This window comes from Pseudomonas rubra (assembly GCF_028656935.1).
Taxonomy (GTDB): Bacteria; Pseudomonadota; Gammaproteobacteria; order Pseudomonadales; family Pseudomonadaceae; genus Aquipseudomonas; species Aquipseudomonas rubra.
This window is the reverse complement of the sequence record NZ_JAMDGZ010000004.1, coordinates 1-57671: the sequence shown is the minus strand read 5'-3', so window position 1 is coordinate 57671 and position 57671 is coordinate 1. Positions and strand designations below refer to the sequence as shown.

Genomic DNA, 57671 nt, shown 5'->3' with positions numbered 1-57671 from the left:
CCGTTGGTTGAACCTGCACAAGGCGGCCATCGACGAGCCGCTGGCACCGGGTAACAGTGGCCTGGTGCTGCTGGTCGAGGACCTCACCGAAACCCAGGCCCTGGAAGACAAGCTGGTGCACTCTGAACGCCTGGCCAGCATCGGCCGCCTGGCCGCCGGGGTTGCCCACGAGATCGGCAACCCGGTCACCGGCATCGCGTGCCTGGCGCAGAACCTGCGCGAAGAACGCGAAGAGGATGGCGAGATCACCGAGCTGAGCAGCCAGATCCTGGAGCAGACCAAACGTATCTCGCGCATCGTCCAGTCGTTGATGAGCTTTGCCCATGCCGGCAGCCACCAGCACAGCGACGAGCCCGTGTGCCTGGCCGAAGTGGCCCAGGATGCCATCGGTCTGCTGGCCTTGAACCGGCGCAATTTCGAAGTACAGTTCTTCAACCTTTGCGACCCGGACCACTGGGTCGAGGGCGACCCGCAGCGCCTGGCCCAGGTCTTGATCAACCTGCTGTCCAACGCCCGCGACGCCTCCCCGCCCGGCAGCGCCGTGCGGGTCAAGAGCGAGGCCAGCGAACATACCGTCGACCTGATCGTCGAGGACGAAGGCAGCGGTATCCCGAAAAGCATCATGGATCGTCTGTTCGAACCCTTCTTCACCACCAAGGACCCGGGCGAAGGCACCGGACTGGGGCTTGCTCTGGTCTATTCCATCGTGGAAGAGCATTATGGACAAATCACCATCGACAGCCCGGCTGATAGCCAGAGCCAACGCGGTACCCGGATCCGAGTGACCCTGCCGCGCCATGTCGTAGCGACGTCCGCTGTGAACTGAGACCGTCGAGAGAATTGAATCAATGCCGCATATTCTGATCGTCGAAGACGAAACCATCATCCGCTCGGCGTTGCGCCGATTGCTTGAGCGCAACCAGTACCAAGTCAGCGAGGCCGGCTCGGTGCAGGAAGCCCAGGAGCGCTTCAGCATTGCGACCTTCGACCTGATTGTCAGCGATCTGCGCCTGCCAGGCGCACCTGGCACCGAGCTGATCAAGCTTGGCCAGGGCACGCCGGTGCTGATCATGACCAGCTACGCAAGCCTGCGTTCTGCCGTCGATTCGATGAAGATGGGCGCGGTCGACTACATCGCCAAGCCCTTCGATCATGATGAAATGCTTCAGGCCGTGGCGCGTATCCTGCGTGACCGGCAGAACGCCCCAGCCGCTGCGGCTGAGCGCGGCAACGGCAAGGCAGCGGCGAGCGAAAAGGCAGCGGCCAGCAATGCGGCCAATGGCGAGATCGGCATCATCGGCACCTGCCCTCCGATGCAAGACCTGTACAGCAAAATCCGCAAGGTCGCGCCAACAGACTCCAATGTACTGATCCAGGGTGAATCGGGAACCGGTAAAGAGCTGGTAGCCCGCGCCCTGCACAACCTCTCGCGACGGGCCAAGGCACCGATGATCTCGGTGAACTGCGCGGCCATTCCGGAAACCCTGATCGAATCGGAACTGTTCGGCCACGAAAAAGGCGCCTTTACCGGTGCCAGTGCCGGGCGTGCCGGCCTGGTCGAAGCCGCCGATGGCGGTACGCTGTTCCTCGACGAAATCGGCGAGCTACCGCTCGAAGCCCAGGCACGCCTGCTACGGGTGCTGCAGGAAGGCGAGATCCGACGGGTCGGCTCGGTGCAATCGCAAAAAGTCGATGTGCGCCTGATCGCCGCCACCCACCGCGACTTGAAGAACCTGGCCAAGGTCGGCCAGTTCCGTGAAGACCTTTATTACCGCCTGCACGTTATCGCCCTCAAACTGCCGGCCCTGCGCGAGCGAGGCGCCGACGTCAACGAAATCGCCAATGCCTTCCTCGCCCGCCAGAGTGCGCGAGTCGGGCGTAACGACCTGCGGTTCGGCCACGATGCAGAGCAGGCAATTCGGCATTACTCCTGGCCGGGCAACGTGCGCGAACTGGAAAACGCCGTTGAGCGTGCGGTGATCCTGTGCGAGAGCCCGGAAATTTCCGCCGACCTGCTGGGTATCGACATCGAACTCAGCGACCTGGAAGACGATGATCCGTTCGCCAGCCTGTCGAGCAGCGTCACCGCCAGCAACACCAGCCACGAGCCAACCGAAGACCTGTCGTTGGAAGACTACTTCCAGCATTTCGTCCTCGAGCATCAGGATCACATGACCGAGACCGAGCTTGCGCGCAAGCTGGGGGTAAGCCGCAAGTGCCTGTGGGAGCGACGCCAGCGCCTGGGCATCCCGCGGCGCAAGAGCGGTGCTACCAGCGAAGGCTGAGGCGTTTGCGCTGTTTCCCACGGTGCTCAGCGGTAACACCGCCACCCTGCGACAAACTGTTACCGCAACGCAAAGTCGTAACAAAAACCGGGGCTTACGGTAACGAAGCTCCGGTTTTTTTTCGCCCTGAAAACCACTCAAAAGCGCTCCAACCCCTTGTTTTACTGGGCTTTGAAAAAGTTGGCACGGCACCTGCTATATGTTTGGTACAAGAACAATAACAAGCACTGCAAAAGACAATAAAAATAAGACGAATCGGCTCACGCACAATAAGAACAAGACGGCGGAGGCGCAGCTAACTGATTCTTTTGGAGAGGAGTTGTATTTGGGGCTTGCCCCACAACCAGGCAGAGAACAACAAAAACTGCACTCAAGCAGGGCCTGAACTGGTTGGATCGCATGATCATTGCAACCTCAGCGACCAAAGCAATCCGTTTGCTCTTGATCCCGGTTAGGGATACCGCCCACAAGCTTTTTTTGTGGGCAGGGCACTCAACAAAAACAAGAAGCCCGGCAAAAAAACAATAAGAGCACGCAACTACTTCTTGGGGAGCTTCGGCTCCCCTTGTAGTTTCTGCCCGTCCCAGCCTGCCCAAGCGTCGTCCGACGCGACCGCCTACACCATCCACCGAGTAAATGCTAGAATCCCCGCCCATCATGCGGCCATTCTTCGTTTTTGGCCGAACATTCCTTCAAACAGTGCATCCCATGCTGAAGAAGCTGTTCCAGTCGTTCCGTCCTACCGTACGTGGCCAGCACCACATCCGCACCACGCCCGAAGTGATCAACAGTGGTCAACATTCGCTGCAACGTGGCCAGTTCAGTCGCCACGCGGTGAATATCGTCGAGCGCCTGCAAAACGCCGGCTACCAAGCCTATCTGGTCGGTGGCTGTGTACGCGACCAGCTCCTGGGCATCACCCCCAAGGACTTCGACGTCGCCACCAGCGCCACCCCTGAACAGGTCCGCGCCGAGTTTCGCAACGCCCGCATCATCGGCCGCCGTTTCAAACTGGTTCACATCCATTTCGGTCGTGAAATCATCGAAGTCGCTACCTTCCGCGCCAACCACCCGGAAAGCGAGGAAGAGAACAGCCACACCTCCTCGCGTAACGAGAGTGGGCGGATCCTGCGTGACAATGTCTACGGCACCCTGGAAGAAGACGCCCAGCGCCGCGACTTCACCATCAACGCCCTGTACTACGATCCGATCAGCGAGCGCATCCTCGATTACGCCAACGGTGTGCACGACATCCGCAACCGTCTGATCCGCCTGATCGGCGACCCAACCCAGCGCTACCAGGAAGACCCGGTGCGCATGCTGCGGGCCGTGCGTTTCGCCGCCAAGCTCAACTTCGGCATCGAGAAGCACACCGTGCAGCCAATTCGCCAATTGGCGCCGATGCTGCGCGAGATTCCGGCCGCACGCCTGTTTGAAGAGTCGCTGAAACTGTTCCTCTCCGGGCATGCCGCCGACACCTTCGAAATGCTCGTCGACCTGGAGTTGTTCGACCCGCTGTTCCCGGCCAGTGCCCAGGCGCTGGAGGAAGACCCGACCTATACCCATACCCTGATCAGCCAGGCGTTGATCAATACCGACCTGCGCGTCAAGCAGGGCAAGCCGGTAACCCCGGCTTTCCTGTTCGCCGCCATGCTCTGGCCGGCGCTGCCGGGGCGTGCTTTGCGTCTGCAGAGCCGTGGCATGCCGCCGATCCCGGCAATGAACGAAGCCGCCCACGAGCTGATCGCCGAACAATGCCAACGCATCGCGATCCCCAAGCGCTTCACCATGCCGATCCGCGAGATCTGGGACATGCAGGAGCGTCTGCCACGGCGCAGCGGCAAACGTGCAGACCTGTTGCTCGACAACCCGCGCTTTCGCGCCGGTTACGACTTCCTGCTGCTGCGTGAAAGCGCTGGCGAAGAAACCGACGGCCTGGGCCAGTGGTGGACCGACTATCAGGACTGCAACGACAGCCAGCGCCGCGACATGATTCGCGAGCTGGGCAGCCGTGATGAAGGCGCAGGTGCCGGCCCGCGCAAACGCAAGCGCAGCCCGAGCAAACGCAAGCGTGCCGACGGCGCTGCGGGCGACTAACACATGATCCGCGTCTATATTGGCCTGGGCAGCAACCTGACTGACCCCGAGCAGCAATTGCGCAGCGCCGTCGAGGCGCTGGGGCAACTGCGCGCCAGCGTCCTGGCCGGCGTGTCGGCCTTCTACACCAGCGACTCGCTGTCGCCAGGCCAACCGCGCTACACCAACGCCGTGGCGGCGCTGGACACGTCACTGCCCCCCCTCGACCTGCTCGATGCCTTGCAAGCCATCGAGGCCGACCAGGGTCGCGAGCGCAAGGAACGCTGGGGGCCGCGCACGCTCGACCTGGACATTCTTCTGTACGGCGACCAGGTCATCGATGTGCCACGCTTGAAAGTGCCGCATTACCACATGCAGGCACGAGCGTTCGTCCTCTACCCGTTGGCCGAACTGGTCCCCGAAGACTTCTGCCTGGCCGATCAGCGGCCCCTTTCCCAATTACTGGCAGATTGCCCGTTCGTCGGCCTGGAACGCCTGTAGCCGGGCGTTCCCCCAGCCGGTAACGCCCGTAACAGCGCAATAGTAACAATGCGGTAACAGGGTAATTGACTTCAGCCCCCTCGCTCACGACTATAGGCGTCCCGTGGCGCCCCGAGCGCCGCAAAAAGGCGTATATAGGCCTGGAACAGGTCGTAATTCAAACACCACGATCGATGATGTGCTGTTCCAGAAGATGAATACATGCGTTGTACGCAGCCGTTTTTCACAGCGCCTGAACGAGGATTCCTTTTCATGCCAGAAGTAACCCTGACCACCCTGCAGAGCCTCAAGGCCAAGGGTGAGAAAATAACCATGCTGACCTGCTACGACGCGACCTTTGCTCAGGCCGCCAGCCGTGCCGGCGTGGAAGTATTGCTGGTGGGTGACTCCCTGGGCATGGTCCTGCAGGGCCATGACAGCACCTTGCCAGTCAGTAATGCCGAGATGGCCTACCACACCGCCTGCGTCAAACGCGGCAACGAAGGTGCGCTGATTCTTGCCGACCTGCCGTTCATGGCCTGCGCCACCACCGAGCAGGCCTTCGCCAACAGCGGCGCGCTGATGCAGGCCGGCGCACACATGGTCAAGGTCGAAGGCGCCGCTTGGCTGGCGGAGACCATCCGCCTGCTGGCCGAGCGTGGCGTGCCGGTGTGCGCACACATGGGCCTGACCCCGCAGACCGTGAACATTCTCGGCGGCTACAAGGTCCAGGGCCGCCAGGAAAGCCAGGCCCGGCAGATGCGTGCCGACGCCATCGCCCTGGAGCAGGCTGGCGCGGCCATGCTGCTGCTCGAATGCGTGCCGACTGAACTGGCTGCCGAAATCACCCAGGCAGTGAGCATTCCGGTCATCGGTATCGGTGCCGGTAGCGCCACTGACGGCCAGGTGCTGGTGTTGCATGACATGCTCGGCCTGTCACTGACCGGCCGGGTGCCGAAGTTCGTGAAGAATTTCATGGCTGGCCAGAGCGACATTCAAGGCGCGCTCAAGGCTTACGTAGCCGCCGTCAAGGATGTCAGCTTCCCCGGCAGCGAACACGGGTTCAGTGCATGAATACAGTCAAGACCGTCCGCGAACTGCGCGCCGCCGTGGCGCGGGCGCGCAGTGAGGGCAAACGCATCGGTTTCGTGCCGACCATGGGCAACCTGCACAGCGGCCACGCCGCGCTGGTGACCAAGGCTTCGCAACGGGTCGATTTCGTGGTTGCCAGTATCTTCGTCAACCCTCTGCAGTTCGGTCCCAGCGAAGACCTCGACAAATACCCGCGGACCCTCGCCGCCGACCAGGAGAAACTGCTCCAGGCCGGTTGCCACCTGCTGTTCGCCCCGACCGTCGAAGAGATGTACCCCGATGGGATGGCCGGGCAGACCCGGGTCAGCGTCCCGCAGTTGTCCGAAGGGCTGTGTGGTGCCAGTCGTCCGGGCCATTTCGAAGGCGTGGCCACCGTCGTCAGCAAGCTGTTCAACATGGTCCAGCCGGATCTGGCGGTGTTTGGCCAGAAAGACTTCCAGCAACTGGCGGTGATCCGAGCGCTGGTGCGCGACTTGAACATGCCGATCCAGATCATTGGCGAGCCGACCGTGCGCGCCGAGAATGGCCTCGCGCTGTCCTCGCGCAACGGCTACCTGAGCGATGAACAACGCGCTGTAGCACCAGCCTTGTATCGCTTGCTGAGCCAGATGGCCGCAGCCATCGAACAGGGCGAACGCGACTATCCGGCATTGATCGCCAACGGTCAGCAACAACTGACCGCGGCAGGCTTTCGCCCTGACTACCTGGAAGTCCGCCAGGCCCTGAGCCTGCGCCCGGCAACCGCCGAAGACCGCGATCTGGTGATCCTGGTAGCCGCTGTCCTTGGCGCTACCCGCCTGATCGACAACCTGCACCTGAACCTTGACGACCAGTAACCCGGCCAGCTGCTGACCTGACCTCTCCCTGTAAAGCAGGCTGCATGCCTATAATTGGCATCAGCCTGCAAACGGGGCGCTGTTTCCAGTGTCCAAGGCAGTTCACGCATTAAGGAAACCTGCAGCGATGGCGTACTACCGCACCCCTCATGATGTTACCGCCCTGCCGGCCTGGCAGGCGCTCCAGCAGCACCGCGAAGCCATGCAGGACTTCAGCATGCGCGACGCATTCACTGCCGAGCCAAAGCGTTTCGAAGAATTCTCCCTGAGTACCTGCGGGCTGTTCCTCGACTACTCGAAAAACCTGATCAATAGCCAGACCCGCGACCTGCTGGTGGGCCTGGCCAACGAAGTCGGCCTGCAAGAGGCTATCAAGGCGCTCTTCGCCGGCGAAATCCTCAACGCCTCCGAAGGCCGCCCGGCCCTGCATACCGCCCTGCGCCGGCCGGTGGGCGACAAGTTGAGCGTCAACGGCATCAACGTAATGCCCGAGGTACACAAGGTCCTCAACCAGGTAACCGAACTGGTTGGCCGCATTCATGACGGCCTGTGGCGCGGTTACAGCGAAAAGCCGATCACCGACGTGGTCAACATCGGCATCGGTGGCTCCTTCCTCGGCCCGGAGCTGGTCTCCGAAGCCCTGCTGCCTTACGCCCAGCGTGGTGTGCGCTGCCATTATCTGGCCAACATCGACGGCAGCGAGTTCCACGAACTGTCGGCTAAGCTGCGCGCCGAGACCACGCTGTTCATTGTCTCGTCCAAATCCTTCAACACCCTGGAAACCCTGAAAAACGCCCAGGCCGCCCGCGCCTGGTACCTGGCACAGGGTGGCTCGGAAGCCGAGCTGTACAAACACTTCATTGCCGTATCGAGCAACAAGGCCGCGGCCATCGCCTTCGGCATTCGTGAAGAAAACATCTTCCCGATGTGGGACTGGGTCGGCGGGCGCTACTCGCTGTGGTCGGCCATCGGCCTGCCGATTGCCCTGGCCATTGGTACCGCCAACTTCAAGGAACTGCTGTCCGGTGCCTACACCATGGACCAGCATTTCCAGAATGCCCCGTTCGAACAGAACATGCCGGTGCTGCTGGCCTTGCTCGGCGTCTGGTATGGCAACTTCTGGGGCTCGCAAAGCCATGCGATCCTGCCGTATGACCACTACCTGCGTAACATCACCAAGCACCTGCAACAACTGGACATGGAGTCCAACGGCAAGAGCGTCCGCCAGGACGGCACGCCGGTCAACCACGACACCGGCCCGGTCATCTGGGGTGGCGTGGGGTGCAACGGCCAGCATGCCTACCACCAGTTGCTGCACCAGGGCACTCAGCTGATTCCGGCCGACTTCATCGTCCCGGTGGTCAGCTTCAACCCGGTCGCCGACCACCATCAGTGGCTGTACGCCAACTGCCTGTCGCAGAGCCAGGCACTGATGCTGGGCAAGACCCGCGGCGAGGCCGAAGCCGAGCTGCGCGACAAAGGCATGGCCGAAGCCGAGATCCAGAAGCTGGCGCCGCACAAGGTGATTCCGGGCAACCGTCCGAGCAACACCCTGGTGGTCGAGCGCATCAGCCCACGTCGTCTGGGCGCGCTGGTGGCGATGTATGAGCACAAGGTGTTCGTGCAGAGTGTCATCTGGGGGATCAACGCCTTCGACCAGTGGGGCGTGGAGCTGGGCAAGGAACTGGGCAAGGGCGTGTACCAGCGCCTGACCGGTGGTATCGAAGAGGCTGCCGAAGATGCCTCGACCCAGGGCCTGATCAACTTCTTCCGCAGCCGTCACCGCGGCTAAGTTGGATCGCGGGGCAAGCCCGCTCCTACAGTAGGAGCGGGCTTGCCCCGCGATGAGGTCTACACTGTCCTGACGCTCACGACGCGACAGGACCCTGCCATGTTCGATATCAGCGTCTTTCCCCACGCCGATGCTGTCAGCAAAGCGGCGCAACTGAGCCAGGCGGACTATGAGCGCCTGTATCGCCAGTCAATAGAAGATCCCGAAGCATTCTGGACGCAGCAGGCCCAACGCCTGGACTGGTTCAAACCCTTCAGCAGTATCCAGCACAGTGACATGAAGACAGGCGCGGCACGCTGGTTCGACGGCGCGCAACTCAACGTCAGCTACAACTGCATCGACCGCTACCTGGCCACCCGTGGTGAGCAACCGGCGATCATTCGCGAAGGCGACAACCCCGCCGACTCCAGCATCATCACCTACCGCGAACTGCACCAGCAGGTCTGCCGCCTGGCCAATGTGCTCAAGCAACGCGGCGTGAAAAAAGGCGACCGAGTGTGCATCTACATGCCCATGATTCCGGAAGCGGCCTACGCCATGCTCGCCTGCAGCCGAATCGGCGCCATTCACTCGGTGGTGTTCGGCGGCTTCTCGCCGGATGCCCTGCGCGACCGGATTCTCGACGCCGACTGCCGCACACTGATCACCGCCGACGAAGGCATTCGCGGCGGCAAGACAGTGCCGCTGAAAAACAATGTCGACAAGGCCCTGCTCAGTTGCCCGCAGGTCAGCACTGTTGTGGTGATCAAACGTACCGGTGGCCAGATCGACTGGAGCGAAGGCCGCGATATCTGGTACCACCAGGCGATCAAGTCAGTCAGCGACCACTGCCCACCCGAGCCCATGGACGCCGAAGACCCACTGTTCATCCTCTATACCTCCGGCAGCACCGGCAAACCCAAAGGCGTGCTGCACACCACCGCCGGCTACCTGCTGCAGGCAGCACTGACCTTCAAGACCGTGTTCGATTACCGAGAGGGTGAGGTGTTCTGGTGCACCGCCGATGTCGGCTGGGTAACCGGTCACAGCTATATCGTTTACGGGCCGCTGGCCAACGGTGCGATCACCCTGATGTTCGAAGGCGTGCCCAATTACCCGGACGCCTCGCGTTTCTGGCAGGTGGTCGACAAGCACCAGGTGAACATTTTCTACACTGCGCCTACCGCCCTGCGTGCGCTGATGCGTGAAGGCCAGGCCCCGCTGAAAAACACCTCGCGCAAGAGCCTGCGCTTGCTCGGTAGCGTCGGCGAGCCAATCAACCCGGAAGCCTGGGAATGGTACTTCGAAACCGTGGGCGAACAGCGCTGCCCGATCGTCGACACCTGGTGGCAGACCGAAACCGGCGGCATCATGATCAGCCCGCTGGTGGGCACCCGCCGGGTCAAGCCCGGCTGCGCCACCCAGCCGATGTTCGGCGTGCAACCGGTGCTACTGGATGACAAAGGCAAGCTGATCGAAGGCCCCGGCAGCGGCATGCTGGCGATCAAGGCCAGTTGGCCCGGGCAGATCCGCAGCGTGTACGGCGATCCGCAGCGCATGATCGATACCTACTTCAAGCCATTGCCGGGTTATTACTTCACCGGCGATGGTGCCCGCCGCGATGAGGACGGCGACCTGTGGATAACAGGGCGTATCGATGATGTGATCAATGTTTCCGGCCACCGCATCGGCACCGCCGAGGTCGAAAGCGCTCTGGTACTGCACGACAGCATCGCCGAAGCCGCTGTTGTCGGGTACCCTCACGATCTCAAGGGGCAAGGCATCTACGCCTTCGTCACGCCCATGAACGGGGTGAACGCGGACGACAGCCTCAAGCAGCAACTGCTGGCCTTGGTCAGCAAGGAAATCGGCAGCTTCGCCAAGCCCGAGTTGATCCAGTGGGCGCCGGCTCTGCCCAAGACCCGCTCAGGCAAGATCATGCGCCGCATTCTGCGCAAGATCGCCTGCAACGAGCTCGACAACCTGGGCGATACCTCGACCCTGGCCGATCCGGGCGTGGTCCAGGGCTTGATCGACAAACGCCTGAACACTTAATACGGCAGCGCCGTCTGGCTGCCTTGAAGACAAGGTAACCATGGAAGCGATTCGCCGCCGTATCGAAACCCAGGTGATGAGCCTGACCGGTTTGTCCCTGGGGCAACTGGACCTGGAAAACCCCAAGGGCGACCCCGGCCTGTTCGGCCCGGACAGCATTAGCTGGCGCGTGCATGGCGACTTCCCGAGCATGTTGATTGGCGGCATCAGCGCCCTGCTGCTGCAATTGCTGCACCCGCTGGCGCTGGCCGGGGTCTGGGATCACTCCAATTTTCGCCAGGATCTGCTCGGCCGTTTGCGACGCACCAGCCAGTTCATCTCTGGCACCACCTTCGGCTCGACGCAAGATGCCAACTGGCTGATCGAAAAAGTGCGCACCATTCACCTGCAGGTGGTCGGTAGCGCCGCCGATGGCCGGCCGTACGCCGCCAGCGACCCGGACCTGCTGACCTGGGTGCACGTGGCCGAAGTCAGCAGCTTTCTGGCGGCGCATATGCGCTATCGCAACCCGAACCTGTCGCTGGCCGATCAGGACGCTTACTACGCCGAGATCGCCCTGATTGCCGAACGTCTGGGCGCCCGCGATGTACCGCACTCACGCCAGCAGATCGCCGACTACCTGCAGGACATGCGCCCGCATTTGATCTGCGACGCCCGCAGTCACGAAGTGGTGCAGGTGCTGCTTGATGCGCCAGCACCCAGCCGCCTGGCCCAACCGGTGGGCGCACTGATGCTGCGCGCCGGTATCGAGCTGTTGCCCGGGTGGGCCAGCGAGATGCTCGAGCTGCGTCAAAATCCACTGCAACGCCGGCTGATCCGCCAGGGTGTCATCAGCACGGCGGCGATGCTGCGCTGGGCCATGCGCGATGGCTCGGCCCATCGCGCACGCCGGCGCATGGGCCTGACCTGAGCCGGGCAGCAATAGCCCTCGCCCGGCCATCTATGCCACCATGCCGGTCTATCCAGGCCCCCGGGCCTGAGCCGTTCTGACGCCAAATCCAATAAGAGTGAGGACCCGCGCCATGCAAGATGTCGTTATCGTTGCCGCCACCCGTACCGCTGTCGGTAGCTACCAGGGAGCGCTGGCCAATATTCCCGCCGTCGACCTGGGCGCTGCGGTGATCCGCCAGTTGCTGACCCAGACCGGCATCGATGCCGAACTGGTCGACGAAGTCATCCTCGGCCAGGTGCTCACCGCCGGTGCCGGTCAAAACCCGGCACGCCAGGCCGCAATCAAGGCTGGACTGCCCCATGCAGTACCGGCCATGACCCTGAACAAAGTCTGCGGCTCGGGTCTCAAAGCCTTGCATTTAGCGGCCCAGGCGATTCGCTGCGGCGATGCCGAGGTGATCATTGCTGGCGGCCAGGAGAACATGAGCCTGGCCAACTATGTCCTGCCCGGTGCCCGTACCGGCCTGCGCATGGGCCACAGCAGCCTGATCGACAGCATGATCAGCGATGGCCTGTGGGATGCGTTCAACGACTACCACATGGGCATCACCGCTGAGAACCTGGTGGAAAAGTACGGCATCAGCCGCGAACAACAAGACGCCTTCGCCGCCGCCTCGCAGCAAAAGGCGGCCGCTGCCATCGAAGCCCGACGTTTCGTCGACGAAATCACCCCGATCCTGATTCCGCAGCGCAAAGGCGAGCCGATTGCTTTCGCCACCGATGAGCAGCCACGGGCCGGCACCACCGCCGAGTCGCTGGGCAAGCTCAAGCCGGCATTCAAGAAAGACGGCACGGTAACTGCCGGCAATGCGTCCTCGCTCAATGACGGCGCGGCAGCGGTCCTGCTGATGAGCGCAGCCAAGGCGCAACAACTGGGGCTGCCGATCCTGGCCCGGATCAAGGCGTACGCCAACGCCGGGGTTGATCCGGCGATCATGGGCATCGGCCCGGTCAGCGCTACTCGCCGTTGCCTGGAAAAGGCCGGCTGGGACCTGGCGGACCTGGACCTGATCGAAGCCAACGAAGCCTTCGCCGCCCAGGCCCTGTCGGTGGGCCAGGAGTTGGGCTGGGATGCCAGCAAGGTCAACGTCAACGGCGGCGCCATTGCCCTGGGCCACCCGATCGGTGCCTCGGGTTGCCGGGTGCTGGTGACCTTGCTGCATGAAATGATCAAGCGTGATGCCAGCAAGGGCCTGGCAACCCTGTGCATTGGCGGTGGTCAGGGCGTGGCCCTGGCGATCGAACGCTGATCACCGCAGGAGGGGCTGCAACGGCCCCTCCCCGGTCTTGAACTGATAAACTGCACGTCCGCAAACCAAGGCCACGTGCATGTCCCTCTTGAATCAGGCGCTGCGCGCCGCCCTCGATGCCCGTCAGGGCCTTCTCGCCGAACTGCATGCCCAGGGCACCGATTGCTATCGCCTGTTCCATGGCAGCCAGGAGGGCGCCAGCGGCCTGACCATCGACCGCTACGGTCCACAGCTACTGGTACAGAGTTTCCACAACAGCCTCGACACCAGCACCTTGCTGGACTTGCACGCCGCTGTGCAGGCGAATCTGGGCCTTGAACTGCTGCTGGTCTACAACGACCGTTCCCAGGGCAACAGCCGCATTGACCGCCGCGATCCGGTGTATCAGGCCAGTGAGGCCGCGCTGGCCGATCATGTGGGCCACGAATGGGGCCTGAACTACCGGGTGCGTGGCCGCCATGCCGGGCAAGACCCGCTGCTGTTCCTCGACCTGCGCAACGCCCGTGGCTGGGTCAAGCAGCACAGTGCCGGCAAAAGTGTGCTCAACCTGTTCGCCTACACTTGTGGCGTTGGCCTGAGCGCCGCAGCGGGTGGCGCCCGCGAGGTGTGCAACCTGGACTTCGCCGAGGGCAATCTGGCCGTGGGCCAGGAAAACGGCACACTTAACCCGCAGTTGCTGCCGATGAGCTTTATCCAGTCCGATTACTTCCCGGCAATCCGTCAGTTCGCCGGCCTACCGGTCAGCCAGCGCCGCGGCCACAAGCTGCCAGCGTACCCACGCCTGGAGCCGCGTCAGTTCGACCTGGTGTTGCTCGACCCGCCGGCCTGGGCCAAGAGCGCCTTCGGCACCGTCGACCTGCTGCGCGACTATCAGAGCCTGCTCAAGCCGGCGCTGTTGAGCACCGCCGATGATGGCGTGCTGATCTGCTGTAACAACCTGGCCAAGGTCAGCCTCGACGACTGGCGCGAGCAAGTGCTGCGCTGCGCCGAAAAAGCCGGGCGCCCGGTACGCGACTGGCAGGTGCTCAAACCCGCCGGCGACTTTCCGTCACAGGACGCTCAACCGCCACTGAAGACCTTGATTCTTCAGCTCTGACACAAAAAATCGCAAATATACGGGGTAGCTTCGGAACCGTTTTTACGTGCCATACTCCAACCACCTCCGTTCGAGACAGACGACGCCACACATGCCCAAAGGATTGAAACGCGCCCTCGGCGCCATGCTGGCCGCAGTGGCCTTGTACAGCCTGCTAGGCTTTCTGATCCTCCCAGGGGTTGCCCTGCGTATTGCCAACCAGCAACTAGCCAGCTACGCCACGGTGCCGGCGCACTTGCAACGGATCGAACTCAACCCGTTCAGCCTCGAACTGACCCTCTGGGGCCTGCAGATCGGTGAGCCGGGCAAGGAGCAAGTCGGCTTCGAACGCCTGTACGCCAACCTGCAGCTCGACAGCCTGTGGACCGGTGCCTTGCACCTGGCCGGGGTCGAGCTGGACAAGGCGCACACCGAGCTGCTGTTCGCCAAGGACGGCAGCCTCAACCTGGCCCAGCTGTTCAAGCTGCCGCCCAGCGAACCCAAACCGCAAGAACCGGCCAGCGACCCGTTCCCGCTGCGCATCGACAGCATCAAGCTCAGCGAAGGCTACCTGCATTTCCAGGACCTGCGCCCGAGCGAGCCGATCGAGTTCCTCTACGACTCGATGAACCTGGAGCTGAAAAACCTCAGCACCCTGCCCGAGGACAGCACCGACATGTCGCTGGTCGCTATCGGGCCGGCCGGCGGCCGTATCGACTGGAGCGGCACCTTCAGCCTGGTACCGCTCGCCTCCGAAGGCACCTTGAAGGTCACCGATGGCAAGATGAAGGCCTTTTGGCCGTATGTCCGTGATGCCGTGCCACTGGTGCTCGAAGAAGGCGTGGTCAGCCTCGATACCCATTACAAGTTGAATCTGTCCAAAGAAACCGAGCTGCTGCTGGACAACACTTCGGTAAGCATCGCGCCCTTTGCCATCAAGGCCCCGGATGGCCGGCCGCTGGCCCGCCTGGCACGACTGGATGTCAGCGAAACCTCGATTGACCTGGCCAAGCAACTGGTCACCGTTGGCAAGATCCGCAGTGAAAAGCTCGAAACCTGGGCGGCTGTGGAGTCCGATGGCCAGCTCGACTGGCAAAAGCTGTTCGCCAGCCAACCGGCCAAGGCCACGCCCAAAGAAAAAGCCGAGCCCGCCGCCGCTACAGCGGACGCCGAGCAACAGACCGCAGCCCAAGCGCCGAGCAAGCCGTGGCAGGTACTGCTCAAAGACGTGCAACTGCGCAATTATCAGGTGCACCTGGCCGACCGCTCGCAGAAAGAGCCAGTGGCCCTGGACGTCGGCCCGCTGAACCTAGACCTGCAGAATTTCGACAGCCTCAACCAGTCGCCCTTCACCCTCAAGCTCGATACCGGCGTGGGTAAACAGGGCAAACTGCAGGCCGCCGGTGAAGTGAATCTGGCACCGGTCAGCGCCAAGCTCAAGGTCAGCACCCAGGACATCGACCTGCGTATCGCCCAGGCCTACATCAGCCCTTACATTCGCCTGGAACTGCGCAGTGGCATGCTTGGCAGCGACCTCAACGTCGACCTCAAGAGCACCACGCCACTGGCCTTCAGTATCGATGGCAAGGCCCAGGTCAACCAGTTGCACACCCTGGACACCATCAAGGACCGCGACTTCGTCAAATGGCAGCAGCTGAATCTCGACGGCCTGTCGTACCGCCACGGTGACGCCCTGAGCATCGGCAAGGTGACCCTCAAGCAACCCTACGCGCGCTTCATGATCAACGAAGACCGCACCACCAACGTCGATGACCTGCTGATCGCGCAACCGGCCACGGCGCAAGCCAAAGCCCCCAGCACCACCAAGGCTGCGGCCGAGAAGCCACTGGGCATCCGCATCGGTGCAATCGACATCAACGACGGTTCGGCCAACTTTGCCGACTTCAGCCTGACACCGAACTTCGCCACGGCCATCCAGCAGCTCAATGGCCAGATCGGCACCATCGACAACCGCCAGCCAAAACCGGCCAAAATCGACATCAAGGGCAAGGTCGATCGTTATGCCCCGGTGACCATCAAAGGCTCGCTGAACCCCTTCGACCCGATGGCCGCCCTGGACATTGCCACCAGCTTCAAACGCGTCGAGCTGACCACCTTGACTCCGTACTCAGGCAAGTTCGCAGGCTTTCGCATCCGCAAGGGCCGGCTGAACATCGACCTGCATTACGTGATCACCCAGGGCAAGCTCAAGGCCGAGAACAAGGTGGTGGTCGAGCAATTGCAACTGGGGGAAAAAGTCGATAGCCCGGATGCCGTGGACCTGCCGATTCGCCTGGCAGTAGCCTTGCTCAAGGACACCGACGGCAAGATCTCCATCGAGCTGCCGGTGACCGGCGACCTCAACGACCCGCAGTTCAGTGTCATGCCGATCGTCTGGCAGACCCTGCGCAACCTGGTGATGCGTGCGGCCCAAGCGCCGTTCAAGTTCATTGGCGGACTGGTCAGCGGCGGTGATGCCCAAGACCTGGGCAACGTGGCCTTCGTCGCTGGCTCCAGCGACCTGAGCGCTGATGCGCAAAGCGCCCTGGACAAACTTGCCAACGCGCTGAAGGAGCGTCCTGCCCTGCGCCTGGAAATCGAAGGCACCAGCGCCCAGAGCAGCGACGGGCCCCTGATTGCCCAGCAACGCCTGGAGCGTGAGTACCAGGCCACTTACTACAAGATCCTCCAGCGTCGCGGCGACAAGGTGCCTGCCCAGGCGTCAGACCTGAAGGTCCCGGACGGCGACAAGCCGGCAATGCTCGAGGGCATTTACCGCACCCGTATGAAGCAGCAGCCACCGGCCGAGTGGGAACAGCTGGACCGAGAGCAGCGCACTACCCAGATGCGCGATGCGGTACTCAAGTCCTGGGGCGAAAGCGCCCTGCTGTTGCGCCAGTTGGGTCAGGCCCGGGCCAGCAGCATCAAGGACTACCTGGTGGACAAAGGCCAGTTGGCGGATGACCGGGTGTACTTCGTCGACGCCAGCCTCGGCCAGGCCGAGGCGGATGGGCGGGTGATTTCACCGCTGCATCTGGATGCGGAGTAAAGTAGGCACCTATCGCGGGGCAAGTCGGGTCGCCGCATCGCCGCTCCCACCGCTATTATTCCTCTCCTGACAAAGAAGCCCCGGCAACCAGTGCCGGGGCTTAGGGAGACCAAGTCCTTTTGGTCTTTCGCATGAACCAGTAAGGATCAGCGAGTCGGGACAAACCTTAGTCGGCTTTCAGGCCGTCAGCCGATACCGCTTTGACGCCTTTGATTTTCTTGGTGATGGCAACCGCCATCTCTTTCTGCGAATCAGTCAGCGCTACCGTCGAAGACAGGGAGACCACGCCTTTATTGGTTTCAACCTTGATGTCAGTGCCCGGGATGCCTTTTTCGGTCATCAGGTCAGCTTTGACCTTGGTAGTGATCCAGGTGTCGGAGGTCGCTTCGGTTGCTTTGGTCACTTCACCAGCAGCAACGGTCAGCGGAGCCTGGGCAGGCTGTTGGGCGAATGCCGCGTTAGCCAGGGTCAACGTCAGGGCGGTGGCAGTAGCGGCAGCAATAGCGAACTTCTTCATACAAGACACTCCTGTTTTTCGAAAAGTCTGCGCCGTAAATCCTGGCAGCAGGGGTATGAATACCGCTGCAGGGCCTATGCCAGCTTTTTAATAAAATTTAATCCTTATAAATCAATAATTTAAAAATCTAGAAACAATCCTTGATCGTGCAATTTGCAAGCAGAGACAAAATCTTGCATGCAAGATGCAAGTCCGCAGGCGACTTTTACCAGGCACAAAAAAAGGACCCCGAAGGGTCCTTTTTCTTAAGCCACGTTCTTAGACACCGGATGCCTTGGCAGCGGCAACGTCCTTGATCGACAGCTTGATACGGCCGCGGTTGTCCACGTCCAGTACCAGTACTTCAACTTCCTGACCTTCTTTGAGAATGTCGGTCACTTTCTCGACGCGAGCATCGCTCAGCATGGAGATGTGAACCAGACCGTCTTTGCCAGGCAGGATGTTGACGAAAGCACCGAAGTCGACGATGCGCTCGACCTTGCCGACGTAGATCTTGCCGATTTCGGCCTCGGCAGTGATGCTCAGAACGCGCTGACGAGCAGCTTCAGCGGCGTCTTTGGTCTCACCGAAGATCTTGATCGAACCGTCGTCTTCGATATCGATCGAAGCCTTGGTTTCTTCACAGATGGCACGGATGGTCGCGCCGCCTTTACCGATGACGTCACGGATCTTGTCGGTGTCGATCTTCATGGCGATCATGGTCGGAGCGTTTTCCGACAGTTCGCTACGGGACTGACCGATGATCTGGTTCATCTGACCGAGGATGTTCAGGCGCGCGTCCAGGGCCTGGCCCAGGGCGATTTCCATGATCTCTTCGGTGATGCCGTTGATCTTGATGTCCATCTGCAGCGCGGTAACACCCTTGGCGGTACCGGCTACCTTGAAGTCCATGTCGCCCAGGTGGTCTTCGTCACCGAGGATGTCGGTCAGAATAGCGAATTTCTCGCCTTCTTTAACCAGACCCATGGCGATACCGGCAACCGGTGCCTTCATCGGCACACCAGCGTCCATCAGTGCCAGGGATGCACCACAGACCGAAGCCATGGAGCTGGAACCGTTGGATTCGGTGATTTCCGAGACGACGCGGATGGTGTACGGGAACACGTCAGCTGCAGGCAGCATGGCCTGGACCGAACGGCGAGCCAGACGGCCGTGACCGATTTCGCGACGGCCAGCACCGCCCATGCGGCCACACTCGCCCACCGAGAACGGAGGGAAGTTGTAGTGCAGCATGAAGGGGTCTTTCTTCTCGCCTTCGAGGGTGTCCAGCAGTTGTGCGTCACGGGCAGTACCCAGGGTCGCAACGACCAGGGCCTGGGTTTCGCCACGGGTGAACAGGGCCGAACCGTGGGTCTTTGGCAGAACACCGACTTCGATGTTCAGCGGACGCACAGTCTTGGTGTCGCGGCCATCGATACGTGGCTTGCCGTTAACGATGTTTTCACGAACGGTGCGGTATTCGATTTCGCCGAAGATTTCTTTGACTTCGGAAGCGCTTGGCTGGCCTTCTTCACCGGAGAACTTGGCAATCGCTTGATCGCGCAGTTCACCCAGGCGAGCGTAACGGTCGGCCTTGACGGTGATGGTGTAAGCCTGGGAAACAGCTTCGCCCAGCTCGGCGCGGATAGCGCTCAGCAGCGGAGTGTTCTCGGCCTTGGCAGTCCAGTCCCAGGTCGGCTTGGCAGCTTCGGCGGCCAGCTCTTTGACAGCCTGGATCACAACCTGGAATTCGTCGTGGGCGAACAGTACGGCGCCCAGCATCTGGTCTTCGGTCAGCTCTTTGGCTTCGGATTCAACCATCAGAACGGCGTCGGAGGTACCGGCAACGACCATGTCCAGGCTCGAGGCTGCCAGTTGCTCGTAGGTCGGGTTCAGCAGGTAGCCGGTGCTTTCATGGAAAGCAACACGGGCGGCGCCGATCGGGCCTTCGAACGGAATACCCGAAATGGCCAGGGCAGCCGAGGTACCGATCATCGCCGCGACGTCCGGATCGGTTTTCTTGCTGGTGGAAACGACGGTGCAGACAACCTGCACTTCGTTCATGAAGCCTTCTGGGAACAGCGGACGGATCGGACGGTCGATCAGACGCGAGGTCAGGGTTTCTTTCTCGGAAGGACGGCCTTCACGCTTGAAGAAACCACCAGGGATCTTGCCGGCGGCGTAGGTCTTTTCCTGATAGTGAACGGACAGGGGGAAGAAGCCTTTGCCTGGATCGGCCTGTTTGGCACCAACCACGGTCACCAGTACGGTGACATCGTTGTCGACGGTGACCAATACGGCGCCGGACGCTTGACGAGCAATACGGCCCGTCTCGAGGGTAACGGTCGATTGACCGAACTGGAATTTCTTGATTACCGGGTTCACGGTTTCCTACCTTTTCAGTGGCTCTGGGGGAACTTGTTCTTGCGAATTCTTGGGCAGAACAGGGAATCGGCCCTGTTGGCAGTCCAGATAAAACTAGAGGTTGGGAGCCTGCCCTGCCTTTGCGGAAAACCGCTCAGGCGAGACAGACAGCCAACCTCATAGATACGCAAGGCGTGCTCACCAGTACAGGGGCCAAAGGCTCCGCCTGGTGACTGCAGCACGCCATGCACACCACTGGCCAGGCCGCTATTAGCGACGCAGACCCAGACGACCGATCAGGGCGCTGTAACGAGTGGTGTCCTTGCCTTTCAGGTAGTCCAGCAGCTTACGACGCTGGTTAACCATGCGGATCAGACCACGACGGGAGTGGTGGTCTTTACCGTTGGCCTTGAAGTGGCCTTGCAGCTTGTTGATGTTGGCGGTCAGCAGGGCAACCTGTACTTCCGGGCTACCGGTGTCACCGGCTGCTTGCTGGTATTCGCCAACGATCTTTGCTTTTTCTTCAACGCTGAGTGCCATCTGGCTTCTCCAAATCAAGGGAAACCGAATAAACGGCTTCCAATAGGCCAGGGACTGCTCCCTGTATTCATAAAGTGAGGCGTGACCGTGCCTATTAACAGCCATCCTCTTTACCACCGAAACCAGGCCTGAGCCTGGCACCGAGGGTTTCGATCATTCTGACCGAATCAGTCGACGTGGCGCGATACGCCCGTCTTCGCTCACTTCACCGATACCGATGAAGCGACCGTTGTGATCTTGTACCCGAACCATGCCGAACTTCGGCGCGTCAGGGGCTCTGACCGGCTGACCATTGAGCCAGTAGAACGCACTGTGCTCGGAGAACTGCAACAGTGGCCAGTCCAGCAGACCGCTGTCCGATGGCATCAGGAAGCGATCGACCGCTTCGTTGCCACCTTCGGCGTGGACCGCTTCGAGTTCTTCGAGGGTCACCGTCTGGGCCAGTTCGAAAGGACCGGCGTGCGTACGACGCAATTCTGCGACATAGGCCCCGCAACCAAGCACTTCGCCGATGTCCTCGACCAGGGTGCGGATGTAGGTGCCTTTGCTGCAGCCGACCGACAGCCGGACACGGGTGCCTTCGCTCTCGCGCAATTCCAACCGGTTAATAGTAACAGAACGCGCCTCGCGCTCCACTACTTCACCTGCACGGGCAAGCTTGTACAACGGTTGACCATCACGCTTGAGGGCCGAGTACATCGGCGGTATCTGACTGATTTGACCACGAAATTGTGGCAAAACCGCTTCGATATCGGCGCGACCAATGGTCACCTCGCGGGACTTCAGTACTTCACCCTCGGCATCGCCGGTGGTGGTGGTCTGGCCCAGTTGCATGACCGTCTCGTAGCCCTTGTCGGAATCGAGCAGGTATTGCGAGAACTTGGTCGCCTCTCCAAAGCACAGTGGCAATACACCACTGGCCAGTGGGTCGAGGCTACCGGTATGCCCGGCCTTTTCGGCATTGAGCAGCCAGCGGACCTTCTGCAAGGCAGCGTTGGAGGTGAACCCCAATGGCTTGTCGAGCAGGATGATGCCGCTGACGTTACGACGGATACGCTTGACCTGAGCCACCGCTTACTCCTTGGTGTCCAGGGGCGAGTCGGAATCGGAAGCCTGGTGCAGCTTGTCTTCAGCGACGGCGCGCTCGATCAGGGCCGACAGATGGACACCGCGGCTGACGCTTTCGTCATAGTGGAAATGCAGTTGCGGCACGCTGCGCAGCTGCATTTCTTTACCCAGGTGCACGCGCAGGAAACTGGCCGCGCCGTTGAGCACCTTGAGGGTCTGCTTGATGTCGTCCGCGCCTTCCTGGCCCATGCAGGTGATGAACACCTTGGCATGGCCGACATCGCGACTGACATCCACAGCGGTAATGGTAACCACGCCGACGCGCGGGTCTTTGACTTCACGACGGATCAACTGGGCCAGCTCGCGCTGAATCTGATCGCCGATGCGTTGGGTACGGCTATATTCTTTTGCCATTTTTGCTACCTGTAACTAAAGCGGCAAACGCCCGGCCAGGCTAAAGCCGGACCGGGCGTTGCGTTCAGAGCCGCCAAGCGCTGCCCTGGGGCGGACGATTGGCGGTTCCCATGCTCGTGGCTTAGAGCGTACGAGCCACTTGGACTTTCTCGAAGACTTCGATCTTGTCGCCGACCTTGACGTCGTTGTAGCTCTTGACGCCAATACCGCACTCCATGCCGGCACGTACTTCGGACGCATCGTCCTTGAAGCGACGCAGCGATTCCAGCTCGCCTTCGAAGATCACCACGTCCTCGCGCAGTACGCGGATCGGACGGTTGCGGTAGACCACACCCTCGACGACCATACAGCCGGCGATGGCGCCGAACTTCGGCGAACGGAACACGTCACGCACTTCGGCGATACCCAGGATGTTCTCGCGAACATCGCTGCCGAGCATACCGGTCAGGGCTTTCTTGACGTCTTCAATGATGTCGTAGATCACGTTGTAGTAACGCATATCCAGACCTTCCTGCTCGACGATCTTGCGCGCGCCGGCATCGGCACGCACGTTGAAGCCGAACAGTACTGCATTGGACGCCAGGGCCAGGTTGGCGTCGCTCTCGGTGATACCACCGACACCGCCACCAATCACGCGAACCTGAACTTCGTCGTTGCCCAGGCCGCTCAGGGAGCCCTGCAGGGCCTCGAGAGAACCACGGACATCGGACTTGAGCACGATGTTGAGAGTTTTCTTCTCTTCCTGGCCCATGTTCTCGAAAATGTTCTCGAGTTTGCCGGCGTGAGCGCGAGCCAGTTTGACTTCGCGGAACTTGCCTTGACGGAACAGGGCAACTTCACGGGCTTTCTTCTCGTCAGCCACTACCGACAGCTCGTCACCGGCGTCCGGAGTGCCGTCCAGGCCGAGAATCTCGACCGGGATCGCAGGACCAGCTTCCTTAACAGGCTTGCCGTTTTCGTCGAGCATGGCCCGTACACGGCCGTAGTTCGAACCGCACAGGACCATGTCGCCCTGACGCAGGGTACCGTCTTGAACCAGCACGGTAGCCACCGGGCCGCGGCCCTTGTCCAGGCGCGACTCGACCACCACACCACGACCCGGGGCCGATGGAGTGGCCTTGAGCTCGAGAATTTCGGCTTGCAGCAGGACGGCTTCGAGCAACTCGTCGACACCGGTACCCATCTTCGCCGAGACCTTGACGAACGGCGTGTCACCACCCCATTCCTCGGAGGTAACGCCTTCGACGGAGAGTTCGTTACGGATGCGATCGAGGTCGGCACCTGGCTTGTCGATCTTGTTCACCGCCACAACCAGCGGAACACCGGCAGCCTTGGCGTGCTGGACCGCTTCGCGGGTTTGCGGCATCACGCCGTCGTCCGCCGCAACCACCAGGATCACGATGTCGGTCGCCTTGGCACCACGGGCACGCATGGCGGTAAACGCGGCGTGGCCCGGGGTGTCGAGGAAGGTGACCATGCCGCGGTCGGTTTCGACGTGGTACGCACCGATGTGCTGAGTAATACCACCGGCTTCGCCAGCAGCTACCTTGGCACGACGGATGTAGTCGAGCAGCGAGGTCTTACCGTGGTCAACGTGGCCCATTACGGTCACGACGGGTGCACGGGAGAACGCCTCGCCTTCGAATTTCAGCGATTCGGCCAGGGAGTCTTCCAGGGCAGTATCGCTGACCAGGGTGACCTTGTGGCCCAGCTCTTCGGCGACCAGTTGAGCGGTCTCGCGATCAAGCACCTGGTTGATGGTAACCGGAGTGCCCAGTTTGAACATGAACTTGACGACTTCAGCGCCCTTGACGGACATCTGGCTCGCCAGATCGGCAACCGTGATGGTCTCGCCGATCTGCACGTCGCGGATCACCGGACCGGTCGGGCTCTGGAAGCCATGGGCATTGCGCTTCTTCGGCTTGCCCTTGCCACGGCCACCACGACGGAAGCCATCGCTTTCTTCGTCGGTAGTACGCGGAGCGGCACGCGGGGTTGGCGCCTTTTCCTTTTCCTTGACCTTGACCGAAACGCGCGGCGCTTCGTTACGGCGCTCGCCGCCACGACGCTCGTCGTCACGCGACTTGTCGCTGCGACGCACGTCGTCTTTCTTGCGGTCGGCAACCGGGGCCGGAGCAGCGTCAGCAGCTACGATCACAGGTGCCGCAGCCGGAGCCGGAGCGACAGCAGCCGGTGCGGCAGGCGCAGCGGCAGGTTGGCGACGGACTTCTTCCTCGACACGCTGACGTGCCTGGGCATCGGTCTTTTCACGGGCAGCGTTTTCGGCTGCACGGCGCTCTTCCAGCTCGCGCTTCTGCTCGGCCTGGATTTCTTCCGGGCTGCGCTGAACGAATACTTTCTTCTTGCGTACTTCTACGCTGATGCTCTTGCTACCGGCGACACGCAGGGTGCTGGTGGTTTTGCGCTGCAAGGTAATCTTGCGCGGTTCTTCCACTTTTGCCTTGTGGCTGCTCTTCAAATGAGCCAGCAATGCCTGCTTCTCATTATCGGTCACTACCTGACCGGCGTCGGTGTGCGGCAGACCTGCCTCACGCATCTGCTGCAGCAGGCGCTCTACCGGTGCAGCGACCTCTTGGGCCAATTCTTTCACCGTGACTTGCGTCATGCACTTCTCTCCTCAGGCCGCGCCTAATTACTCGAACCAGTGGGCTCGGGCGGCCATGATCAACTTGCCGGCACGCTCTTGGTCGATGCCGTCGATGTCGAGCAGGTCATCAATCGACTGCTCGGCCAGGTCTTCGCGGGTAACTACGCCGCGCACCGCCAGTTCCATCGCCAAATCCTTGTCCATGCCCTCAAGCGAGAGCAGGTCTTCGGCCGGATGGGCGTCTGCCAGCTTTTCCTCAGTAGCGATGGCTTTGGTCAACAGGCGATCCTTGGCGCGAGCACGAAGCTCATTGACGATGTCTTCGTCAAAGCCGTCGATGTTGAGCATTTCTTCCAGCGGTACGTAGGCAATCTCTTCCAGGCTGGTGAAGCCTTCATCGACCAGCACCTGTGCCAGCTCTTCGTCGACTTCCAGCTCATCGATGAAGTTGCGCAGGATGTCACCGGTTTCAGCTTGCTGCTTGGCCTGGATGTCCGATTCGGTCATCACGTTCAGGGTCCAGCCGGTCAACTGACTGGCCAGGCGCACGTTCTGGCCACCACGGCCAATAGCCTGGGCCAGGTTGTCGGCACCCACGGCGATGTCCATGGCGTGGGCGTCTTCATCGACGATGATCGCCGCGACTTCAGCCGGCGACATGGCGTTGATGACGAACTGTGCAGGGTTGTCGTCCCAGAGGACGATATCCACACGCTCTCCACCCAGTTCGCCGGACACTGCCTGGACACGCGAACCGCGCATGCCGATACAGGCACCTTGCGGGTCGATACGCTTGTCCTTGGAGCGCACAGCGATCTTGGCGCGCGAACCCGGGTCACGGGACGCGGCCATGACTTCGATCAGACCCTCGGCGATTTCCGGCACTTCGATGCGGAACAATTCGATCAGCATCTGTGGCGCGGTACGCGACAGGATCAACTGCGGGCCGCGGTTCTCGGTGCGGATTTCCTTGAGCAGTGCGCGCAGGCGCACGCCGACACGGAAAGTCTCGCGAGAGATGATGTCTTCACGGGCCAGCAACGCTTCGGCGTTGTTGCCCAGGTCAACGATGACGTTGTCACGGGTGACCTTCTTGACGGTGCCGGAGATGATCTCGCCCAGACGCTCGCGGTAAGCATCCACCACCTGAGCGCGTTCGGCTTCACGGACCTTCTGGACGATGACTTGCTTGGCGGTCTGGGCAGCGATGCGGCCGAACTCGATCGACTCGATCTTCTCTTCGATCACGTCACCGACTTTAGCTTCAGGATGGGTCTCCTGAATCTTCGCTGGCCACACTTCGATTGCCGGATCATCCAGATCCTTTTCCTCGACGACAGTCCAGCGACGGAAGGTTTCGTAGCTACCGGTGTGGCGGTTGATTTCCACACGCAGGTCGACTTCGTCGTCAAAACGTTTTTTGGTTGCAGTGGCCAAGGCCACTTCCAGCGCTTCAAAAATTACGCTGGCCGGTACGCCCTTTTCGTTGGATACCGACTCAACAACCAGCAGTACTTCTTTGCTCATCGTACGCCTCGCCTTTCGCAAGCCATTGGATCCGCGCGGTCCGCGGGATCCGGCACGTCTCAGTCAAAACTGGGAATAATGTTGGCCTTGTCGATCGAATCGATCGGCAACAGGAATTCCTGGTTATCTACCTGAACAACCACATCCTGCTCCTCCACGCCACGGAGAAGGCCCTGAAAGTTACGACGACCTTCAAAGGGCGTACGCAGCTTGATCTTCACTTGTTCGCCGGCATGCGAAGCGTACTGTTCCAAAGTGAACAGTGGGCGTTCCATGCCAGGAGAGGACACTTCAAGGGTGTACTCGGAACTGATCGGATCTTCGACATCGAGAACACCGCTGATCTGACGACTGACAATCGCGCAGTCATCAACCAGGATTCCATCCTCTTTATCGATATAGATACGCAGTACCGAATGTTTGCCTTGAGAGATGAATTCGATCCCCCAGCATTGATAGCCAAGAGCCTCGACCACCGGGGCCAACAAGGCCTGCAACTGTTCTAGCTTGCTCGACACCTGAACCCCCTCGTGCATGCTATGCAAATAAAAAATGGGCAAAGCGCCCATCCCTGATACGCCGTTGAATACCGGCGCTATGACTGTTCAGCCAAGAAAAAGCCCCTGCAAAAGGGGCTCCGCTGAAACTGGTTGCGGGGGCTGGATTTGAACCAACGACCTTCGGGTTATGAGCCCGACGAGCTACCAGACTGCTCCACCCCGCGACAAAGCTGGGGCGAAAGTATACGACCGAACCCCGAAAGGGTCAATCTAACCTCCACCTACAAGAAAGCCCGCTGTAGCGGGCTGTCTTGTTTCAATTGGTACCGAGAAGGGGACTCGAACCCCTACACCCTATGGGCACAACCACCTCAAGGTTGCGTGTCTACCAATTCCACCACCTCGGCAATACTACTTTGAAACCCGTTACTTCTGCTCTTGAGCCGGAGGAACATCGCCAGCGTTAGTGGCTTCGCTCTTCTGCTCCTGGAGCACCGGTACATCATCTGTTGCCGGCTTTTGCTGCTTCACTTCCAAGACCGCTGGATTTGGCAACCCTACTTGAGTCAGCTCTTGAGCCTTCTCCTTAGCAAAGTATCCTAACCCAAGAGCAGTTAAGAAGAAAGAGGCAGCTAGTATAGCAGTAAACTTACTCAGAAAGGTAGCAGAACCTTGGCTTCCGAACACAGTATTTGAAGCACCTGCGCCGAAAGATGCACCCGCTTCCGCACCTTTACCCTGTTGCAGCAACACCAGCACTACCAAACCCAGCGCGCCCAACAGATGCAAAACAACGATGACTGTTTCCAGCATTTTTCAGTTTCCTGCGGCGCGACAAATTGCACCGAATTCGTCTGCGTTCAGGGAAGCCCCACCAATCAGGCCCCCATCGATATCCGGCATGCCGAACAGTTCAGCCGCATTGGCCGCCTTCACGCTGCCGCCGTATAGAAGCCGCACACTCACTGCGACCTCAGGGTTCTTTGCCGCCAGCTGCTCACGAATGGCCTTATGCACATCCTGAGCCTGCTGTGGCGAGGCTGTCAGCCCGGTACCGATGGCCCATACAGGCTCATAGGCAATCACCGCTTGGGCGAAGACTTCGACACCGAACGCTTCGATGACGCTGTCCAGCTGACGCCCGACAATCTCAAGCGTTTTACCTGCTTCGCGCTCTTCGAGGGTTTCCCCTACGCAGAGCACCGGCTTCAAACCACAAGCCTGTGCCGCAGCGAACTTGCGATTGAGTACTTCGTCGCTTTCACCAATGATCTGGCGACGCTCCGAGTGCCCAATCAGTACCAGCTCGCAACCTGCCTCGACCAGCTGACTCGGTGCAACTTCACCTGTCAGTGCGCCTTGCTCAGGCTGTACCGCAGAATTCTGAGCGCCGACGGCGATCGCCTTGCCTTGAACACCATCAACTACCTGATTGATGTACAACGCCGGGGGAAACACCGCGACCTCAACACCGCTCGGTAGGGCGAGATCACTCAAGCCCTTGATCAGCTCAGCGACGCTGGCGCGGGTACCGTGCATCTTCCAGTTACCAGCTACCATAGGGCGACGCATGCTGTACCTCGTCGGTCAAAGAGGGCGCAGATGTTACCCAACCCGATCACCTCTGGCAAGCGTATTTCAAACGCAAACTTCACTTACCAGTTTTGCCAGGGCTTCGGCGTGGCCGCGGACCTGATTTTCATCCTCGCCTTCGACCATTACCCGCACCAAAGGCTCTGTCCCGGACTTGCGCAGTAGCACACGACCACGACCTGCCAGTGCCTCGGTAACCTTGGCACTGGCGTCTTTGACGGCCGGGTGCTCCAGCGGGTCGACCTTGCTCGCACCAAAGCGCACATTGATCAACACCTGCGGGCATTTGCGCAGGGCCTGACGGGCCTGAGCCAGCGTCTCTTCGCGGCGTTTGAGGGCCATCAGCACCTGCAGCGCGGCGATGATCGCATCACCGGTGGTGGTGTGGTTGCAGCACACCACGTGCCCGGAGTTCTCGCCTCCGATTACCCAGTCGCGCGCCAGCAGTTCGGCCATCACGTAGCGGTCACCGACCTTGGCGCGCACGAACGGGATGTCCAGCTCCTTCAGAGCCAGCTCCAGCCCCAGGTTACTCATCAGGGTGCCCACCACCCCACCCTGCAGCTTGCCGCGCTCATGCAGATCACGAGCAATGATGAACAGAAGCTCATCGCCATCGACAATCGCACCAGTGTGATCGACCATCAACACCCGATCGCCGTCACCATCGAAGGCGATGCCCAGGTCCGCATGACCTACCAGGACCGCCGCCTGCAGTGATTCGATATGAGTCGAGCCGCAATTCTCGTTGATGTTCAGGCCATCCGGCTGCGCCGACAGCACCGTAACATCAGCACCGAGCTCACGGAACACGCTGGGCGCGACCTTGTAGGTAGCACCGTGGGCACAGTCAACCACCAGCTTGAGGCCGGCAAAGTCGGTACTGCTTGGCACACTGCTCTTGCAGAATTCGATGTAACGCCCGGCCGCGTCGTTTATGCGCGATACCTTGCCCAACTTGCCCGATTCGACCACAGTCATCGGCTGATCGAGCAGTTCTTCGATCATCAGTTCGACCTCGTCCGGCAGCTTGGTGCCTTGGCCCGAGAAGAACTTGATGCCGTTGTCGTCATGGGGATTGTGCGAAGCGCTGATGACAATGCCTGCTTCAGCATGGAAGGTGCGAGTCAGGTAGGCGATGGCCGGCGTCGGCATCGGCCCGAGCAGCATCACATCGGCGCCCGCCGCAGACAGCCCGGCTTCCAGCGCCGACTCGAACATGTAGCCGGAAATACGCGTGTCTTTACCGACCAGCACCCGGCAGGCGCCTTGCTTGCGAAAGGCCATGCCCGCCGCCCATCCGAGCTTGAGCATGAAATCAGGGGTGATCGGAAACTCACCTACACGGCCACGAATGCCATCGGTGCCAAAATATTTTCTGCTCATAAATGCTCCATCACTCTTATTCGGCGGTCTGCACCGCAGCAATCATCCGCACTACATCGGCGGTTTCGGCGACATCGTGAACGCGCAATATGCTCGCACCCTGAGTCATCGCCAGCGCAGCCAGGGCAAGGCTGCCATAGAGCCGTTCACCGACCGGACGGCCCAGGGCCAAGCCGATCATGCTCTTGCGCGAAACACCCACCAGCAAGGGCCGCCCCAACCGATAAAGCGCTTGCATATGCTTGAACAGGCTGAGGTTATGCTCAAGGGTCTTGGCAAAGCCGAAACCCGGATCAAGGATGATCCGTTCAGCCTCGATGCCCACGGCCGCACACGCCGCCATTCGCTCTTCAAGATAGCTCGCCACCTCGGCAGTGACATCCTGGTAACAAGGAGCGTCCTGCATGTCGCCTGGCTCGCCACGCATATGCATCAGGCACACCGGCAAGCCAGTAGCTGCAGCAGCATCCAGGGCACCATCACGGCTGAGCGAGCGCACATCGTTGATCAGCCCGGCACCGAGCCTGGCCGATTCGCGGATAACCGCGGGCGTAGAGGTATCGACCGAGATGATCACGTCGAGCTCGCGATTGATCGCCTCGACGATCGGAGCGACGCGCTCCAGCTCTTCAAGCGCCGACACCGCACGCGCACCTGGGCGCGTGGACTCGCCACCGACATCGACCAGGGTCGCGCCAGCAGCCACCATCGCCTCGGCGTGGCGCAAGGCCGCATCACGTTGAGTGAAGCGACCGCCATCGGAAAAGGAATCGGGGGTGATATTGAGGATACCCATGACATGGGTACGGGACAAATCAAGAACCCGGTTGCCGCAAGGCAACCGGGCTGGGTACTGCTGTGAGGTCATAAATGCCCTTAGACTTGCGCCGCCGGACCGCCGATTGGCGACTCGGGACGATCAGCCTGCGGAGCAGAAGTGCCCGGAGTACCCGACCCACCTTCCCAGTCACGCGGCTCGCGCGGCTCGCGACCGGCCATGATGTCGTCGATCTGGTCGGCATCGATGGTCTCGTACTTCATCAGCGCATCGGCCATGGCATCGAGCTTGTCGCGATTATCGGTGAGGATCTGCTTGGCGGTGGCGTAACACTGGTCAATGATGCTGCGCACTTCGGAATCGATCAGTTTGGCGGTTTCGCCGGAGACACTGGCGTGCTGAGAACCAGCACTGCGCCCCAGGAATACCTCGCCCTCTTCTTCGGCGTACATCAACGGACCAAGCTTCTCCGAAAGGCCCCACTTGGTGACCATGTTCCGGGCAATCTGGCTGGCGCGCATGATGTCGTTGGAAGCACCAGTGGTCACCCCATCAAAGCCCAGAGTCATCTCTTCGGCAATACGCCCGCCGTACAGCGAGCAGATCTGGCTGATCAGTGCACGCTTGGACAGGCTGTAACGATCTTCCTCAGGCAGGAACATGGTGACACCCAGTGCCCGGCCACGCGGAATGATCGACACCTTGTAGACCGGGTCGTGCTCTGGCACAACGCGACCAACAATGGCGTGACCGGCTTCGTGATAAGCGGTGTTCTGCTTCTCTTTCTCGGACATGACCATGGACTTGCGCTCGGCGCCCATCATGATCTTGTCTTTGGCCAGCTCGAACTCTTTCATCTCGACGACACGCTTGCCACCGCGAGCGGCGAACAGCGAGGCTTCGTTGACCAGGTTGGCGAGGTCTGCACCGGAGAAACCAGGAGTACCACGGGCAATGACCGCAGGATTGACGTTTTCGCCAACCGGCACCTTGCGCATGTGCACCTTGAGGATCTGCTCACGACCACGGATATCCGGCAAGCCAACGACGACCTGGCGGTCGAAGCGACCTGGGCGCAGCAGCGCCGGGTCGAGCACGTCCGGACGGTTGGTCGCGGCGATGACAATGATGCCGTCATTCATTTCGAAGCCGTCCATCTCTACCAGCAACTGGTTGAGGGTCTGCTCGCGCTCGTCGTGACCGCCGCCCATGCCGGCGCCACGATGGCGACCAACGGCATCGATCTCGTCGATGAAGATAATGCACGGTGCGTGCTTCTTGGCCTGTTCAAACATGTCACGAACACGGCTGGCGCCCACACCGACGAACATTTCGACGAAGTCGGAGCCGGAGATGGTGAAAAACGGCACCTTGGCTTCGCCAGCAATGGCCTTGGCCAGAAGGGTCTTACCGGTACCAGGCGGGCCGACCATCAGCACACCGCGTGGAATACGACCGCCCAGGCGCTGGAACTTGCCTGGATCGCGCAGGAATTCAACCAGCTCGCCCACTTCTTCCTTGGCTTCATCACAGCCGGCAACGTCGGCCAGGGTGGTTTTCACCTGATCTTCGGAGAGCAGGCGCGCCTTGCTCTTGCCAAAACTCATCGGCCCGCCCTTGCCGCCAGCACCGCCCTGCATCTGACGCATGAAGAACATGAATACGGCAATGATCACCAGGATCGGAAAGCTGGCGACCAGCAGTTGGGTCCAGATGCTCTGCTGCTCTGGCTGCTTGCCTTCGACCACAACGTGGTTGTCGACCAGATCGCCGATCAGGCCGTTGTCCTGAATGGCCGGACGGATGGTCTTGAAGCTGTCGCCGTCGGTACGTTTACCGGTAATGACGTAGCCGTCGACCGCAACGCGTTCGACCTTGCCATCCTTGACCTGCTGAATGAAGTCAGAATAGTTGAGGGTCTGCGGCTCATTCGGGCTGGAGAAGTTGTTCATCACCGTCACCAGGACAGCTGCGATGATCAACCACAGGATCAAGTTCTTTGCCATATCGTTCAATTAGCTACCCTCTGAAGCCGGCTGACGGCGCAGCCGTGCCTCGCATGATATTCACCGGCTTAACTTACTACATAACCTACACATCTGCAGGCGCCGTCTGTAACCCTTTGTGAAACCTAGACTACACGATGTTTGTCCAGGTCAGGCAAAGTGTCCTATTGCAAAAAGCTATAGCGCACCTCGAAAGCTGCCGGCCTGACGCCTGTTACTCGCCGCGATAACCCCATGCCAGCAAGTATTGCTCGCGAGAGCTGTCGCGGGAAGAGTCCGGCTTGATCATCTGGACCTTGTCGAATTTCAGACGAGTGTCCTTCAAGTAGACATCGAACCCTTCGCCCTGGAACATCTTGATCAGGAAATTGCCACCGGGCTTGAGCACCCGGGTCGCCAGATCAAGGGCCAACTCACAAAGGAACATGGCCTTGGGCATATCTACGGCAGGCGTACCACTCATATTGGGGGCCATATCGGAAATCACAAGGTCCACATGCGAATTCCCCACGGCTTCGAGGATTTGTGCCAGCACCGCATCCTGGGTGAAGTCGCCCTGAATGAAGGTAACGTCGGGAATGCTGTCCATTTCCAGGATATCGGAGGCAATCAGGCGGCCTTGACCGCCGATCAGACGACTGGTTACCTGCGACCAGCCACCAGGCGCCGCCCCCAGGTCGATTACACTCATGCCAGGTCGGATCAGCTTGTATTTCTCTTGGACTTCCAGAAGCTTGTAGCTCGCACGCGAGCGGTAGCCATCCTTCTGCGCCTGCTTCACATAGGGATCGTTGACATGTCTTTTCAGCCAGCCAAGGCTTGTCTTGGAACGCGCCATTGGGCACCTCGATGATTAGGGTCGTGATTAACTGGGCGGATCCACGGGCCCTCGGGTAAAATGGCCGCCATTTTTACAGAATCAGACAAAGGGTCAGATTATGCCGCTCAATAACGAGCAGAAGAAACAGTACAAATCCATTGGCCACGACCTGAAACCAGTTCTGATTGTGGCAGGCAACGGGCTGACTGAAGGGGTTATCGCCGAACTCGAACGCGCCCTGGTTGATCACGAACTGATCAAGGTCGAAATTCGCTCCGAAGACCGCGAAGAGCGTGCCGCCGCAATTGCCGCGCTGTGCAAGGCCGGCCGCGCCGAACTGGTACAGACCATCGGCAAGAAAGCGCTGATCTATCGCCGCAATCCGCAGCCGAACAAGCAGCTGTCGAACATCCACCGCTACAAGTGATGTTCGCCCCGGTCAGCGGCGCGCCTTGCGCGCCCTGCCCGGCACGGGCTGCATGACCAGCAACAAGCCGGTCAGGCCCAGTACCAGATAGCAGAACAACTGCCAGCGCAATTCTTCCGGCATGCCCACGCGCAAGGCGAAATACACCACGCACGCCAGCATCGCCATCAACAGCAACTGCCCCCGCATGTCCCGCCATAGACTGGCCAGGCCCTGAGCCTGAATCAGCACCAGTGCCTGCACGCCTGCGCAAAACGCCGCAAACGCTACCAGCAAGGATGCCATCAGGCTGCCGATATCCTCGATCAGCAGCGGCGCCAGGCCAATCTTGCCCAACGCCGGCAACAAACCGAAATGCAACATCCACAGGCCGCCAACCCAGAACACCTGGGTCAGCTGCCAGATAACCGGGGCCGCGGCAAAGCCGCGGCTTCGGTCAAAGGTGTTTGACTTCGACAATCTCGTACTCGACGGTGCCGCTTGGCGTCTTGATCACCACGGTGTCACCCTCTTCCTTGCCAATGATGGCACGGGCGATCGGCGCACCGACCGAGAGCTTGCCGTTTTTAACGTCAGCTTCATCTTCGCCAACGATCTGGTAGATCACCTGTTCGTCGGTTTCAGTATTGGCCAGCTCGACGGTGGTACCGAAGATGACCTTGCCCGAATGCGGGATGGTGGTCACGTCGATCACCACCGAGTTCTGCAGACGGCCTTCGATATCGCGAATACGCGCCTCGACCATACCCTGCTCTTCACGGGCAGCGTGGTACTCGGCGTTTTCCTTCAGATCGCCCAGCTCGCGGGCCTCACCAATGGCCTGACTCAGGCGCGGACGCTCGGTCTTGCTCAGGAACAGGTGTTCTTCCTCCAGGGCGCGAGCGCCCTGGACGGTCATCGGGTACTTGGTAATGCTCATGCTTTGAGTCCTGCATGCAGATCCTGCAAGCGGCGAACGGTTTTTTCAGGACCGAATTTCAGCGCTTCGCAGATGGCTTCACCGGCCGCAATGGTAGTGGTGCAGTAAATCTTGTGCTGCAACGCATTGCGACGAATCGAGTAGGAGTCGGCAATCGACTGACGCCCTTCAGTGGTATTGATGATCAACGACACTTCGTCGTTCTTGATCATGTCGACCACGTGCGGACGACCTTCGGTTACCTTGTTCACGCGACGCACTTTCAGGCCAGCCGCTTCGATGACCTTGGCGGTACCGACGGTGGCAACCACTTCGAAGCCCAGGGCGATCAGATCACGGGCAACGCCAGCCACTTGTGGCTTGTCGTCGTCACGCACACTGATGAACGCGGTACCGCCGGTTGGCAGGACTTCGCTGGCACCCATCTGGGCCTTGGCGAACGCCTCACCGAAGCTGTCGCCGACACCCATGACTTCACCGGTGGATTTCATTTCAGGGCCAAGGATCGGGTCGACACCCGGGAACTTGGCAAACGGGAACACCGCTTCCTTGACGCTGTAGAAGTTAGGAATGATTTCCTTGGTGAAACCGATCTCTTTCAGCGTTTTGCCAGCCATGACGCGAGCGGCAATCATCGCCAGCGAAGTGCCGATGCACTTGGAGACGAACGGCACGGTACGCGAGGCGCGCGGGTTGACTTCGATCACGTAGATCTTATCGCCCTGCAAGGCCAGTTGTACGTTCATCAGGCCGACCACGCCCAGCTCCAGGGCCATTTTCTTGACCTGCTCGCGGACTTCGTCCTGCACGTGGGCTGGCAGCGAGTACGGCGGCAGCGAGCACGCCGAGTCACCAGAGTGAACGCCGGCCTGTTCGATGTGCTGCATGATTGCGCCGATCACCACATCGGTACCGTCGCAGACCGCATCCACGTCCATCTCGATGGCGCAGTTGAGGAAGTGGTCGAGCAGTACCGGGCTGTCGTTGGACACTTGCACCGCTTCACGCAGGTAGCGCTTGAGCTCGTCCAGTTCGTAGACGATTTCCATCGCACGGCCACCCAACACGTAGGACGGGCGCACAACCAGCGGATAACCGATAACGCCAGCGGCACGAATAGCCTCGTCTTCGCTGCGCACGGTGGCATTTGGCGGCTGCAGCAGGTTCAGGCGCTGAACCATCTGCTGGAAACGCTCGCGGTCTTCGGCGCGGTCGATGGAGTCCGGACTGGTACCGATGATCGGCACACCGGCCTCTTCCAGGGCGCGGGCCAGTTTCAGCGGAGTCTGGCCGCCGTAATGGACGATCACGCCCTTCGGCTTCTCGACGCGCACCACTTCGAGCACGTCTTCCAGAGTCAACGGCTCGAAGTACAGGCGATCGGAGGTGTCGTAGTCAGTGGAGACAGTTTCCGGGTTGCAGTTGACCATGATGGTCTCGTAACCGTCTTCACGCAGAGCCAGTGCAGCGTGCACGCAGCAGTAGTCGAACTCGATGCCCTGGCCGATACGGTTAGGACCGCCACCCAGGATCATGATCTTGTCGCGAGTCGACGGATTGGCCTCGCACTCTTCCTCGTAGGTCGAGTACAGGTAAGCGGTGTCGGTGGCGAACTCGGCCGCGCAGGTGTCGACGCGCTTGTAGACCGGGAACACTTCCAGCTTGTGACGGTGACGACGCAGGTTCTTGTCGGTGATACCCAACAATTTAGCCAGGCGCTGGTCGGAGAAGCCCTTGCGCTTGAGGCGCAGCATCAGGTCCTTGTCGATCGCCGACAGGGCCAGGGTCTTGACCTTCTCTTCTTCTTTGATCAGGTCTTCCATCTGCACCAGGAACCAGTGGTCGATACCGGTCAGGGCAAAAATCTCATCGCAGGTCATGCCCGAACGCATGGCGTCTGCGACGTACCAGATGCGCTCAGCACCCGGTACAGTCAGCTCGCGCCTGAGGATGCTGGTGGCATCCGGGCTGGCCAGATCAACTTTCGGGTCCAGACCATTCACGCCGACTTCCAGACCGCGCAGGGCTTTTTGCAGCGACTCCTGGAAAGTCCGGCCGATGGCCATGACTTCACCCACGGATTTCATCTGGGTGGTCAGGCGGGCGTCGGCTTTCGGGAATTTCTCGAAGGCGAAACGCGGCAGCTTGGTGACGACGTAGTCGATCGACGGCTCGAAGGATGCCGGAGTGCGGCCGCCGGTGATGTCGTTCTGCAGTTCGTCGAGGGTGTAACCGACTGCCAGCTTGGCGGCGATCTTGGCGATCGGGAAGCCTGTGGCTTTCGACGCCAGGGCCGAAGAACGCGAAACCCGTGGGTTCATCTCGATCACGACCATACGGCCGGTGTCCGGGCAGATACCGAACTGCACGTTGGAACCGCCGGTCTCGACACCGATTTCACGCAGCACCGCCAGCGAGGCGTTGCGCATGATCTGGTATTCCTTGTCGGTCAGAGTCTGTGCTGGCGCAACGGTGATCGAGTCACCGGTGTGCACGCCCATCGGGTCGAAGTTCTCGATCGAGCAGACGATGATGCAGTTGTCCTTTTTGTCGCGGACCACTTCCATCTCGTATTCTTTCCAGCCGATCAGCGATTCGTCGATCAGCAGTTCCTTGGTTGGCGACAGGTCCAGACCACGGGCGCAGATTTCTTCGAACTCTTCACGGTTGTAGGCGATACCACCACCGGTGCCGCCCATGGTGAAGGACGGACGGATGATGCACGGGAAGCCGAGCTTCTCGAGGACCGCGTTGGCCTCTTCCATGCTGTGGGCGATACCGGAACGCGGGCATTCCAGGCCAATGGCCTTCATCGCCTTGTCGAAACGCGAGCGGTCTTCGGCCTTGTCGATGGTGTCGGCATTGGCGCCGATCATTTCCACGCCGAACTTTTCCAGGACGCCTTCGCGTTCCAGGTCCAGGGCGCAGTTCAGGGCAGTCTGCCCACCCATGGTCGGCAGCAGCGCATCCGGACGCTCTTTTTCGATGATCTTGGCGACGGTCTGCCACTTGATCGGTTCGATGTAGGTCGCATCCGCCATGGCCGGGTCGGTCATGATGGTGGCCGGGTTGGAGTTCACCAGGATGACGCGATAACCCTCTTCGCGCAGGGCCTTGCAGGCCTGGGCGCCGGAGTAGTCGAATTCGCAAGCCTGGCCGATCACGATCGGGCCAGCGCCAAGAATCAGGATGCTTTTAATGTCTGTACGTTTTGGCATGGGTTGTCACTCAATTCCGCAGGTCAGTCGGCAAGCCGCTTTGAACAATCTTGGGGTGGCACCTGAACGCGGCTTGCACCGGTCCAGGGCCTTCTCGCCAGATGCTCAGCGGCGCTTGGCCATGGCATCGATGAAACGGTCGAACAGCGGCGCGACGTCGGTCGGGCCCGGGCTGGCTTCAGGGTGACCCTGGAAGCTGAACGCGCTCTTGTCGGTACGCTCGATACCCTGCAGGGTACCGTCGAACAGCGACTTGTGGATGGCGCGCACGTTGCCCGGCAGGGTCGCTTCGTCAACCGCAAAGCCGTGGTTCTGGCTGGTGATCATCACCACACCGGTGTCCAGGTCCTGGACCGGGTGGTTGGCACCGTGGTGACCATGACCCATTTTCACGGTCTTGGCGCCGGAAGCCAGGGCCAGCAACTGGTGACCCAGGCAGATACCGAACACTGGAATTTCGGTGTCGAGGATGTCCTTGATCGCCTGGATCGCGTAGTCGCAAGGCTCCGGGTCGCCTGGGCCGTTGGACAGGAACACGCCGTCAGGGTTGAGCGCCAGGACTTCGCTGGCCGGGGTTTGCGCCGGCACCACGGTCAGGCGGCAGCCGCGGGCAACCAGCATGCGCAGAATGTTCAGCTTGACGCCGAAATCGTAGGCCACCACGTGATAAGGCAGCTCGGCAGCCTCGATAGTAGCGTGGCTGTCGGTTTTCAGTTCCCAGACGCTGGAGCGCCATTCGTAGCTGCTCTTGGTGCTGACGACTTTTGCCAGGTCCATGCCCTTCAGGCCCGGGAAGCCGCGAGCGGCGGCGATTGCTGCTTCTTCGCTGATGTTGTCGCCAGCAAGGATACAGCCGTTCTGCGCGCCCTTCTCACGCAGAATGCGGGTCAGGCGACGGGTGTCGATACCGGCGATGGCCACCACGTTGTTGGCCTTGAGGTAATCAGGCAGGGACTGCTTGTTGCGCCAGTTGCTCGCGATCAGAGGCAGGTCGCGAATCACCAGGCCGGCCGACCAGACGCGGTCGGATTCGGCGTCTTCCGGCGTGGTGCCGGTGTTGCCGATGTGCGGGTACGTCAGGGTAACGATTTGCTGCGCATAGGAAGGGTCAGTCAGGATTTCCTGATAGCCGGTCATTGCGGTGTTAAACACCACCTCACCAACGGTCTGACCGTCGGCTCCAATGGCTTCACCGCGAAAAATGCTGCCATCAGCAAGGGCGAGTATGGCTGGCTTAGTCAAGAAGACCTCCCGTAAATCAAGCCTGAAGGGGCGATCGCAGGTTGCAAAAAAGCGGAATGACGTATAGACACGTCACCCCGCTTTCTTCATCGAATTATCTGCGCGCTTTTAGTGGACACACTAAAGCTGTAGCTTACAGAAAAACGCTTTTTTGGTCTACCACTGATGTGCCTGAAAGGCGCAGGAATGCGACAGGGAGTCGCGGGATGGAGAAGCATCGCTGGCAAGCCAGCTCCCACAGGCTCTATTGAGACTGAGAAATTTCAGCCATGGCACAATTTCTGTGGGAGCTGGCTTGCCAGCGATGGGCCGCGAAGCGGCCCCGAACAGCGGTCAACGCAGGTCGAGCACGTCCTGCATGTCGTACAGGCCAGGCTCGCGCCCGTCCAGCCACAGGGCGGCACGCACCGCCCCCTTGGCGAAGGTCATGCGACTGGAGGCCTTGTGGGTGATCTCCAGGCGCTCGCCTTCAGCGGCGAACAGCACCGTGTGATCACCGACCACATCGCCGGCACGCACGGTGGCAAAGCCGATGGTCTTGCGATCACGGGCGCCGGTCTGGCCTTCACGGCCATATACCGCCACCTCCTGCAGGTCACGACCCAGCGCATTGGCGACTACTTCACCCATGCGCAGCGCGGTACCGGACGGCGCATCGACCTTGTGCCGATGGTGAGCCTCGATGATCTCGATATCGACATCATCACCCAGCACCCGCGCGGCCATGTCCAGCAGCTTGAGGCTGAGGTTGACGCCAACGCTGAAGTTGGCGGCAAAGACGATCGGGATGTCCTTGCCCGCCTCGGCCAGCAGTTGTTTCTCTTCGACACTGAAACCGGTAGTGCCGATGATCATCGCCTTGCCTGCCTTGCGGCAGAACGCCAGGTTCTTCAGGGTCACCGAAGGGTGAGTGAAGTCGATCAGCACGTCGAACTCGTCGGCGACCTTGGCCAGGTCATCGGACAGCAGCACGCCGATCCGACCCAAAGCTGCCAGCTCACCCGCATCAGCACCGACCAGCGAACTGTCCGGGCGATCGATTGCTGCAGTCAGCCCAGCACCCGGAGTTTGCTGCACCGCCTCGATCAGGGTCTTGCCCATACGCCCTGCCGCGCCCATTACCGCTATACGTCGCATGCCCTATTCCTTCTTACAGATCGCCGAAGAAGCGCTTCACGCCTTCAAACCAGCCATTGGCTTTCGGCGAATGGGAACTGTCGCCTTCCAACGAATCACGCAGCTCTTCGAGCAGCTCGCGCTGACGGCGACTGAGGTTGACCGGGGTTTCTACCGCGACCCGGCACATCAGGTCACCAGCGCCACCACCACGAACCGGCGCCACACCCTTGCCACGCAGACGGAATTGCTTACCGGTCTGAGTGCCTTCAGGGATTTTCAGCATGACCCGGCCATCGAGGGTCGGCACTTCCAGCTCGCCACCCAGGGCGGCATCGGTGTAGCTGATCGGCACTTCACAGTACAGATGCTTGCCGTCGCGCTGGAAAATCGGGTGTTCACGCACGTTGATCACAACGTACAGGTCGCCAGTCGGGCCACCTTGCGAACCCGCCTCGCCCTCACCGGACAAACGGATGCGATCGCCGGTGTCGACACCGGCCGGCACCTTGACCGACAGGGTTTTGTACTCTTCGATACGGCCTTCGCCGTGGCACGAATCGCACGGATCGGTGATGACCTTGCCCTGGCCATGGCAGCGCGGGCAGGTCTGCTGGACCGAGAAGAAGCCCTGCTGCATGCGCACCTGACCAATACCGCCGCAAGTCGGGCAGGTCGAAGGCGACGAGCCTTTCTTGGCGCCGGAGCCGTCACACGGTTTGCAGTTGACCAGCGTCGGCACGCGGATATTGACCGTGGTGCCGCGCACGGCTTCTTCCAGGTTCAACTCCAGGGTGTATCGCAGGTCACTGCCGCGCTGGGCGCCACCGCGCGAACCACCACGGCCACCGCCGAAGAAATCGCTGAACACATCACCGAAGATATCCGAGAAGTTCGCACCGCCGAATCCAGCGCCACCACCACCCATGCTCGGATCCACGCCGGCATGACCATACTGGTCATAGGCCGCGCGCTTGCTGGCATCGGAGAGCACTTCATAAGCCTCGTTGGCTTCCTTGAATTTCTCTTCCGACGCCTTGTCATCAGGATTACGGTCCGGGTGATGCTTCATCGCCAGGCGGCGATAGGCCTTCTTCAGGTCCGCTTCACTGGAGCCGCGCTCAACGCCCAGAACTTCGTAATAGTCACGCTTTGCCATAAGTCTTTGCACTCTTGAGGACGTTCGGCATACCTCTGCGCATTTCGCGCTGTGCCGCCAGCACCTGCCTCACCACCCTGCGGTGACTGACAAATGCTGTAAAAATTCGGGTATTCCAGACACGCCAACGCGGGAGCAAGCCCCCGCGCGGCGACATCCTACCAGCCAACCCTCAAAAAACGGTCAACTGGCCGACAACCTGTAGCAATTACTTGTTGTCTTTGACTTCTTCAAACTCAGCGTCGACGACGTCGTCGTGCTTAGCTTCCGGCTCAGCCTGCTGAGCGCCACCCTGAGGCTGTTCGGCCGACTGCTCGGCGTACATCTTCTGGGCAACCGGGGCCGAGACCTTCGACAGCTCTTCGACCTTGGCGTCGATGGCAGCCTTGTCGTCGCCCTTGATGGCAGCTTCCAAGGCAACCACGGCCGCTTCGATGGCAGTCTTTTCGTCGGCAGTGACCTTGTCACCGGCGTCAACGACCATCTTGCGGGTCGAGTGAACCAGCGCATCACCCTGGTTACGGGCAGCGGCCAGCTCTTCGAACTTGCGGTCTTCTTCCGAGTTCGCTTCGGCGTCGCGGATCATCTGCTGAATTTCTTCATCAGACAGACCGGAGTTGGCCTTGATCACGATCGACTGGGTCTTGCCAGTGGCCTTGTCTTTAGCGCCGACATGCAGAATGCCGTTGGCGTCGATGTCGAAGGTCACTTCGATCTGTGGCACGCCACGTGGTGCTGGTGGAATGTCGGCCAGGTCGAACTTGCCCAGGGACTTGTTCTGTGCAGCCTGTTTGCGCTCACCTTGCAGCACGTGGATGGTCACCGCACCCTGGTTGTCATCGGCAGTCGAGAACACTTGCGACTTTTTGGTCGGGATAGTGGTGTTCTTCTCGATCAGCGCGGTCATCACGCCACCCATGGTTTCGATACCCAGGGTCAGCGGGCTGACGTCCAGCAGCAGCACATCTTTGACGTCACCGGCCAGTACCGCACCCTGGATGGCAGCACCCATGGCAACCGCTTCGTCCGGGTTGACGTCTTTACGCGCTTCTTTGCCGAAGAAGTCGGTAACCGCTTTTTGCACCATTGGCATACGGGTCTGACCGCCGACCAGGATCACGTCGTCGATCTTGCTGACGTCGATACCGGCGTCTTTCATGGCAATGCGGCATGGCTCGATGGTGCGCTGAACCAGGTCTTCTACCAGCGATTCCAGCTTGGCGCGGGAGATCTTCACGTTCAGGTGCTTAGGACCGGTGGCATCTGCAGTGATGTACGGCAGGTTGACGTCGGTCATCTGGCTCGAGGACAGTTCGATTTTAGCCTTCTCAGCAGCTTCTTTCAGGCGCTGCATGGCCAGCGGGTCACCCTTGAGGTTCATGCCGCTTTCTTTCTTGAACTCGTCGACGAGGTAGTCGATCAGACGGATGTCGAAGTCTTCACCACCGAGGAACGTATCACCGTTGGTGGCCAGAACTTCAAACTGGTGCTCGCCATCGACTTCAGCGATCTCGATCACGGAGACGTCGAAGGTACCGCCACCCAGGTCGTAAACGATCACGGTGTGATCGCCCTTGGCCTTGTCCATACCGTAAGCCAGAGCAGCTGCGGTCGGTTCGTTGATGATACGTTTCACGTCCAGACCGGCGATGCGGCCGGCGTCTTTGGTGGCCTGGCGCTGGCTGTCGTTGAAGTAGGCCGGAACGGTGATCACCGCTTCGGTCACTGGCTCGCCGAGGTAGTCTTCGGCGGTCTTCTTCATCTTCTTGAGGATTTCAGCCGAGATTTGTGGCGGCGCCATTTTCTGGCCGTTCACTTCAACCCAGGCGTCACTGTTGTCAGCCTTGACGATCTTGTACGGAACCATCTGGATGTCTTTCTGCACCACTTCTTCATCGAAGCGACGGCCGATCAGACGTTTTACCGCGTACAGGGTGTTGTGCGGATTGGTGACCGCCTGGCGCTTGGCCGACTGACCAACCAGGATTTCGCCATCGTTGGCGTAGGCAATGATCGACGGAGTGGTACGAGCGCCTTCGGCGTTCTCGATAACCTTGACGTTGCCGTTTTCCAGAATGGAGACGCAGGAGTTGGTGGTCCCCAGGTCGATACCGATGATTTTACCCATGTTAACTCTCCCGAAACTTGAATTTGGTTGCCGCAGCAGTGGTGGCTAACTGCGGTAATACTTGAATGCTTGACACTTAGATGGGGGCGCCGGGAACGATTTCAAGCCTGCTCGTCAATCGACGGCTGAACCGCTGCCGGGGCCTTGCTGACCACAACCATGGCCGGGCGCAGCAGGCGACCGTTGAGCTGGTAGCCTTTCTGGAACACCTTAAGCACGCTGTTGGGCTCGACTTCGGCGCTTTCCTGCATGGCCATCGCCTGGTGGTGTTCGGCGTTGAACGGTTCGCCGTGCGGGTCGATGGCTTCAAGGTTGTAGCGCTTGAGGGTGTCGTGGAACATTTTCAGGGTCAGCTCGATGCCTTCGCGCATCGGGCGAATACTCTCGTCGTCCGGGCTGGACAGCTCCAGGCCGCGCTCGAGGCTGTCGATGACCGGCAGCAGGTCACCGGCGAACTTTTCCAGGGCGAACTTGTGTGCCTTCTCAACGTCCTGCTCGGCGCGGCGGCGCACGTTCTGCAGGTCGGCGGCGGTGCGCAGGGATTGATCCTGGGCCGCCGCCAGCTGCTCTTCGAGCACCTGCACGCGGGCGCTCAGTTCTTGGCCGCCAGTCGCTTCGGCGTTCAGATTCTGTTCATCCAGCTGCTGTTCGTCAGCCATAAAATCTCTCCTCTCGAATAAGGTCTGCGAGCGTTACTCGCGCGTCTGCCGGCTATATGGGGTCGTAAAACCCAGGTTCAAGGGCCTGCAAGAGCACTTGCACACATTCACTCATAACCCATCGCAATCAGAACGCCGCCCTGATAACCAAATTGAACTAAAAACCAGCATTGTCAGCCACTCAAAAAACACTGTATAAATAACCAGACTTAACGCCTGGGAGCCGCCCCAATGCTGGTGCACCTGTCCGTACACAATTACGCCATCGTCGAACATCTGGACCTTGAACTCGCCCGCGGGATGAGCGTCATCACCGGTGAAACCGGGGCTGGCAAATCGATCATGCTCGACGCTCTGGGCCTGACCCTGGGCGATCGCGCCGACAGCGGCGTAGTGCGCCCCGGGGCCGACAAGGCCGATATCCTCGCCACCTTCGACCTGGCGGACATCCCCGAGGCACGCGCCTGGCTGGCCGAACGTGATCTCGACAGCGACGGCCCGTGCATCCTGCGCCGAGTGATCACCGCCGAAGGCCGCAGCCGTGGCTACATCAATGGCACACCCTGCCCGCTCGGCGACCTCAAGGCCCTTGGCGAGCTGCTCATCGACATCCACAGCCAGCACGAACACCAGTCGCTGCTGAAAACCGACACCCACCGCCGCTTGCTCGACGAGTACGCTGGCGCCACCGACCTCGCCCGCCAGGTACAGCTTGCCGCCCAGCGCTGGCGCCAGACCCGCCAGGAACTCGAGCGCCTGTCCAACTCCGGCGATGAGCAACGCGCGCAACATCAATTGCTCAGCTACCAGCTCGAAGAACTGGACAACCTCGGTCTGGGCGAAAATGAACTGGATCTGCTGGAGCAGGAACACAAGAACCTGACCAATGCCGAAGCCCTGTTTGGCATCTGTCGCCAGGTCATCGACCACTGCAGCGAAAATGACTCGGGCAACGTGCTCAATGCCCTGACCGCCAGCCTGAACCGCCTGACCGCCGTGCACAACGCACCCAAGGCCCTGGGCGAGGCGGCCACCCTGATCGCCAGCGCGCAGATCCAGGTAGAGGAGGCTGTTGGCGAGCTGAACCGCTTCCTCGACAACTTCGATGCTGACCCCGCGCGCCTGCAACAGCTCGAGGAGCGTCTCGACACCATCTATACGCTGGCCCGCAAACACCGCGTGCACCCCACCGAGCTGGCCGGCTTGCAGCAGCGACTGATGGAAGAGCTGGAAAACCTCAACGCCAACGACGAATCGATCGAGCGCCTGGGCGAAGAGCTGGTCGCCTATGCCCGTCACTACCAGGACAAGGCAGGCGAATTGAGTGCCTTGCGCCAGCAAGCCGCCAGCCAGCTTGCCAGCGCGGTGGAGCAGGAGATCCAGCGCCTGGGCATGCCCGGCGGGCGCTTTAGCATCGAGCTGCGCGCCAACAACGGCGACGACCTGCAACCCCAGGGCCTGGAACAGGTCGAGCTGCTGGTCAGCGCCAACCCCGGACAACCGCTCAAGGCCTTGGCCAAGGTCGCGTCCGGCGGCGAGCTGTCGCGGATTAGCCTGGCAATCCAGGTGATCACCGCACAGACCTCGCGCATCCCGACCCTGGTGTTCGACGAAGTCGACGTCGGTATCGGCGGGCCAACGGCAGAGATCGTCGGCCAGTTGCTGCGCCGCCTGGGCGAACGCGGCCAGGTACTGACCGTCACTCACCTGCCGCAAGTGGCCGCCCAGGGCCATCATCATCTGTTCGTGCACAAGGTCCGCAACAGCGATGCCACCCATACCGCCGTCGCCAGCCTGGGCAAGCGCGAGCGCGTTGAAGAAGTTGCCCGCATGCTCGGCGGCATCGACCTGACCAAGGAATCCCTGGCCCATGCACGCAAAATGGTAGTCACTAGCAAGGCCTGAGACGCCGCACCATTACTAAATGCAGTCAGGCACAAAGCACGAAGGCGACCCCAGGGTCGCCTTCAGTACTTCTGCAGCAATGTAAAAATTGCTTACTTTTTCTTGCGTACGTACAGAACCAGATTGTGGTCAACCAGTTCGAAGCCGTGTTCGGCAACGATTTCCTTCTGACGCTTTTCAATTTCACTGTCGAAGAATTCGATGACTTCGCCGGAGTCGACGTTGACCATATGGTCGTGATGACCACCATCAGCCAATTCGAACACAGCGTGGCCGCCATCGAAGTTGTGGCGCACGACCAGACCTGCGGCCTCGAACTGGGTCAGAACACGGTAAACCGTGGCCAGACCGACGTCCTCGCCCGCTTCCATCAGCGCCTTGTAGACATCCTCAGCACTCATGTGACGCTGCTCGGTAGAGTCGAGCATCTGTAGAATTTTTACTCGAGGCAGTGTCACCTTGAGACCGGCTTTGCGCAGTTCGCTATTTTCAACCATGGTCAGCTTTCTCGCCGATGCTGCTTCGCAGCTTCTCTGAATACGGGTATGATCGGGGTTTACGTTGTCCAGCCAAGATAGTGGAAGTCGCCCACCGATGCAAAACACCAAGCTCTTGCTAACCAGCCTCACCCTCGTGGGACTGCTCGCACTCGCCGGTTGCTCGTTCCCCGGGGTTTACAAAATCGACATCCAGCAGGGCAATGTCGTCACGCAAGACATGATAGACCAATTGCGCCCGGGAATGACCCGCCGGCAAGTACGGTTTATCATGGGCAACCCGCTGATCCAGGATACCTTCCACACCAATCGCTGGGATTACCTGTACAGCCTGCAGCCTGGTGGCGGTGAGCGCCAACAGGAGCGCATGAGCATCTTCTTCAACGAGAACGATCAGCTCAGCAGCCTGTCCGGTGACTTCATGCCCGGCGTCAGCCGCGACCAGGAAATCCTCGGTGGCAGCAGCGACACTACCGTCAGCCCCGCCGGCAGCAGCGAACCTGCAACGCAGGAAAAACCTGCCAAGCCTGGCTCACTGGAAGACACCATCCAGAAAGACGTGGACACCATCGAGGTCACCCCGGTACCGATGCCAGAGCCGCTGGACACCTCACCGCAGTAAAGCGGATAAAAAAGCCCGGATCAGTCCGGGCTTTTTATTGTCTTCGATTCAGCGCCTGGCTTTCTTGAAAACCCTGGCGACCTTGGCCGCGCGCTGCTTACGCACCTCTTTCGGGTCTGCCAGCAAGGGCCGGTAGATCTCGATGCGATCACCCGCCTCGACCTTGTGCCCTTCAGGGTTGGTAATCACCCGGCCAAAGATTCCGACCGAACAGCCCTGAACATCAGCCTCGGGAACATGCGCGGCGATTGCCGACAGTTTCAGCGCTTCATTAATGGTCGTACCTGCCGGCACCTCAACACTGAGCAGCACCTGTCGCTCGATCCCGGCATACACCACCTCGATCGCTAGCAACACCTCAGACATGGAGTTGCTTGGCACGCTGACAGAAGGCATCGACCAGGGTATTGGCGGCCTGATTGAACAGTGGCCCCAAGGTGGCACGCACCAGTGGCCCGGCGTAATCGAAAGACAGGTCGAGGCTGATCTTGCAGGCTTTGTCGCCCAACGGCTTGAACACCCAAACGCCATGCAACTGGCTAAAGGGGCCCTCTTCAAGGTTCATTTCGATGGACTGACCCGGCACCAGTACATTGCTGGTAACAAACTGCTGGCTCATGCCTCCCTTTGCCACTTCAAGGCGTGCACGCATGTGCGTATCGCTTTCTTCCATCACGGTGCTGGACGAACACCAGGGCAGGAACTCCGGGTAGCGCGCCACATCATTGACCAGGTCGTACAGGGCCTGGGCGGGATAGGGCAGCAGGGCCGAACGTTGAATATGGGTAGTCATCCAGGGGTCAATTCCAAAGCTGAGCGGCACACACAACCAGAATGCCGAGGGGCGCCACAGGGCGCATCAAGAGCGGGCATTGTCCGGGATTCACGGCAATGGCTCAAGCGCACCGCTACCCCGTAGCCGACAGCGCAACGACTGCCTATAATGCCGCCCCTATGGCTAAACAAACGAAACATCCGACAGGGACCATCGCGCAGAATAAAAAGGCGCGTCACGATTACTTCATCGAGCACAAGTTCGAGGCCGGATTGGTCCTGTCCGGTTGGGAAGTAAAAAGTCTGCGTGCCGGCAAGGCGCACCTGACCGATAGTTATGTGGTGCTCAAAGATGGCGAAGCCTGGCTGATGGGCAGCCATATCACGCCGCTGACAGCCGCCAGTACTCACGTCATCGCCGACCCGACACGTACCCGCAAACTGCTGCTCAACCGTCGTGAGCTGGAACGCCTGCACGCGGCCGTCCAGCAAAAGGGCTACACCTGCGTCGCCTTGTCGATCTATTGGAGCAAGCACTTGATCAAGTGCGAGATCGCGCTGGGCAAGGGCAAGAAGGAATACGACAAGCGCGATACCCAGCGCGAGCGCGATTCCGACCGCGAATTACAGCGCGCGGTGCGTAACAAGGGCAAGGAAGACTGATTTCAGTCTGGCTTTGACTCATCGCGGGGCAAGCCCCCACAGGGTTTAAGTGACCCTTGTGGAAGCGGGCTTGCCCCGCGATTGCTAGCGCCCGCTTCGGCGCTCCGCCCGCGCCACCCGCTGAACTTCCTGGCGCACTTCGTCGAGCACTTCCTGCACATAGGTAATGTGCCGGCTGGACACTTCGCGAGCCTCCTCGGCACGCCCCTCGACAATCGCCAGGTACAGCTCGCGGTGCTGACTGATGAGCATGTCGCGGGTTTCGGCACGCTGCTTGTACATTCCGCCGATATTGGTCACCACGTTACGCTTGAGCAGGTCGAACAGGCCACGGATGGTGTGCAGCAGCACAGCATTATGGCTGGCCTCGGCGATCGCCAGGTGGAAGCGCGCATCGGCCGCACCCTCCTCGGCCCGATCCACTTCACCCGCGCGGGCGTAGCAATCCTGCAAGGTATCGAAGGCCGCCTTGAGCCGTTGGCGGTCCGGTTCGGTAGCGCGGATCGCCGCATAATAGGCGCACGATGCCTCCAGGGTATGCCGGAATTCCAGCAAGTCGCGCTGTGCTTCAGGGTTGCTCTCAAGCAACTGCAGCAATGGGTCACTGAAGGTTGAGCCGAGAGATTCGGCCACGTAGTTGCCGCCGCCCTGACGACTGACCAGCAAGCCTTTGGCCACCAGTTTCTGGATCGCTTCGCGCAACGACGGTCGTGACACGCCGAACTGTTCGGCCAGCGCCCGCTCGGCAGGCAGGCGCTGACCGGCCGTCAAGGTGCCCTCAAGAATCATCCCTTCCAGCCGTTCGACGATATCGTCGGACAAACGGCGTTGGCGGACCTGATCAAAAACCATCACATGCTCTCCACAATCCCGAGTGCGTTCGGGGCTGTCTATTCTGGCGCATCCGCGACCCGCCGACACCCATCAGTTGGCAAATTTCCCTGCCGCTCAGGCCCCCTTTACCGAGCAAACCCGACGAAAGTTTTCCTGGGACAAATTGACACAGCCGCAAGGAGGCTTTTAACCTAGCGCCTCGACATTGTAAATTGGTCTTACCAATTATCCAATGCCAGTGCTGACCAACAACAATTAGGGGCCACCCCATATGCAAACCTGGCAACAGCTTTACAGTCCGCTTGGTAGTCTTGGCCTGTCCGCGCTCGCGGCAGTCATCCCAATCGTGTTCTTCTTCCTCGCGCTGGCGGTGTTCCGCCTCAAGGGCCATGTGGCGGGCAGCATCACGCTGGGCCTGTCGATCCTGGTGGCGATCTTTGCCTTCCAGATGCCCGCCGACATGGCCCTTGCCGCCGCCGGATACGGCTTTGCCTATGGCCTGTGGCCGATTGCCTGGATCATTGTCGCCGCCGTATTCCTGTACAAGCTGACGGTCAAGAGCGGCCAGTTCGAAGTGATCCGCAGCTCAGTACTGTCGATCACCGACGACCAGCGCCTGCAGGTGCTGTTGATCGGCTTCTGCTTCGGCGCCTTCCTCGAGGGTGCGGCAGGTTTCGGCGCCCCCGTGGCAATTACCGCGGCCCTGCTGGTGGGCCTGGGCTTCAACCCGCTATACGCAGCCGGCCTGTGCCTGATCGCCAACACCGCGCCAGTAGCCTTCGGCGCCCTGGGCATTCCGATCATCGTGGCCGGGCAGGTCACCGGGATCGATGCATTCAAGATCGGCGCCATGACCGGTCGCCAACTGCCACTGCTGTCGCTGTTCGTGCCGTTCTGGCTGGTGTTCATGATGGACGGTCTGCGCGGCGTCAAGGAAACCTGGCCCGCTGCCCTGGTCGCCGGCCTGAGCTTTGCCGTGACCCAGTACTTCACCTCGAACTTCATCGGCCCGGAACTGCCGGACATCACCTCGGCCCTGGCCAGCCTGGTTTCCCTGACCCTGTTCCTCAAAGTCTGGCAGCCCAAGCGCTCGTTCGCTGGCGCCAAAGGCAGCGTCGGCGCCGCAGTGGTCAATGCCGGTGGCAGCCAGCCTTCGCCTTACAGCCTGGGTGAAATTTTCAAAGCCTGGTCGCCGTTCCTGATCCTCACCGTGCTGGTCACCGTTTGGACCCTCAAGCCGTTCAAGGCTGCCTTCGCCGCCGGCGGCTCGATGTACAGCTGGGTGTTCAACTTCGCCATCCCGCACCTGGATCAACTGGTGATCAAGAGCGCACCAATCGTTGCCACCCCGACGGCGATCCCGGCGGTGTTCAAGCTCGACCCGATTTCAGCCACAGGCACGGCGATCTTCTTCTCGGCGCTGATCTCTATGCTGGTGCTGAAGATCAACTTCAAAACTGGTCTGACCACTTTAAAAGAGACCTTCTACGAGCTGCGCTGGCCGATCCTGTCGATCGGCATGGTCCTGGCCTTCGCCTTCGTCACCAACTACTCGGGCATGTCCTCGACCATGGCCCTGGTCCTGGCCGGTACCGGCGCGGCGTTCCCGTTCTTCTCGCCGTTCCTCGGCTGGCTGGGCGTGTTCCTGACCGGCTCAGACACCTCGTCCAACGCCCTGTTCAGCTCGCTGCAGGCCACCACCGCACACCAGATCGGGGTCAGCGACACCTTGCTGGTGGCCGCCAACACCAGCGGCGGCGTAACCGGCAAGATGATCTCGCCGCAGTCCATCGCCGTGGCCTGCGCCGCCACCGGCCTGGTCGGCAAAGAGTCGGACCTGTTCCGCTTCACCCTCAAGCACAGCTTGTTCTTCGCCACCATTGTCGGCCTGATCACACTGATCCAGGCCTATTGGCTGACCGGCATGCTGGTTCACTAAAGTGTCAGGGGCCGGGCGCGTTATGGCGCGCCCGGCAGCCGCCCCTTTAACCAACGCTGCGAGACCTCATGATCATCTCTGCCTCTACCGATTACCGCGCAGCCGCTCAACGCAAGCTGCCGCCGTTCCTGTTCCACTACGCCGACGGCGGTGCCTACGCCGAGCACACGCTGCGCCACAACGTCCAGGACCTGGCCAGTATCGCCCTGCGCCAACGCGTCCTGAAGAACATGTCGCAACTGAGCCTCGAGACCCAGCTGTTCAACGAAACCCTGAGCATGCCGGTGGCCCTGGCGCCCGTCGGCCTGACCGGCATGTACGCACGCCGCGGCGAGGTCCAGGCGGCCCGCGCTGCAGCGGCCAAAGGCATTCCGTTCACGATGTCGACGGTATCGGTGTGCCCGATCGAAGAAGTGGCGCCGGCCATTGACCGGCCGATGTGGTTCCAGCTTTACGTGCTCAAGGACCGCGGCTTCATGCGCAACGCCCTGGAGCGCGCCAAGGCCGCAGGCGTCACCACCCTGGTGTTCACCGTGGACATGCCGGTGCCCGGCGCCCGCTACCGCGATGCCCACTCTGGCATGAGCGGCCCGAATGCACCGCTGCGCCGCGTCTGGCAGGCCATGACCCACCCGCAGTGGGCCCTGGATGTCGGCCTGCTGGGCAAACCACACGATCTGGGCAACATTTCCAAGTACCGTGGCAGCCCTACTGGCCTGGCCGACTATATCGGCTGGCTCGGTGCCAACTTCGACCCGTCTATTTCCTGGAAGGATCTGGAGTGGATCCGCGACTTCTGGGACGGCCCGATGGTCATCAAGGGCATTCTCGACCCTGAAGATGCCAAGGATGCGGTGAAATTCGGCGCAGACGGTATCGTCGTTTCCAACCACGGCGGTCGCCAGCTGGACGGCGTGCTGTCCAGTGCCCGCGCGCTTCCGGCCATTGCCGACGCAGTAAAAGGTGACCTGAAGATCCTCGCCGACTCCGGCATTCGCAGCGGCCTGGATGTGGTGCGCATGATCGCCCTGGGCGCCGACACCGTGCTGATCGGCCGCGCGTTCCTGTACGCCTTGGCCTGCGCCGGTGAAGCCGGGGTGAAAAACCTGCTGGACCTGTTCGAAAAAGAAATGCGCGTGGCCATGGTGCTGACGGGCGCCAAATCGATCAGCGAAATCAGCCGCGACTCGCTGGTCCGCGAACTGGGTGCCTGATTGCCGCGCCTTCGAATCACAGCCTGATTGACCGGGGTACGCGGCGCATCAGACGCCACTGCCCCGTGAGGAGATTGCATGAGTCTGCCCGCCGCGTTCCTCGACTCGGTCGCACGCCTGATACCCGGCGAGCGACGGTTCGACGACCCGCTCTCGACCCTGGCCTTCGGCACCGATGCCAGTTTCTACCGGCTGATCCCCAAACTGGTGGTGCGGGTCGAGTCCGAAGACGAAGTGGTCGCCCTGCTCCAATTGGCCCAGCGCGAGCGTGTGCCGGTTACCTTCCGCGCCGCGGGTACCAGCCTGTCCGGCCAGGCCATCAGTGATTCGCTGTTGATCGTGCTCGGCGATAACTGGAACGGCCGCGAGATTCGCCACCAGGGTCAGCAGATCCGCCTGCAGCCCGGGGTCATCGGCGCCCAGGCTAATGCCTGGCTGGCGCCGTTCGGACGCAAGATCGGCCCGGACCCGGCCTCGATCAACGCCTGCAAGATCGGCGGCATCGTCGCCAACAATGCCAGTGGCATGTGCTGTGGCACTGCGCAGAACACCTATCACACCCTGGCCGGCATTCGCCTGGTGCTGGCCGACGGCACGCGCCTGGACAGCGAAGATCCGGCCAGCGTCAGCGCCTTCGAAAAAAGCCACGCCAGCTTGCTCGATGATCTGGCGCGCCTGGCGCGGGAAACCCGTGCCAATACCGAACTGGCAACTAAGATCCGCCACAAGTACCGCCTGAAAAACACCACTGGCCTGTCGCTCAATGCCCTGATCGACTTTGACCAGCCGCTGGATATCCTCAATCACCTGCTGGTCGGCTCCGAAGGAACTTTGGGCTTTATCAGTGCGGTGACCTACGACACAGTGATCGATCACCCGAACAAAGCCTCGGCGCTGATTGTCTTCCCGGATGTAGAAACCTGCTGCAACGCCGTCACCGTGCTGAAAAGCCAACCGGTGTCGGCTGTGGAGCTGCTCGACCGGCGCAGCCTGCGTTCGGTGCAGGACAAGCCCGGCATGCCGGCCTTTGTCCAGCAACTGTCCGAAAGCGCCTGTGCGCTGCTGATCGAATCCCGTGCGGCGACCCAGGCGCTGCTGCACGAACAACTGGCACAGATCATGGCGTCGCTGGCGAGCTTCCCGGTGGAGAAGCAGATCGACTTCACCGAAGACGCCAAGGAAAACGCCAAGCTCTGGGCCATTCGCAAAGACACCTTCCCCGCCGTCGGCGCCGTACGCAAGACCGGCACCACCGTCATCATCGAAGACGTGACCTTTCCGGTCGAGCAACTGGCCATCGGCGTCAATCGCTTGATCGCGCTGTTCGACAAGCACCGCTATGACGAAGCCATCCTGTTTGGTCACGCCCTGGAAGGCAACCTGCACTTCGTCTTCACCCAAGGCTTCAACAGCGCCGAAGAAGTCGCCCGTTACCAGGCTTTCATGGACGACGTCGCACAACTGGTGGCAGTGGAATTCGGTGGTTCGCTCAAGGCCGAGCACGGCACCGGGCGTAACATGGCGCCCTTCGTCGAGCTGGAATGGGGCAGCGATGCCTACCAGCTGATGTGGCAGCTCAAGCACCTGCTCGACCCCAATGGCATCCTCAACCCGGATGTGGTGCTCAGCCACGACCCGCAGATCCATCTGAAGAACCTCAAGCCGTTGCCCGCCGCCGACGAAATCGTCGACAAGTGTATCGAATGCGGTTTTTGCGAGCCGGTCTGCCCGTCCAAGGGGCTGACCCTGAGCCCGCGCCAGCGCATCGTTATGTGGCGCGATATCCAGGCAAAGAAACGTGCCGGCAGCGACACCCATGAGCTGGAGCGCGACTACCAGTACCAGGGCATCGACACCTGCGCCGCCACCGGCCTGTGCGCCCAGCGCTGCCCGGTGGGGATCAACACTGGCGAGCTGGTGAAAAAACTGCGCGCCCAGACCGCCGGCCACGTCAAGACCGCCGACTGGCTGGCTGACAACTTCCACGCCGCCCTCAGCGGTGCGCGCTTCACCCTGCAGGCGGCCAATGGTGCGCGCCGCTTGCTCGGCGCGCCGCGCCTGAGTCGCCTGAGCGCCGGCCTGAGCAAGCTCAGCCATGGTCGCGTGCCACAATGGACAGCGGCCATGCCGCAACCGCTCAAGGCCATTCAGTTGCCCCCGGCCAACAACGACGCACGTCCGCGAGTGGTGTACCTGGCCGCATGTGTCTCCCGGGTCATGGGCCCGGCGGCGGCTGATCGCGAGCAAACCTCATTGCTGGACAAGACCCGTGCCCTGCTGGAAAAAGCTGGTTACCAGGTGGTGTTCCCCGACAACCAGGACAGCCTTTGCTGCGGCCAGCCGTTCGCCTCCAAGGGCTACGCCGAGCAGGCCGAGCACAAGCGCCAGGAGCTGATCACTGCCCTGCTCCACGCCAGCCGTGGCGGCCTTGACCCGATCTACTGCGACACCAGCCCGTGCACCTTGCGCCTGGTCCAGGACCTGGCCGAAACACGCCTGGACCTGTATGACCCTGTGCGTTTCATCCGCACTCACCTGCTCGACAAACTGGAGTTTACCCCCCAGGACGAGCCGGTCGCCGTGCACGTGACCTGCAGCACCCAACACCTGGGCGAAAGCCAGGCGCTGATCGACCTGGCCCGGCGTTGCAGCAAGCAGGTGGTGGTTCCCGAGGGCATTCACTGTTGCGGCTTTGCCGGCGACAAGGGTTTCACCACCCCTGAGCTCAACGCCCATTCGCTGCGCAGCCTCAAGGATGCGGTGCAGTATTGCAGTGAAGGGATCTCCACCAGCCGCACCTGCGAGATTGGCCTGTCGAACCATGGCGGGATCGATTATCACGGTCTAGTTTATCTGGTGGACCGCGTGACCCGGGCGCGAGCAATCTGAACCCCAGGCAAGCAGTGCAGTCCATCCCTTTAGGCCCCTGTTTCCCGAGGCCTTCCCAGCCAAGGAGATTCACATGAAGCGTACTGCGATTTGCGCACTGTTCATTGCCACCGGACTGCTTGCCTCACCTGTATTCGCAGACGAGGACCTCTGCGCCAGCAACCTGCAAAAAATTAACGATACCGTGGCAACCCAAGGCGGCACCTCCGAAAGCCTCGACGATGCAGTGAAAAAGAACGTCGACGACGCCAAGGCGGCTCAGGCTGCGGGCAACACCAAAGATTGCATTGCCATCACCAGCAAAGTCATCGAGCGCCTGGAGAAAACCGAGAAAGGCCAGTAACTCTTCGAGCGGGCGACCAGACCAGCAGTCGACGTCGCCCGACCGATGGCGTATACTCACCCCCAAGCGTTGAAAAACGCTTACAGCTAGAGCGCAACACATGGGGCCGATTAGGATTCGACGCCGGTAGTGAAACTCTAGGTGCATGCCGAGTTGGTAACAGAACTCGTAAATCCACTGTTGCAACTTTCTATAGTTGCCAATGACGAAAACTACGAGGGTTACGCTCTCGCTGCGTAAGCAGCTGAGCCCGCTCTCCTGGTAGCTTCGGCTCCAGCAATCACTAGGGGATGCCTGTAAACCCGAAGTGATTGTCATACAGAACAGGATCGCCGTGCAGTACGTTGTGGACGAAGCGGCTAAAACTTACACAACTCGTCCAAAGCACCCTGCCCGTCGGGCGGCTGCGGATTAACTCAATAGACACGGCTAAGCATGTAGTACCGACAGCGGATCACTGGCGGACGGGGGTTCAAATCCCCCCGGCTCCACCATCACCCAACACAGAGCCCCGTTTACGGGGCTTTGTGCTTTCTGGCACTGCCGTTTCCGGCAGGTGTGCCATTGAGGTGTGACACTCCTGTGGGGCATCACTCGGCTCCCAATATGAAGCGCAATCCTTCCTTCCTCACGCTGAATCGCCATGGCACCTTCTATTTCCGTATTGTGATTCCCCTCCCCCTGCGTAATCTACTCAACGGACAGCGCGAAATCAGGCGAACCCTGAAAACCGACAGCCACAGATTGGCCTGCAAGCGTGCTCGGCAGTATGCTGCCCGCTATGAAGCAACCTTTGACAGAGTGATGAGTGTGGTGAAGCGCGATGAGCTCGGCCTTACTGAATCCGATTACACTGAACTGATGGAGCTGCTCCCGGACTTTTCTAGTCCAGTAGATGAACACAAGCCGGATGAGCCAATCCTATCGAACGAAGAGATTGAGGCTCGACAGCGCCGCCGGGAGGTGGAGCGCTTACTTGCTGGCGCTTGTGGCCGTCCAATCCCCAATGAGTTAGAGCCACTAGCAAAACAGCTGCTTGAAATGTCCCGGTGCTACCAGCCAACAGAGCTTCGCTCCGCATTGCCAAAGCTTCGAGATGAGTTGGTGCGAATCAGCATCAGTTCTAATCTCGGTTACGCTGAAGCTACAAAATCACCCAATACGCTATCGAATCACGACCCTGCAATGTCCGACTGGACTTTGTACCAGGTGTGGCAGCACCAGCTAGAGCGCGACAAGGCCGACCTTTCCTCAAAAGGTGGCCAGGCCAACCATGGAGGCACGCTGGAAGAGAGAGAACGCCGCGCTCGCGTAATGACTGTTCTTACACAGCACAAGCCTGTAATTCAACTGAGCAAGCACGATTGGCAAGCAGCCTACGATGCTGCACGAAAAATTAAGAGCGGCGCCACGGCATCTATATCGCCAACACCAACCCCACTAAACGAGCTTCTGACAGACGACCCTGAGCAGATGACCGGGCACGAGCGAGTAAGCGCCCTCATTGCATCAATGAAACAGATACAAAACCATGCCAGACACATCGACCTGACTTCAGTCAGAGTCGATGACTTGATTATTAAGCCCGTGCGGAAAAGAGAAAATAAGCGCAGTCGTGATGGCGAGCCCTTCTCGTCGGACGATGTGGAGGCAATTTTTTCTGGATTTATCTACCAAGGCGTAGTCCCAAATGACCGGACCAAAGCGTATCCGTATTGGTTCTGGATGCCCCTGGTAGGCTACTTCACAGGCGCCCGCACTAACGAGATAGCGCAGCTGGATACGAGCGACATCAAGGAGGTTTGTGGCTATCCATGCTTCCACTTCTGTGCGGACGATCCGAAGACCCCCGAAGCAAAGCGGATCAAAACCGACGAGGCCCGGCAAGTGCCGATTCATCCTCGCCTGATTGAGCTTGGCTTCCTTGAGTATGTGGACAGTCAGCGACGAGAGAAACAGAAGAAGCTGTTTGGCGATGGCCTCACATACCTCCCCTCGCGGAGTGGCGCTACTGACCATAATAAGGAAGGCTGGGCCAAAGCTGCTGGCAAGTTTTTCAACGAGCAACCCAAGGGGTATTTAGTGTAAGGGCTCCATGAACCC

47 protein-coding genes, 2 tRNA genes and 1 other RNA gene (1 of these 50 running past the window's edge) are annotated in these 57671 nt (G+C 60.5%); 22 read left to right on the top strand and 28 right to left on the bottom strand.

What is annotated here, in order from left to right; all coding sequences use genetic code 11:
* The 12 genes from M5G17_RS02520 to M5G17_RS02465 all read left to right on the top strand — a co-directional run.
* Nucleotides 1-826, top strand: partial view of a sensor histidine kinase gene (locus M5G17_RS02520; protein ID WP_273891424.1) — the final stretch only. 2129 nt of this gene lie to the left of the window's left edge; 826 of the gene's 2955 nt are visible here — the last part of the coding sequence; the start codon falls outside the window, past its left edge; its stop codon occupies nucleotides 824-826.
* 22 nt (nucleotides 827-848) lie between these two features.
* Nucleotides 849-2285, top strand: a complete 1437-nt coding sequence (locus M5G17_RS02515) for a sigma-54-dependent transcriptional regulator (protein WP_273891423.1) — start codon at nucleotides 849-851, stop codon at nucleotides 2283-2285.
* 708 nt (nucleotides 2286-2993) lie between these two features.
* Nucleotides 2994-4382, top strand: coding sequence for a polynucleotide adenylyltransferase PcnB (locus tag M5G17_RS02510; protein WP_273891422.1), 1389 nt, complete (start codon nucleotides 2994-2996; stop codon nucleotides 4380-4382).
* A 3-nt stretch (nucleotides 4383-4385) separates the two neighbouring features.
* A complete protein-coding gene (gene folK / locus M5G17_RS02505; protein ID WP_273891421.1) occupies nucleotides 4386-4862 on the top strand; it encodes a 2-amino-4-hydroxy-6-hydroxymethyldihydropteridine diphosphokinase in 477 nt (158 codons plus the stop codon).
* A gap of 252 nt (nucleotides 4863-5114) precedes the next feature.
* Entirely contained in the window at nucleotides 5115-5915 is an 801-nt protein-coding gene (gene panB, locus M5G17_RS02500) for a 3-methyl-2-oxobutanoate hydroxymethyltransferase (protein WP_273891420.1), read from the top strand.
* Nucleotides 5912-6769 (top strand): pantoate--beta-alanine ligase, encoded by an 858-nt coding sequence (gene panC / locus M5G17_RS02495; protein WP_273891419.1) that lies wholly within the window; start codon nucleotides 5912-5914, stop codon nucleotides 6767-6769. Before panB ends, panC begins: the two co-directional genes overlap by 4 nt.
* A gap of 127 nt (nucleotides 6770-6896) precedes the next feature.
* Nucleotides 6897-8561 carry a glucose-6-phosphate isomerase gene (gene pgi / locus M5G17_RS02490; RefSeq protein WP_273891418.1) on the top strand — a complete coding sequence of 555 codons (1665 nt, stop codon included), beginning with the start codon at nucleotides 6897-6899 and terminating at the stop codon, nucleotides 8559-8561.
* Between the two features lie 99 nt (nucleotides 8562-8660).
* Complete coding sequence (gene acs / locus M5G17_RS02485) at nucleotides 8661-10595, top strand: acetate--CoA ligase (RefSeq protein WP_273891417.1); 1935 nt, start codon at nucleotides 8661-8663, stop codon at nucleotides 10593-10595.
* A 40-nt stretch (nucleotides 10596-10635) separates the two neighbouring features.
* Nucleotides 10636-11505 carry an oxygenase MpaB family protein gene (locus M5G17_RS02480; RefSeq protein WP_273891416.1) on the top strand — a complete coding sequence of 290 codons (870 nt, stop codon included), beginning with the start codon at nucleotides 10636-10638 and terminating at the stop codon, nucleotides 11503-11505.
* Between the two features lie 112 nt (nucleotides 11506-11617).
* The gene (locus M5G17_RS02475; RefSeq protein ID WP_273891415.1) at nucleotides 11618-12796 is read left to right on the top strand and encodes an acetyl-CoA C-acetyltransferase; all 1179 of its coding nucleotides are present in this window, start codon (nucleotides 11618-11620) and stop codon (nucleotides 12794-12796) included.
* Between the two features lie 79 nt (nucleotides 12797-12875).
* Nucleotides 12876-13892 carry a class I SAM-dependent rRNA methyltransferase gene (locus tag M5G17_RS02470; protein ID WP_273891414.1) on the top strand — a complete coding sequence of 339 codons (1017 nt, stop codon included), beginning with the start codon at nucleotides 12876-12878 and terminating at the stop codon, nucleotides 13890-13892.
* Nucleotides 13893-13938: 46 nt separating this feature from the next.
* The gene (locus tag M5G17_RS02465) at nucleotides 13939-16920 is read left to right on the top strand and encodes a DUF748 domain-containing protein (protein WP_476453921.1); all 2982 of its coding nucleotides are present in this window, start codon (nucleotides 13939-13941) and stop codon (nucleotides 16918-16920) included.
* Nucleotides 16921-17086: 166 nt separating this feature from the next.
* On the opposite strand, the gene M5G17_RS02460 is transcribed toward M5G17_RS02465, so the two are convergent.
* From M5G17_RS02460 to rlmE, 16 genes are all read right to left on the bottom strand, one after another.
* Nucleotides 17087-17437: a BON domain-containing protein gene (locus tag M5G17_RS02460; RefSeq protein WP_273891412.1), complete on the bottom strand. Its 351-nt coding sequence runs from the start codon at nucleotides 17435-17437 to the stop codon at nucleotides 17087-17089.
* 258 nt (nucleotides 17438-17695) lie between these two features.
* Nucleotides 17696-19801, bottom strand: a complete 2106-nt coding sequence (pnp, locus tag M5G17_RS02455) for a polyribonucleotide nucleotidyltransferase (RefSeq protein ID WP_273891411.1) — start codon at nucleotides 19799-19801, stop codon at nucleotides 17696-17698.
* Between the two features lie 249 nt (nucleotides 19802-20050).
* The gene (gene rpsO, locus M5G17_RS02450; RefSeq protein ID WP_010222985.1) at nucleotides 20051-20320 is read right to left on the bottom strand and encodes a 30S ribosomal protein S15; all 270 of its coding nucleotides are present in this window, start codon (nucleotides 20318-20320) and stop codon (nucleotides 20051-20053) included.
* A 153-nt stretch (nucleotides 20321-20473) separates the two neighbouring features.
* The gene (gene truB / locus M5G17_RS02445) at nucleotides 20474-21391 is read right to left on the bottom strand and encodes a tRNA pseudouridine(55) synthase TruB (RefSeq protein WP_273891410.1); all 918 of its coding nucleotides are present in this window, start codon (nucleotides 21389-21391) and stop codon (nucleotides 20474-20476) included.
* Nucleotides 21392-21394: 3 nt separating this feature from the next.
* Nucleotides 21395-21802, bottom strand: coding sequence for a 30S ribosome-binding factor RbfA (rbfA, locus tag M5G17_RS02440; protein WP_273891409.1), 408 nt, complete (start codon nucleotides 21800-21802; stop codon nucleotides 21395-21397).
* A 121-nt stretch (nucleotides 21803-21923) separates the two neighbouring features.
* Nucleotides 21924-24428, bottom strand: coding sequence for a translation initiation factor IF-2 (infB, locus tag M5G17_RS02435; protein ID WP_273891408.1), 2505 nt, complete (start codon nucleotides 24426-24428; stop codon nucleotides 21924-21926).
* A 27-nt stretch (nucleotides 24429-24455) separates the two neighbouring features.
* Nucleotides 24456-25937, bottom strand: coding sequence for a transcription termination factor NusA (gene nusA, locus M5G17_RS02430; protein ID WP_130266357.1), 1482 nt, complete (start codon nucleotides 25935-25937; stop codon nucleotides 24456-24458).
* 59 nt (nucleotides 25938-25996) lie between these two features.
* The gene (rimP, locus tag M5G17_RS02425; RefSeq protein ID WP_165392293.1) at nucleotides 25997-26455 is read right to left on the bottom strand and encodes a ribosome maturation factor RimP; all 459 of its coding nucleotides are present in this window, start codon (nucleotides 26453-26455) and stop codon (nucleotides 25997-25999) included.
* Between the two features lie 129 nt (nucleotides 26456-26584).
* Nucleotides 26585-26661: transfer RNA gene (locus M5G17_RS02420), tRNA-Met, on the bottom strand.
* Nucleotides 26662-26758: 97 nt separating this feature from the next.
* Nucleotides 26759-26844, bottom strand: a tRNA-Leu gene (locus M5G17_RS02415).
* 19 nt (nucleotides 26845-26863) lie between these two features.
* Nucleotides 26864-27250, bottom strand: coding sequence for a preprotein translocase subunit SecG (secG, locus tag M5G17_RS02410; RefSeq protein WP_273891407.1), 387 nt, complete (start codon nucleotides 27248-27250; stop codon nucleotides 26864-26866).
* 3 nt (nucleotides 27251-27253) lie between these two features.
* Nucleotides 27254-28009: a triose-phosphate isomerase gene (gene tpiA / locus M5G17_RS02405; protein WP_273891406.1), complete on the bottom strand. Its 756-nt coding sequence runs from the start codon at nucleotides 28007-28009 to the stop codon at nucleotides 27254-27256.
* 66 nt (nucleotides 28010-28075) lie between these two features.
* Complete coding sequence (gene glmM, locus M5G17_RS02400) at nucleotides 28076-29416, bottom strand: phosphoglucosamine mutase (protein WP_273891405.1); 1341 nt, start codon at nucleotides 29414-29416, stop codon at nucleotides 28076-28078.
* Nucleotides 29417-29432: 16 nt separating this feature from the next.
* Nucleotides 29433-30284 carry a dihydropteroate synthase gene (gene folP / locus M5G17_RS02395; RefSeq protein WP_273891404.1) on the bottom strand — a complete coding sequence of 284 codons (852 nt, stop codon included), beginning with the start codon at nucleotides 30282-30284 and terminating at the stop codon, nucleotides 29433-29435.
* An 8-nt stretch (nucleotides 30285-30292) separates the two neighbouring features.
* Nucleotides 30293-32200, bottom strand: coding sequence for an ATP-dependent zinc metalloprotease FtsH (gene ftsH / locus M5G17_RS02390; RefSeq protein ID WP_273891403.1), 1908 nt, complete (start codon nucleotides 32198-32200; stop codon nucleotides 30293-30295).
* Between the two features lie 214 nt (nucleotides 32201-32414).
* A complete protein-coding gene (gene rlmE, locus M5G17_RS02385; RefSeq protein ID WP_273891402.1) occupies nucleotides 32415-33038 on the bottom strand; it encodes a 23S rRNA (uridine(2552)-2'-O)-methyltransferase RlmE in 624 nt (207 codons plus the stop codon).
* Nucleotides 33039-33138: 100 nt separating this feature from the next.
* Between rlmE and yhbY the strand changes: the two genes are divergently transcribed.
* Entirely contained in the window at nucleotides 33139-33447 is a 309-nt protein-coding gene (yhbY, locus tag M5G17_RS02380; protein ID WP_010222973.1) for a ribosome assembly RNA-binding protein YhbY, read from the top strand.
* A gap of 12 nt (nucleotides 33448-33459) precedes the next feature.
* On the opposite strand, the gene M5G17_RS02375 is transcribed toward yhbY, so the two are convergent.
* The 8 genes from M5G17_RS02375 to grpE form a co-directional block, all read right to left on the bottom strand.
* Nucleotides 33460-33906 (bottom strand): MFS transporter, encoded by a 447-nt coding sequence (locus M5G17_RS02375; protein ID WP_420793402.1) that lies wholly within the window; start codon nucleotides 33904-33906, stop codon nucleotides 33460-33462.
* Nucleotides 33884-34366, bottom strand: a complete 483-nt coding sequence (gene greA, locus M5G17_RS02370) for a transcription elongation factor GreA (protein ID WP_273891401.1) — start codon at nucleotides 34364-34366, stop codon at nucleotides 33884-33886. Before greA ends, M5G17_RS02375 begins: the two co-directional genes overlap by 23 nt.
* Nucleotides 34363-37584 carry a carbamoyl-phosphate synthase large subunit gene (gene carB, locus M5G17_RS02365; protein WP_273891400.1) on the bottom strand — a complete coding sequence of 1074 codons (3222 nt, stop codon included), beginning with the start codon at nucleotides 37582-37584 and terminating at the stop codon, nucleotides 34363-34365. The genes greA and carB overlap by 4 nt, the downstream gene beginning before the upstream one ends.
* Before the next feature lie 105 nt (nucleotides 37585-37689).
* Nucleotides 37690-38826: a glutamine-hydrolyzing carbamoyl-phosphate synthase small subunit gene (carA, locus tag M5G17_RS02360; protein ID WP_273891399.1), complete on the bottom strand. Its 1137-nt coding sequence runs from the start codon at nucleotides 38824-38826 to the stop codon at nucleotides 37690-37692.
* A 333-nt stretch (nucleotides 38827-39159) separates the two neighbouring features.
* On the bottom strand, nucleotides 39160-39963 hold the full coding sequence (gene dapB / locus M5G17_RS02355; RefSeq protein ID WP_038998653.1) for a 4-hydroxy-tetrahydrodipicolinate reductase: 804 nt from the start codon (nucleotides 39961-39963) through the stop codon (nucleotides 39160-39162).
* A 13-nt stretch (nucleotides 39964-39976) separates the two neighbouring features.
* Nucleotides 39977-41101 (bottom strand): molecular chaperone DnaJ, encoded by a 1125-nt coding sequence (dnaJ, locus tag M5G17_RS02350; protein ID WP_130266366.1) that lies wholly within the window; start codon nucleotides 41099-41101, stop codon nucleotides 39977-39979.
* Between the two features lie 208 nt (nucleotides 41102-41309).
* Entirely contained in the window at nucleotides 41310-43229 is a 1920-nt protein-coding gene (gene dnaK / locus M5G17_RS02345; protein WP_273891398.1) for a molecular chaperone DnaK, read from the bottom strand.
* Nucleotides 43230-43330: 101 nt separating this feature from the next.
* Entirely contained in the window at nucleotides 43331-43888 is a 558-nt protein-coding gene (gene grpE, locus M5G17_RS02340; protein ID WP_273891397.1) for a nucleotide exchange factor GrpE, read from the bottom strand.
* Nucleotides 43889-44119: 231 nt separating this feature from the next.
* Between grpE and recN the strand changes: the two genes are divergently transcribed.
* Nucleotides 44120-45793 (top strand): DNA repair protein RecN, encoded by a 1674-nt coding sequence (recN, locus tag M5G17_RS02335; protein WP_273891396.1) that lies wholly within the window; start codon nucleotides 44120-44122, stop codon nucleotides 45791-45793.
* 92 nt (nucleotides 45794-45885) lie between these two features.
* Here the strand turns inward: recN and fur are convergent, their stop codons facing one another.
* On the bottom strand, nucleotides 45886-46290 hold the full coding sequence (fur, locus tag M5G17_RS02330) for a ferric iron uptake transcriptional regulator (RefSeq protein ID WP_038998648.1): 405 nt from the start codon (nucleotides 46288-46290) through the stop codon (nucleotides 45886-45888).
* Between the two features lie 97 nt (nucleotides 46291-46387).
* Between fur and M5G17_RS02325 the strand changes: the two genes are divergently transcribed.
* Nucleotides 46388-46912, top strand: coding sequence for an outer membrane protein assembly factor BamE (locus M5G17_RS02325; RefSeq protein WP_273891395.1), 525 nt, complete (start codon nucleotides 46388-46390; stop codon nucleotides 46910-46912).
* Between the two features lie 48 nt (nucleotides 46913-46960).
* Here M5G17_RS02325 and M5G17_RS02320 read toward each other — a convergent pair whose 3' ends face one another.
* Together M5G17_RS02320 and M5G17_RS02315 are read right to left on the bottom strand one after the other, a co-directional pair.
* Complete coding sequence (locus tag M5G17_RS02320; RefSeq protein ID WP_273891394.1) at nucleotides 46961-47278, bottom strand: RnfH family protein; 318 nt, start codon at nucleotides 47276-47278, stop codon at nucleotides 46961-46963.
* Complete coding sequence (locus tag M5G17_RS02315) at nucleotides 47271-47705, bottom strand: type II toxin-antitoxin system RatA family toxin (protein WP_130266372.1); 435 nt, start codon at nucleotides 47703-47705, stop codon at nucleotides 47271-47273. The genes M5G17_RS02320 and M5G17_RS02315 overlap by 8 nt, the downstream gene beginning before the upstream one ends.
* Nucleotides 47706-47866: 161 nt before the next feature.
* Here M5G17_RS02315 and smpB point away from each other — a divergent pair, with 161 nt between their 5' ends.
* On the top strand, nucleotides 47867-48349 hold the full coding sequence (gene smpB, locus M5G17_RS02310; RefSeq protein WP_107026450.1) for an SsrA-binding protein SmpB: 483 nt from the start codon (nucleotides 47867-47869) through the stop codon (nucleotides 48347-48349).
* An 84-nt stretch (nucleotides 48350-48433) separates the two neighbouring features.
* Here the strand turns inward: smpB and M5G17_RS02305 are convergent, their stop codons facing one another.
* Complete coding sequence (locus M5G17_RS02305; RefSeq protein ID WP_273891392.1) at nucleotides 48434-49201, bottom strand: GntR family transcriptional regulator; 768 nt, start codon at nucleotides 49199-49201, stop codon at nucleotides 48434-48436.
* A 253-nt stretch (nucleotides 49202-49454) separates the two neighbouring features.
* Here M5G17_RS02305 and M5G17_RS02300 point away from each other — a divergent pair, with 253 nt between their 5' ends.
* The 6 genes from M5G17_RS02300 (at nucleotide 49455) to M5G17_RS02275 (ending at nucleotide 57656) form a co-directional block, all read left to right on the top strand.
* Nucleotides 49455-51122, top strand: a complete 1668-nt coding sequence (locus M5G17_RS02300; protein ID WP_273891391.1) for a lactate permease LctP family transporter — start codon at nucleotides 49455-49457, stop codon at nucleotides 51120-51122.
* A 68-nt stretch (nucleotides 51123-51190) separates the two neighbouring features.
* Nucleotides 51191-52336, top strand: a complete 1146-nt coding sequence (gene lldD / locus M5G17_RS02295) for an FMN-dependent L-lactate dehydrogenase LldD (protein WP_273891390.1) — start codon at nucleotides 51191-51193, stop codon at nucleotides 52334-52336.
* A gap of 78 nt (nucleotides 52337-52414) precedes the next feature.
* Nucleotides 52415-55225, top strand: a complete 2811-nt coding sequence (locus M5G17_RS02290) for an FAD-binding and (Fe-S)-binding domain-containing protein (protein WP_273891389.1) — start codon at nucleotides 52415-52417, stop codon at nucleotides 55223-55225.
* A gap of 73 nt (nucleotides 55226-55298) precedes the next feature.
* Nucleotides 55299-55568, top strand: a complete 270-nt coding sequence (locus tag M5G17_RS02285; protein WP_273891388.1) for a hypothetical protein — start codon at nucleotides 55299-55301, stop codon at nucleotides 55566-55568.
* Between the two features lie 102 nt (nucleotides 55569-55670).
* Nucleotides 55671-56062: a transfer-messenger RNA gene (gene ssrA, locus M5G17_RS02280) on the top strand.
* Between the two features lie 112 nt (nucleotides 56063-56174).
* Complete coding sequence (locus M5G17_RS02275; RefSeq protein ID WP_273891387.1) at nucleotides 56175-57656, top strand: DUF6538 domain-containing protein; 1482 nt, start codon at nucleotides 56175-56177, stop codon at nucleotides 57654-57656.
* Nucleotides 57657-57671 lie beyond the last annotated feature (15 nt).

Bases quoted from the DNA above. Each gene is read 5' to 3' on its own strand.
- fur (WP_038998648.1), bottom strand. From the start codon at position 46,290: ATGGTTGAAAATAGCGAACTGCGCAAAGCCGGTCTCAAGGTGACACTG.
- carB (WP_273891400.1), bottom strand. From the start codon at position 37,584: ATGCCAAAACGTACAGACATTAAAAGCATCCTGATTCTTGGCGCTGGC.
- dnaK (WP_273891398.1), bottom strand. From the start codon at position 43,229: ATGGGTAAAATCATCGGTATCGACCTGGGGACCACCAACTCCTGCGTC.
- secG (WP_273891407.1), bottom strand. From the start codon at position 27,250: ATGCTGGAAACAGTCATCGTTGTTTTGCATCTGTTGGGCGCGCTGGGT.
- panC (WP_273891419.1), top strand. From the start codon at position 5,912: ATGAATACAGTCAAGACCGTCCGCGAACTGCGCGCCGCCGTGGCGCGG.
- nusA (WP_130266357.1), bottom strand. From the start codon at position 25,937: ATGAGCAAAGAAGTACTGCTGGTTGTTGAGTCGGTATCCAACGAAAAG.
- yhbY (WP_010222973.1), top strand. From the start codon at position 33,139: ATGCCGCTCAATAACGAGCAGAAGAAACAGTACAAATCCATTGGCCAC.
- M5G17_RS02285 (WP_273891388.1), top strand. From the start codon at position 55,299: ATGAAGCGTACTGCGATTTGCGCACTGTTCATTGCCACCGGACTGCTT.
- M5G17_RS02515 (WP_273891423.1), top strand. From the start codon at position 849: ATGCCGCATATTCTGATCGTCGAAGACGAAACCATCATCCGCTCGGCG.
- dnaJ (WP_130266366.1), bottom strand. From the start codon at position 41,101: ATGGCAAAGCGTGACTATTACGAAGTTCTGGGCGTTGAGCGCGGCTCC.
- pgi (WP_273891418.1), top strand. From the start codon at position 6,897: ATGGCGTACTACCGCACCCCTCATGATGTTACCGCCCTGCCGGCCTGG.
- tpiA (WP_273891406.1), bottom strand. From the start codon at position 28,009: ATGCGTCGCCCTATGGTAGCTGGTAACTGGAAGATGCACGGTACCCGC.
- glmM (WP_273891405.1), bottom strand. From the start codon at position 29,416: ATGAGCAGAAAATATTTTGGCACCGATGGCATTCGTGGCCGTGTAGGT.
- folP (WP_273891404.1), bottom strand. From the start codon at position 30,284: ATGACCTCACAGCAGTACCCAGCCCGGTTGCCTTGCGGCAACCGGGTT.
- rbfA (WP_273891409.1), bottom strand. From the start codon at position 21,802: ATGGCAAAAGAATATAGCCGTACCCAACGCATCGGCGATCAGATTCAG.
- panB (WP_273891420.1), top strand. From the start codon at position 5,115: ATGCCAGAAGTAACCCTGACCACCCTGCAGAGCCTCAAGGCCAAGGGT.
- grpE (WP_273891397.1), bottom strand. From the start codon at position 43,888: ATGGCTGACGAACAGCAGCTGGATGAACAGAATCTGAACGCCGAAGCG.
- rlmE (WP_273891402.1), bottom strand. From the start codon at position 33,038: ATGGCGCGTTCCAAGACAAGCCTTGGCTGGCTGAAAAGACATGTCAAC.
- acs (WP_273891417.1), top strand. From the start codon at position 8,661: ATGTTCGATATCAGCGTCTTTCCCCACGCCGATGCTGTCAGCAAAGCG.
- rpsO (WP_010222985.1), bottom strand. From the start codon at position 20,320: ATGGCACTCAGCGTTGAAGAAAAAGCAAAGATCGTTGGCGAATACCAG.
- M5G17_RS02470 (WP_273891414.1), top strand. From the start codon at position 12,876: ATGTCCCTCTTGAATCAGGCGCTGCGCGCCGCCCTCGATGCCCGTCAG.
- M5G17_RS02325 (WP_273891395.1), top strand. From the start codon at position 46,388: ATGCAAAACACCAAGCTCTTGCTAACCAGCCTCACCCTCGTGGGACTG.
- lldD (WP_273891390.1), top strand. From the start codon at position 51,191: ATGATCATCTCTGCCTCTACCGATTACCGCGCAGCCGCTCAACGCAAG.
- infB (WP_273891408.1), bottom strand. From the start codon at position 24,428: ATGACGCAAGTCACGGTGAAAGAATTGGCCCAAGAGGTCGCTGCACCG.
- folK (WP_273891421.1), top strand. From the start codon at position 4,386: ATGATCCGCGTCTATATTGGCCTGGGCAGCAACCTGACTGACCCCGAG.
- M5G17_RS02300 (WP_273891391.1), top strand. From the start codon at position 49,455: ATGCAAACCTGGCAACAGCTTTACAGTCCGCTTGGTAGTCTTGGCCTG.
- dapB (WP_038998653.1), bottom strand. From the start codon at position 39,963: ATGCGACGTATAGCGGTAATGGGCGCGGCAGGGCGTATGGGCAAGACC.
- M5G17_RS02475 (WP_273891415.1), top strand. From the start codon at position 11,618: ATGCAAGATGTCGTTATCGTTGCCGCCACCCGTACCGCTGTCGGTAGC.
- M5G17_RS02290 (WP_273891389.1), top strand. From the start codon at position 52,415: ATGAGTCTGCCCGCCGCGTTCCTCGACTCGGTCGCACGCCTGATACCC.
- M5G17_RS02305 (WP_273891392.1), bottom strand. From the start codon at position 49,201: ATGGTTTTTGATCAGGTCCGCCAACGCCGTTTGTCCGACGATATCGTC.
- M5G17_RS02320 (WP_273891394.1), bottom strand. From the start codon at position 47,278: ATGTCTGAGGTGTTGCTAGCGATCGAGGTGGTGTATGCCGGGATCGAG.
- M5G17_RS02275 (WP_273891387.1), top strand. From the start codon at position 56,175: ATGAAGCGCAATCCTTCCTTCCTCACGCTGAATCGCCATGGCACCTTC.
- M5G17_RS02510 (WP_273891422.1), top strand. From the start codon at position 2,994: ATGCTGAAGAAGCTGTTCCAGTCGTTCCGTCCTACCGTACGTGGCCAG.
- M5G17_RS02480 (WP_273891416.1), top strand. From the start codon at position 10,636: ATGGAAGCGATTCGCCGCCGTATCGAAACCCAGGTGATGAGCCTGACC.
- M5G17_RS02460 (WP_273891412.1), bottom strand. From the start codon at position 17,437: ATGAAGAAGTTCGCTATTGCTGCCGCTACTGCCACCGCCCTGACGTTG.
- M5G17_RS02315 (WP_130266372.1), bottom strand. From the start codon at position 47,705: ATGACTACCCATATTCAACGTTCGGCCCTGCTGCCCTATCCCGCCCAG.
- recN (WP_273891396.1), top strand. From the start codon at position 44,120: ATGCTGGTGCACCTGTCCGTACACAATTACGCCATCGTCGAACATCTG.
- smpB (WP_107026450.1), top strand. From the start codon at position 47,867: ATGGCTAAACAAACGAAACATCCGACAGGGACCATCGCGCAGAATAAA.
- ftsH (WP_273891403.1), bottom strand. From the start codon at position 32,200: ATGGCAAAGAACTTGATCCTGTGGTTGATCATCGCAGCTGTCCTGGTG.
- greA (WP_273891401.1), bottom strand. From the start codon at position 34,366: ATGAGCATTACCAAGTACCCGATGACCGTCCAGGGCGCTCGCGCCCTG.